This window comes from Bacillus sp. JCM 19034 (genome assembly GCF_001310635.1).
Lineage (GTDB): Bacteria > Bacillota > Bacilli > Bacillales > Bacillaceae_D > Halalkalibacter.
In genome coordinates this window covers 57,672-114,050 of record NZ_BAXR01000001.1, presented here as the reverse complement: position 1 = coordinate 114,050, position 56,379 = coordinate 57,672, and the positions used below count along the sequence as shown (strand labels likewise).

The 56,379-nt window shown below is 37.5% G+C and carries 64 protein-coding genes, 14 pseudogenes, 1 riboswitch and 1 other annotated feature (2 of these 80 running past the window's edge); of the genes and pseudogenes, 22 read left to right on the top strand and 56 right to left on the bottom strand.

The genetic code is table 11. The features are described 5' to 3' along the window. The 3 genes and pseudogenes from asnB to JCM19034_RS00650 all read right to left on the bottom strand — a co-directional run. A pseudogene (gene asnB / locus JCM19034_RS00665) lies at positions 1–389 on the bottom strand (asparagine synthase (glutamine-hydrolyzing)) (it extends 1,458 nt beyond the left edge of the window). Positions 390–657: 268 nt separating this feature from the next. Continuing rightward, positions 658–1,566: a DMT family transporter gene (locus JCM19034_RS00660; protein ID WP_062046470.1), complete on the bottom strand. Its 909-nt coding sequence runs from the start codon at positions 1,564–1,566 to the stop codon at positions 658–660. Positions 1,567–1,987: 421 nt separating this feature from the next. Next, a complete protein-coding gene (locus tag JCM19034_RS00650) occupies positions 1,988–2,767 on the bottom strand; it encodes an SDR family oxidoreductase (protein WP_197276316.1) in 780 nt (259 codons plus the stop codon). 105 nt (positions 2,768–2,872) lie between these two features. Then, positions 2,873–3,080 (top strand) — a binding site (T-box leader). A gap of 63 nt (positions 3,081–3,143) precedes the next feature. Here JCM19034_RS00650 and proB point away from each other — a divergent pair. The 4 genes and pseudogenes from proB to JCM19034_RS24415 all read left to right on the top strand — a co-directional run bounded on the left by proB (position 3,144) and on the right by JCM19034_RS24415 (position 6,325). Then, positions 3,144–4,268 carry a glutamate 5-kinase gene (gene proB / locus JCM19034_RS00645; protein ID WP_062046464.1) on the top strand — a complete coding sequence of 375 codons (1,125 nt, stop codon included), beginning with the start codon at positions 3,144–3,146 and terminating at the stop codon, positions 4,266–4,268. After that, positions 4,265–5,508, top strand: a pseudogene (locus tag JCM19034_RS00640) (glutamate-5-semialdehyde dehydrogenase). Before proB ends, JCM19034_RS00640 begins: the two are co-directional and overlap by 4 nt. Beyond that, positions 5,505–6,146, top strand: a complete 642-nt coding sequence (locus tag JCM19034_RS00635) for a pyrroline-5-carboxylate reductase family protein (RefSeq protein ID WP_370621763.1) — start codon at positions 5,505–5,507, stop codon at positions 6,144–6,146. The pseudogene JCM19034_RS00640 and the gene JCM19034_RS00635 overlap by 4 nt, the downstream one beginning before the upstream one ends. After that, positions 6,074–6,325 carry a pyrroline-5-carboxylate reductase family protein gene (locus JCM19034_RS24415; protein WP_370621762.1) on the top strand — a complete coding sequence of 84 codons (252 nt, stop codon included), beginning with the start codon at positions 6,074–6,076 and terminating at the stop codon, positions 6,323–6,325. Before JCM19034_RS00635 ends, JCM19034_RS24415 begins: the two co-directional genes overlap by 73 nt. A gap of 49 nt (positions 6,326–6,374) precedes the next feature. Here JCM19034_RS24415 and JCM19034_RS00630 read toward each other — a convergent pair whose 3' ends face one another. After that, positions 6,375–6,584, bottom strand: coding sequence for a hypothetical protein (locus JCM19034_RS00630; protein WP_062046462.1), 210 nt, complete (start codon positions 6,582–6,584; stop codon positions 6,375–6,377). A 143-nt stretch (positions 6,585–6,727) separates the two neighbouring features. Between JCM19034_RS00630 and JCM19034_RS00625 the strand changes: the two are divergent. Further along, positions 6,728–7,545: pseudogene (locus tag JCM19034_RS00625) on the top strand (ion transporter). A gap of 71 nt (positions 7,546–7,616) precedes the next feature. Here JCM19034_RS00625 and JCM19034_RS00620 read toward each other — a convergent pair. Then, a pseudogene (locus JCM19034_RS00620) lies at positions 7,617–8,994 on the bottom strand (aspartate kinase). Positions 8,995–9,199: 205 nt separating this feature from the next. Continuing rightward, positions 9,200–9,496: a hypothetical protein gene (locus JCM19034_RS00615; RefSeq protein WP_231686747.1), complete on the bottom strand. Its 297-nt coding sequence runs from the start codon at positions 9,494–9,496 to the stop codon at positions 9,200–9,202. A gap of 231 nt (positions 9,497–9,727) precedes the next feature. On the opposite strand from JCM19034_RS00615, the gene folE2 reads away from it, so the two are divergent. Then, positions 9,728–10,609 carry a GTP cyclohydrolase FolE2 gene (folE2, locus tag JCM19034_RS00610; RefSeq protein WP_062046460.1) on the top strand — a complete coding sequence of 294 codons (882 nt, stop codon included), beginning with the start codon at positions 9,728–9,730 and terminating at the stop codon, positions 10,607–10,609. Between the two features lie 58 nt (positions 10,610–10,667). Here the strand turns inward: folE2 and JCM19034_RS00605 are convergent, their stop codons facing one another. Genes JCM19034_RS00605 through cobA form a run of 4 tightly spaced genes read right to left on the bottom strand, consistent with a single transcriptional unit; the run spans position 10,668 to position 13,599 of the window. Continuing rightward, positions 10,668–11,309: a bifunctional precorrin-2 dehydrogenase/sirohydrochlorin ferrochelatase gene (locus JCM19034_RS00605; protein ID WP_062046459.1), complete on the bottom strand. Its 642-nt coding sequence runs from the start codon at positions 11,307–11,309 to the stop codon at positions 10,668–10,670. A 2-nt stretch (positions 11,310–11,311) separates the two neighbouring features. Continuing rightward, positions 11,312–12,130 (bottom strand): sirohydrochlorin chelatase, encoded by an 819-nt coding sequence (locus JCM19034_RS00600; protein WP_062046456.1) that lies wholly within the window; start codon positions 12,128–12,130, stop codon positions 11,312–11,314. A 25-nt stretch (positions 12,131–12,155) separates the two neighbouring features. Beyond that, positions 12,156–12,383: a hypothetical protein gene (locus JCM19034_RS22610; RefSeq protein ID WP_231686746.1), complete on the bottom strand. Its 228-nt coding sequence runs from the start codon at positions 12,381–12,383 to the stop codon at positions 12,156–12,158. Then, entirely contained in the window at positions 12,367–13,599 is a 1,233-nt protein-coding gene (gene cobA / locus JCM19034_RS00595) for a uroporphyrinogen-III C-methyltransferase (protein WP_231686745.1), read from the bottom strand. Before cobA ends, JCM19034_RS22610 begins: the two co-directional genes overlap by 17 nt. A gap of 245 nt (positions 13,600–13,844) precedes the next feature. Between cobA and JCM19034_RS00590 the strand changes: the two genes are divergently transcribed. The 5 genes from JCM19034_RS00590 to JCM19034_RS00575 all read left to right on the top strand — a co-directional run bounded on the left by JCM19034_RS00590 (position 13,845) and on the right by JCM19034_RS00575 (position 16,990). Next, the gene (locus JCM19034_RS00590) at positions 13,845–14,153 is read left to right on the top strand and encodes a MerR family transcriptional regulator (protein ID WP_035343743.1); all 309 of its coding nucleotides are present in this window, start codon (positions 13,845–13,847) and stop codon (positions 14,151–14,153) included. A 179-nt stretch (positions 14,154–14,332) separates the two neighbouring features. Then, positions 14,333–14,506, top strand: coding sequence for a divergent polysaccharide deacetylase family protein (locus JCM19034_RS24410; protein ID WP_156323832.1), 174 nt, complete (start codon positions 14,333–14,335; stop codon positions 14,504–14,506). 120 nt (positions 14,507–14,626) lie between these two features. Then, the gene (locus tag JCM19034_RS24405; protein WP_370621761.1) at positions 14,627–14,950 is read left to right on the top strand and encodes a hypothetical protein; all 324 of its coding nucleotides are present in this window, start codon (positions 14,627–14,629) and stop codon (positions 14,948–14,950) included. Between the two features lie 34 nt (positions 14,951–14,984). Further along, a complete protein-coding gene (locus tag JCM19034_RS24400; RefSeq protein WP_370621760.1) occupies positions 14,985–15,206 on the top strand; it encodes a GNAT family N-acetyltransferase in 222 nt (73 codons plus the stop codon). Further along, positions 15,191–16,990: a S8 family peptidase gene (locus JCM19034_RS00575; protein WP_062046453.1), complete on the top strand. Its 1,800-nt coding sequence runs from the start codon at positions 15,191–15,193 to the stop codon at positions 16,988–16,990. The genes JCM19034_RS24400 and JCM19034_RS00575 overlap by 16 nt, the downstream gene beginning before the upstream one ends. A 159-nt stretch (positions 16,991–17,149) precedes the next feature. On the opposite strand, the gene cysC is transcribed toward JCM19034_RS00575, so the two are convergent. The 6 genes from cysC to JCM19034_RS00545 all read right to left on the bottom strand — a co-directional run bounded on the left by cysC (position 17,150) and on the right by JCM19034_RS00545 (position 22,085). Next, positions 17,150–17,749, bottom strand: coding sequence for an adenylyl-sulfate kinase (gene cysC, locus JCM19034_RS00570; RefSeq protein WP_062046451.1), 600 nt, complete (start codon positions 17,747–17,749; stop codon positions 17,150–17,152). Between the two features lie 34 nt (positions 17,750–17,783). Continuing rightward, positions 17,784–18,863, bottom strand: a complete 1,080-nt coding sequence (locus JCM19034_RS00565) for an inorganic phosphate transporter (protein WP_062046449.1) — start codon at positions 18,861–18,863, stop codon at positions 17,784–17,786. 19 nt (positions 18,864–18,882) lie between these two features. Next, positions 18,883–20,028: a sulfate adenylyltransferase gene (gene sat / locus JCM19034_RS00560; RefSeq protein WP_062046447.1), complete on the bottom strand. Its 1,146-nt coding sequence runs from the start codon at positions 20,026–20,028 to the stop codon at positions 18,883–18,885. A gap of 17 nt (positions 20,029–20,045) precedes the next feature. Beyond that, positions 20,046–20,768 carry a phosphoadenylyl-sulfate reductase gene (locus JCM19034_RS00555; protein ID WP_062046445.1) on the bottom strand — a complete coding sequence of 241 codons (723 nt, stop codon included), beginning with the start codon at positions 20,766–20,768 and terminating at the stop codon, positions 20,046–20,048. A 218-nt stretch (positions 20,769–20,986) separates the two neighbouring features. Continuing rightward, positions 20,987–21,757 carry a DUF4097 family beta strand repeat-containing protein gene (locus JCM19034_RS00550; protein WP_062046443.1) on the bottom strand — a complete coding sequence of 257 codons (771 nt, stop codon included), beginning with the start codon at positions 21,755–21,757 and terminating at the stop codon, positions 20,987–20,989. Positions 21,758–21,833: 76 nt separating this feature from the next. Then, positions 21,834–22,085 (bottom strand): hypothetical protein, encoded by a 252-nt coding sequence (locus tag JCM19034_RS00545; RefSeq protein ID WP_062046441.1) that lies wholly within the window; start codon positions 22,083–22,085, stop codon positions 21,834–21,836. A 121-nt stretch (positions 22,086–22,206) separates the two neighbouring features. On the opposite strand from JCM19034_RS00545, the gene namA reads away from it, so the two are divergent. Then, positions 22,207–23,223 carry an NADPH dehydrogenase NamA gene (gene namA / locus JCM19034_RS00540; RefSeq protein ID WP_062046439.1) on the top strand — a complete coding sequence of 339 codons (1,017 nt, stop codon included), beginning with the start codon at positions 22,207–22,209 and terminating at the stop codon, positions 23,221–23,223. Between the two features lie 63 nt (positions 23,224–23,286). Here the strand turns inward: namA and JCM19034_RS00535 are convergent, their stop codons facing one another. From JCM19034_RS00535 to JCM19034_RS00500, 10 genes and pseudogenes are all read right to left on the bottom strand, one after another. After that, positions 23,287–23,724, bottom strand: coding sequence for a YaaR family protein (locus tag JCM19034_RS00535; protein ID WP_062046437.1), 438 nt, complete (start codon positions 23,722–23,724; stop codon positions 23,287–23,289). Between the two features lie 125 nt (positions 23,725–23,849). Continuing rightward, on the bottom strand, positions 23,850–25,250 hold the full coding sequence (locus JCM19034_RS00530; protein ID WP_062046435.1) for a flagellin: 1,401 nt from the start codon (positions 25,248–25,250) through the stop codon (positions 23,850–23,852). Positions 25,251–25,266: 16 nt separating this feature from the next. Then, on the bottom strand, positions 25,267–25,689 hold the full coding sequence (gene fliS / locus JCM19034_RS00525) for a flagellar export chaperone FliS (protein ID WP_062046433.1): 423 nt from the start codon (positions 25,687–25,689) through the stop codon (positions 25,267–25,269). Positions 25,690–25,740: 51 nt separating this feature from the next. Then, entirely contained in the window at positions 25,741–26,037 is a 297-nt protein-coding gene (locus JCM19034_RS00520; protein ID WP_062046431.1) for an EscU/YscU/HrcU family type III secretion system export apparatus switch protein, read from the bottom strand. After that, positions 26,034–28,520: a hypothetical protein gene (locus JCM19034_RS00515; protein WP_062046429.1), complete on the bottom strand. Its 2,487-nt coding sequence runs from the start codon at positions 28,518–28,520 to the stop codon at positions 26,034–26,036. The genes JCM19034_RS00520 and JCM19034_RS00515 overlap by 4 nt, the downstream gene beginning before the upstream one ends. Before the next feature lie 40 nt (positions 28,521–28,560). Further along, positions 28,561–29,043: a hypothetical protein gene (locus JCM19034_RS00510; protein ID WP_062046427.1), complete on the bottom strand. Its 483-nt coding sequence runs from the start codon at positions 29,041–29,043 to the stop codon at positions 28,561–28,563. 287 nt (positions 29,044–29,330) lie between these two features. Beyond that, complete coding sequence (locus tag JCM19034_RS22605) at positions 29,331–29,738, bottom strand: hypothetical protein (protein WP_231686785.1); 408 nt, start codon at positions 29,736–29,738, stop codon at positions 29,331–29,333. Beyond that, positions 29,714–30,055, bottom strand: coding sequence for a hypothetical protein (locus JCM19034_RS22600; RefSeq protein ID WP_231686784.1), 342 nt, complete (start codon positions 30,053–30,055; stop codon positions 29,714–29,716). Before JCM19034_RS22600 ends, JCM19034_RS22605 begins: the two co-directional genes overlap by 25 nt. 60 nt (positions 30,056–30,115) lie before the next feature. Then, positions 30,116–30,489 (bottom strand): annotated as a pseudogene (locus tag JCM19034_RS22595) (DNA polymerase IV); the annotation flags it as partial. A gap of 477 nt (positions 30,490–30,966) precedes the next feature. Further along, a complete protein-coding gene (locus JCM19034_RS00500) occupies positions 30,967–32,100 on the bottom strand; it encodes a M20/M25/M40 family metallo-hydrolase (RefSeq protein ID WP_062046425.1) in 1,134 nt (377 codons plus the stop codon). A 161-nt stretch (positions 32,101–32,261) separates the two neighbouring features. On the opposite strand from JCM19034_RS00500, the gene prli42 reads away from it, so the two are divergent. After that, positions 32,262–32,351, top strand: a complete 90-nt coding sequence (prli42, locus tag JCM19034_RS21440; protein ID WP_156323831.1) for a stressosome-associated protein Prli42 — start codon at positions 32,262–32,264, stop codon at positions 32,349–32,351. A 34-nt stretch (positions 32,352–32,385) separates the two neighbouring features. Here the strand turns inward: prli42 and JCM19034_RS00495 are convergent. The 12 genes and pseudogenes from JCM19034_RS00495 to JCM19034_RS00450 form a co-directional block, all read right to left on the bottom strand. Then, a pseudogene (locus JCM19034_RS00495) lies at positions 32,386–32,897 on the bottom strand (L,D-transpeptidase). A gap of 36 nt (positions 32,898–32,933) precedes the next feature. Next, positions 32,934–33,902: an aromatic acid exporter family protein gene (locus JCM19034_RS00490; protein ID WP_062046423.1), complete on the bottom strand. Its 969-nt coding sequence runs from the start codon at positions 33,900–33,902 to the stop codon at positions 32,934–32,936. A 164-nt stretch (positions 33,903–34,066) separates the two neighbouring features. Further along, positions 34,067–34,789, bottom strand: a complete 723-nt coding sequence (locus JCM19034_RS00485; RefSeq protein ID WP_062046421.1) for an amino acid ABC transporter ATP-binding protein — start codon at positions 34,787–34,789, stop codon at positions 34,067–34,069. Further along, positions 34,782–35,438, bottom strand: coding sequence for an amino acid ABC transporter permease (locus JCM19034_RS00480; RefSeq protein WP_062046419.1), 657 nt, complete (start codon positions 35,436–35,438; stop codon positions 34,782–34,784). Before JCM19034_RS00480 ends, JCM19034_RS00485 begins: the two co-directional genes overlap by 8 nt. 33 nt (positions 35,439–35,471) lie before the next feature. Then, complete coding sequence (locus JCM19034_RS00475) at positions 35,472–36,221, bottom strand: transporter substrate-binding domain-containing protein (protein ID WP_062047306.1); 750 nt, start codon at positions 36,219–36,221, stop codon at positions 35,472–35,474. A gap of 248 nt (positions 36,222–36,469) precedes the next feature. Continuing rightward, on the bottom strand, positions 36,470–36,604 hold the full coding sequence (locus JCM19034_RS23830) for a hypothetical protein (RefSeq protein ID WP_269431642.1): 135 nt from the start codon (positions 36,602–36,604) through the stop codon (positions 36,470–36,472). 14 nt (positions 36,605–36,618) lie between these two features. Beyond that, positions 36,619–36,756: a hypothetical protein gene (locus JCM19034_RS22125; protein WP_197276315.1), complete on the bottom strand. Its 138-nt coding sequence runs from the start codon at positions 36,754–36,756 to the stop codon at positions 36,619–36,621. 120 nt (positions 36,757–36,876) lie between these two features. After that, the gene (locus tag JCM19034_RS00470; RefSeq protein WP_062046417.1) at positions 36,877–37,110 is read right to left on the bottom strand and encodes a hypothetical protein; all 234 of its coding nucleotides are present in this window, start codon (positions 37,108–37,110) and stop codon (positions 36,877–36,879) included. 429 nt (positions 37,111–37,539) lie between these two features. After that, positions 37,540–38,383: pseudogene (locus JCM19034_RS00465) on the bottom strand (manganese catalase family protein). 154 nt (positions 38,384–38,537) lie between these two features. Continuing rightward, entirely contained in the window at positions 38,538–39,014 is a 477-nt protein-coding gene (locus tag JCM19034_RS00460) for a spore coat protein (protein ID WP_062046415.1), read from the bottom strand. Positions 39,015–39,123: 109 nt separating this feature from the next. Beyond that, positions 39,124–39,438, bottom strand: coding sequence for a hypothetical protein (locus tag JCM19034_RS00455; RefSeq protein WP_062046413.1), 315 nt, complete (start codon positions 39,436–39,438; stop codon positions 39,124–39,126). Between the two features lie 155 nt (positions 39,439–39,593). Further along, positions 39,594–41,287 (bottom strand): annotated as a pseudogene (locus JCM19034_RS00450) (BCCT family transporter). A gap of 163 nt (positions 41,288–41,450) precedes the next feature. Between JCM19034_RS00450 and JCM19034_RS00445 the strand changes: the two are divergent. From JCM19034_RS00445 to msrB, 6 genes and pseudogenes are all read left to right on the top strand, one after another. Then, the gene (locus JCM19034_RS00445) at positions 41,451–41,660 is read left to right on the top strand and encodes a DUF1659 domain-containing protein (RefSeq protein WP_062046411.1); all 210 of its coding nucleotides are present in this window, start codon (positions 41,451–41,453) and stop codon (positions 41,658–41,660) included. 22 nt (positions 41,661–41,682) lie between these two features. Beyond that, positions 41,683–41,901 (top strand): DUF2922 domain-containing protein, encoded by a 219-nt coding sequence (locus JCM19034_RS00440; RefSeq protein ID WP_062046409.1) that lies wholly within the window; start codon positions 41,683–41,685, stop codon positions 41,899–41,901. Between the two features lie 13 nt (positions 41,902–41,914). Then, entirely contained in the window at positions 41,915–42,079 is a 165-nt protein-coding gene (locus tag JCM19034_RS00435; protein WP_082393708.1) for a YvrJ family protein, read from the top strand. Between the two features lie 140 nt (positions 42,080–42,219). Continuing rightward, on the top strand, positions 42,220–42,582 hold the full coding sequence (locus JCM19034_RS00430; RefSeq protein WP_370621759.1) for a hypothetical protein: 363 nt from the start codon (positions 42,220–42,222) through the stop codon (positions 42,580–42,582). Between the two features lie 50 nt (positions 42,583–42,632). Continuing rightward, positions 42,633–43,160, top strand: a pseudogene (gene msrA, locus JCM19034_RS24360) (peptide-methionine (S)-S-oxide reductase MsrA); the annotation flags it as partial. Between the two features lie 123 nt (positions 43,161–43,283). Further along, positions 43,284–43,723, top strand: a pseudogene (gene msrB, locus JCM19034_RS24355) (peptide-methionine (R)-S-oxide reductase MsrB). A gap of 159 nt (positions 43,724–43,882) precedes the next feature. Here msrB and JCM19034_RS00420 read toward each other — a convergent pair. After that, complete coding sequence (locus tag JCM19034_RS00420) at positions 43,883–44,062, bottom strand: hypothetical protein (protein ID WP_062046405.1); 180 nt, start codon at positions 44,060–44,062, stop codon at positions 43,883–43,885. A 135-nt stretch (positions 44,063–44,197) separates the two neighbouring features. On the opposite strand from JCM19034_RS00420, the gene JCM19034_RS00415 reads away from it, so the two are divergent. Together JCM19034_RS00415 and JCM19034_RS00410 are read left to right on the top strand one after the other, a co-directional pair. After that, positions 44,198–44,929 (top strand): esterase family protein, encoded by a 732-nt coding sequence (locus tag JCM19034_RS00415; RefSeq protein WP_062047304.1) that lies wholly within the window; start codon positions 44,198–44,200, stop codon positions 44,927–44,929. A gap of 28 nt (positions 44,930–44,957) precedes the next feature. Beyond that, on the top strand, positions 44,958–45,464 hold the full coding sequence (locus JCM19034_RS00410; protein ID WP_082393654.1) for a GNAT family N-acetyltransferase: 507 nt from the start codon (positions 44,958–44,960) through the stop codon (positions 45,462–45,464). On the opposite strand, the gene JCM19034_RS00405 is transcribed toward JCM19034_RS00410, so the two are convergent. From JCM19034_RS00405 to JCM19034_RS00335, 16 genes and pseudogenes are all read right to left on the bottom strand, one after another. Beyond that, the gene (locus JCM19034_RS00405) at positions 45,448–45,669 is read right to left on the bottom strand and encodes a hypothetical protein (protein ID WP_062046403.1); all 222 of its coding nucleotides are present in this window, start codon (positions 45,667–45,669) and stop codon (positions 45,448–45,450) included. The genes JCM19034_RS00410 and JCM19034_RS00405 overlap by 17 nt on opposite strands. A 26-nt stretch (positions 45,670–45,695) precedes the next feature. Then, complete coding sequence (locus JCM19034_RS22110) at positions 45,696–46,007, bottom strand: MTH1187 family thiamine-binding protein (protein ID WP_062047302.1); 312 nt, start codon at positions 46,005–46,007, stop codon at positions 45,696–45,698. A 117-nt stretch (positions 46,008–46,124) separates the two neighbouring features. Further along, a pseudogene (locus JCM19034_RS23825) lies at positions 46,125–46,322 on the bottom strand (hypothetical protein); the annotation flags it as partial. 71 nt (positions 46,323–46,393) lie between these two features. Continuing rightward, positions 46,394–46,663, bottom strand: a complete 270-nt coding sequence (locus JCM19034_RS23820; protein WP_062046401.1) for a hypothetical protein — start codon at positions 46,661–46,663, stop codon at positions 46,394–46,396. Between the two features lie 121 nt (positions 46,664–46,784). After that, a complete protein-coding gene (locus JCM19034_RS00390) occupies positions 46,785–47,366 on the bottom strand; it encodes a hypothetical protein (protein ID WP_062046399.1) in 582 nt (193 codons plus the stop codon). A gap of 2 nt (positions 47,367–47,368) precedes the next feature. Beyond that, a complete protein-coding gene (thiD, locus tag JCM19034_RS00385) occupies positions 47,369–48,184 on the bottom strand; it encodes a bifunctional hydroxymethylpyrimidine kinase/phosphomethylpyrimidine kinase (RefSeq protein WP_062046397.1) in 816 nt (271 codons plus the stop codon). An 11-nt stretch (positions 48,185–48,195) separates the two neighbouring features. After that, entirely contained in the window at positions 48,196–49,305 is a 1,110-nt protein-coding gene (gene thiO / locus JCM19034_RS00380) for a glycine oxidase ThiO (RefSeq protein ID WP_062046395.1), read from the bottom strand. A 17-nt stretch (positions 49,306–49,322) separates the two neighbouring features. Next, complete coding sequence (locus JCM19034_RS00375; RefSeq protein ID WP_062046393.1) at positions 49,323–50,096, bottom strand: thiazole synthase; 774 nt, start codon at positions 50,094–50,096, stop codon at positions 49,323–49,325. 6 nt (positions 50,097–50,102) lie between these two features. After that, on the bottom strand, positions 50,103–50,300 hold the full coding sequence (gene thiS, locus JCM19034_RS00370) for a sulfur carrier protein ThiS (RefSeq protein WP_062046391.1): 198 nt from the start codon (positions 50,298–50,300) through the stop codon (positions 50,103–50,105). A gap of 14 nt (positions 50,301–50,314) precedes the next feature. Then, a pseudogene (gene thiE / locus JCM19034_RS00365) lies at positions 50,315–50,929 on the bottom strand (thiamine phosphate synthase). A gap of 72 nt (positions 50,930–51,001) precedes the next feature. After that, positions 51,002–51,098: riboswitch (TPP riboswitch) on the bottom strand. 55 nt (positions 51,099–51,153) lie between these two features. Then, positions 51,154–52,278, bottom strand: coding sequence for a hypothetical protein (locus tag JCM19034_RS00360; RefSeq protein ID WP_062046389.1), 1,125 nt, complete (start codon positions 52,276–52,278; stop codon positions 51,154–51,156). Between the two features lie 200 nt (positions 52,279–52,478). Then, positions 52,479–53,896 (bottom strand): annotated as a pseudogene (aspA, locus tag JCM19034_RS00355) (aspartate ammonia-lyase). 87 nt (positions 53,897–53,983) lie between these two features. Then, a pseudogene (locus JCM19034_RS00350) lies at positions 53,984–54,926 on the bottom strand (ROK family glucokinase). A 2-nt stretch (positions 54,927–54,928) separates the two neighbouring features. Then, positions 54,929–55,135: a YqgQ family protein gene (locus JCM19034_RS00345; RefSeq protein ID WP_062046387.1), complete on the bottom strand. Its 207-nt coding sequence runs from the start codon at positions 55,133–55,135 to the stop codon at positions 54,929–54,931. 19 nt (positions 55,136–55,154) lie between these two features. Further along, on the bottom strand, positions 55,155–55,511 hold the full coding sequence (locus tag JCM19034_RS00340) for a hypothetical protein (protein WP_062046386.1): 357 nt from the start codon (positions 55,509–55,511) through the stop codon (positions 55,155–55,157). Next, on the bottom strand, positions 55,474–55,668 hold the full coding sequence (locus tag JCM19034_RS00335; protein WP_062046384.1) for a hypothetical protein: 195 nt from the start codon (positions 55,666–55,668) through the stop codon (positions 55,474–55,476). The genes JCM19034_RS00340 and JCM19034_RS00335 overlap by 38 nt, the downstream gene beginning before the upstream one ends. A gap of 91 nt (positions 55,669–55,759) precedes the next feature. Between JCM19034_RS00335 and JCM19034_RS00330 the strand changes: the two genes are divergently transcribed. Continuing rightward, positions 55,760–56,152 (top strand): YueI family protein, encoded by a 393-nt coding sequence (locus JCM19034_RS00330; protein WP_062046382.1) that lies wholly within the window; start codon positions 55,760–55,762, stop codon positions 56,150–56,152. Positions 56,153–56,288: 136 nt separating this feature from the next. On the opposite strand, the gene JCM19034_RS00325 is transcribed toward JCM19034_RS00330, so the two are convergent. Then, positions 56,289–56,379 carry the final stretch of a spore germination protein gene (locus tag JCM19034_RS00325; RefSeq protein ID WP_062046380.1) on the bottom strand. 1,355 nt of this gene lie beyond the right edge of the window, so only the last 91 of its 1,446 coding nucleotides appear in the window; the start codon falls outside the window, past its right edge; its stop codon occupies positions 56,289–56,291.

Here is a 56,379-nt window from a genome sequence, read left to right as displayed (position 1 = left end):
CACACAGCAAACGCAAAAATCCCGTTTAACTTCTCTAAACATTGATATCCCCATTCAATATACGATTTTAATAACACTTCCGTATCGGAATGACCTGTAAAGGAATGCCCTAAAGCCAATAATTCCTTCCTTAACTCTTCTGTATTGTACAACTCACCATTATAAACTAATGTATATGTTTTACCTTTATATGTTTTTGTCATCGGTTGAATCCCATTTTCGGGATCAACAACGATTAACCTTGCGTGACCAAGTGCTACATGCTCCGAAGCCCATACATTCAAATCATCTGGCCCTCGATGCTCCAAAGTTCTAGCCATCTTTGTTACTTCATTTCTCTCTTTACGTAAATCATACCGCCAATCAACCCATCCAGTTATACCACACACGTATCATCCACCCCTTTTGGGAAAAAGTAATCTAAAACGCTATTATTAAATGATATTCAATTAATGCTAGGACATAGAACTATTAGCTATCGTATTCAACATAAATGACTCTTGTGAAAAAAGAACAAGCTGAACTCTGTTTAAAAACTCAGCACTTCCCCTCTTATTTGCTTTTTTGGAGGATGGAGTATATTTTCTATTAGCATTTGTACATATAAAAGAGTCTCGAAAGATATAACTTGCGTGAAGCTAAAAAAAAGACTTCTACTTAAGAAGCCTTGAGCATGTTATGACTTGTTTTTTTCTTGTTTAGTCCATTTCCGATTATAATTCCCGAAATAATCATAACGACTCCAACCCATTGACTAGTTGTGACTGTTTCATGTAGCACAAATGTCGACATCATAATCGCAACTGGTAGCTCAGATGAAGAAAGAATCGTTCCAAGCCCACTTCCAACCTTTGGCATTCCAATGGAAAATAGAAGTGGTGGTAGAAAAACACCAAACAACCCTAATATTAAACCATATGGAGCAACAGCTAAAAATGTGTCTAGTGGAAAACCTTCAATCAAATACGTTTTTGAAAATAAGATTATAACGGTAAGCAAGCCTCCTGTTGTCAACCAAGCACTTTTTTGAATAGCTGGTACCCCTTTCCCTACTTTTCCACTTAAATATATAAAAGTTGAAAAAGTTACAGCTGCTAATAATCCCCAAATGACACCTTCTATCGTTATGTTAAAGGAGCTCATGAAAAAACCTCCCGCCAAAAAGGATCCAACCATACATGTCCCAATTGCTATCATTCGCATTTGGTTCGGCTTCTTTCGATCAATCGTCCATTCTAATAAAGTACCAATCCATACGAATTGAAATAGAAGAATAATTGCAACAGATGCATCAATCGTTTGCAATGATTGATAATAAAAAATGCCCGTTAATCCCATCGGAATACCAGAAACAATTAGTTTCAATATCATTGATCTTCGCTGTCTTACTGTGCGAATAAAAGGAATAAATGACCAAATCATGAGGAAGCCAAATAAGAATTGCAACCCAGTAATTTGAGCTAACGTAAATTCATTTGCATACGATAACTTAACAAAAGTCGATAAAACACCAAAACAACAGCCACCTAAAAAAACTAATAATGAGTAAAACCATATTTTCTTCATCCTTGTATTCCCCTTTCTAAAAAGCAATATGTAAGAAGCACTTAAATCAACCAACATTACATATGACTAACTTGCCTATTAACCAAAAAAACACACACTCGCTATAAGAAAAGCAAATGTGTGGTGAAAATAGGAATTGCCTAGAAAAGTCCACATCCATTCATATATGAATGGTTTATCAAATCAATTCCATTTTATTTTAAGGATGAAAAAGTTCCTTGTCAATCCCATAAATGAACACATCATCATTAGGGAATGCTATTTAAAAGATATAATGAACATTACCCAAACTTACTCAAATAATGAATATAGGATCGTCTCTTTCAAACGATTAATGAATGCTGAACATGAAGATTCGGAAGTCCTTATCGATATTATCCATGATGTCGCCTACACATTTATTACTCATCATGATGAGTAACTATTTCTGCCTTAATTTTTTGCCCGCAATCCTTTCGACTAATGCTGGAAACACTTGATACATAGTAGAGCCTAAGCCCATCCAGTATGGAAGATTTAACTCCCTTTTTGGCTTTTCAATTAATTGGATGACTTTCTTTGCTACTGTATGAGATTGTAACATCCATTTCTCGACATTTTTTGCGTAAGAGCCTTGTTCATCAGCTCGTGTGAAGAAATCCGTTTGAATTGGTCCAGGGTTAACAGCACTAACAAGTATATGATGCGGTTCTAGCTCCATTCTTAAACTATTCGTAAAACCTATTACAGCGTGCTTTGAAGCAGAATATACACTTGCTTTTGGGGTTGCTAATTTTCCTGCTTGTGAGGCAATATTAATAATATGTCCACCATTTTTCTTTATCATATGTGGTACGATCAACTTTGTAAGAGCCATCAATCCAATAACGTTTACATTAAACATATCCTTCATCACTTCAATGTTAACGTCTACTAAATGTTCAAATATGCCAAAGCCAGCATTATTAATTAATACATCAATATGTCCTACTTCTATCATAATGGACTGAATTTCACTTATTAGTTGATCAATATTACTCATGTCAAGTTGAAAACTAAAAGCATCTCCACCAGCTTCTTTTATTTTCTGTTCAACTTCACGTAATTTATCTATACGTCGTGCCAGTAATACGACAGTTGCTCCTTTTTTCCCAGCTTCTAAGGCCATATCTTTACCTAACCCACTTGAAGCTCCAGTTATCCAAATGACTTTACCTTTCATTTCCAACCCCTCCTACTCTTTTGACAGATGTTCTTATGTAAAACCTAACGAAAGTCTGTTGACGATTAACTTCACTCTCTCTTATAATAATAACTAATACAATACGAAATAGCGACGATAGGGATTAGTAAATGTTGATTATGTGTAAAGAGAGTGACTTCATCGGCTGAAAGAGTCATCACCTCTAATCAAATTGAACCTGCCCTTGAGCTAGTCTTCTTTAAGACCGTTTTCCCCACGTTACGGGTTAAGGGGACATTCAATTGAATGTCAATAAAGGTGGTACCGCGGATGCAGTTCGTTCGTCCTTTTAAAAAGGATGGAGGAGCTTTTTTTATTTTTCGGCTACTACAAAGTAGGAATGAGGAGATGAATTATGAGCCGTCAACGACTTGTTGTCAAAATCGGTAGCAGCTCTTTAACAACTAAGCAAGGCACATTAAGTATGGAAAAAGTCTCTCTTTTTGTCAAAGCAATTGCGAAATTAAAAGCAGATGGACATGAAGTTATTATGATTTCATCAGGTGCTGTGGCGGCTGGCTTCGGTGCTATCGGCTATCCAACTCGTCCAGTCACCATTCAAGGGAAGCAAGCTGCTGCTGCTGTAGGCCAAGGCTTACTTATGCAAGCTTATATCGAACAATTTAAAAAATTCAGTCTTACCCCTGCCCAGCTCTTGCTAACACGTCAAGATTTCGCCGATCAAACACGCTACGCAAACGCATATTCAACATTAACTGAATTATTAAAGCGTGGTGCAATTCCAATCATCAATGAAAATGATTCCATTTCAATTGAAGAATTAACATTTGGTGATAATGACATGCTTTCTGCACTCGTTAGTGGTCTCATTCATGCCCGCACATTGTGCTTGATGACTGATGTAAATGGCTTGTACGATGCAAACCCACAAAAGGATCCGAACGCAAAAAAAATACATTTTATCCCGCAGCTAACGGATGACCTAATGGACAAAGCGGGTGAATCTGGCTCCAAGGTTGGAACTGGTGGAATGAAATCGAAAGTTAGTGCGGCCAAAACGGCTCTTTCGCTCGGTGTTAATGTCTTTATCGGCAAAGGGAATTACACAGATATGTTCTTGGATATTCTTGCTGGGAAAGGAGACGGTACGTATATTGGATCATTTGCTCATGAAACTGTTATGCCAACGACAAAACAATGGATAGCCTTACATTCAACTATCACTGCCTATCTTATCGTTGATCGTGGTGCTGAAAAAGCTCTAGTATCCCGTGGAAAAAGTCTCCTACCAGTAGGTATTAAACATGTAAAGGGATCCTTTAACAAAGGTGACGTGATCGGTGTTCTTAATGAGGACAATGTGATGATTGGTAAAGGGAAAGCAACGATGACTTACGAAGAATTAATTCGTTATCAGCAGTCGCAAAATGACGCTTCTAGCCAAAGAAAACAAAAACAACCTGTAGTAATCCATCGTAATGAATGGGTTCCAGAAGAAAAGGAGAAGATGAAGCAATGAATGAATTAGTAACAAAAGCAAAAAAAGCAAAGAATTGTGCTCGTATACTTGCCACGAAAACGACTAAAGAAAAGAATGATGCCTTAATAATCATGGCAGAAGCTCTTCTTAATGAAAAGGAATACCTCATAACAGAAAATGAAAAGGATTTAGAAGTCGCTCGCCAAAATGGAACTAGTGCAAGTCTAATTGATCGATTAACGCTTACTGTAGAGAGGCTCGAAGATATGGCTGAAGGGTTAAGACAAGTAACTGAGTTACCAGATCCAGTTGGTGAATTGCTAACAAATTTCAAGCGACCAAATGGTTTATCAATTGACAAAATTAGAGTACCGTTAGGCGTTATTGGCATGATTTATGAAGCTCGCCCTAATGTAACTATTGACGCATCAAGCCTGTGCTTAAAATCGGGTAATGCCGTCCTTTTACGCGGAAGCTCTTCAGCTATCCACTCTAATATCGCTCTCGTTAACGTTGTACAACAAGCCCTTAAACAAACTTCTATTCCAGTGGATGCGATTCAATTATTGGAGGATACAAGCCGTAAAACCGCCAATGAAATGTTTAAATTAAATCAGTATTTAGATGTCCTTATCCCTCGTGGTGGAGCTACTCTCATTCAATCAGTTGTCAATAATTCTAGTATTCCTGTGCTAGAAACAGGTGTTGGAAATTGCCACGTATACATTGATGATACCGCAGACGTAGACATGGCAATCGAGATTGCAGTTAATGCGAAAACTCAGCGTCCGTCAGTATGTAATGCAGCTGAGACGATTCTCGTTCACCAAAATTGGGCGGATAAGCATTTCAAGGAGCTTTTAGATGCATTAGCCGAAAAAAAGGTATCCTTTGTTGGTGATCAAGCATCGAGAAATCTTGATGCCCGTATTGATGAAGCAAGCGAAACAGACTGGGTTGATGAATTTCTTGATTTAAAAGTAGCTGTTAAAATTGTTGACTCACTTGAGTCGGCGATTGAACACATTTATCAATATGGAACAAAACACTCTGAAGCGATTATTAGCGAGAACGATCAAAATGTTGCAACGTTCTTCAATGAAGTTGATGCTGCTGCCGTTTATCATAACGCATCTACCCGTTTTACAGATGGATTTGAATTTGGCTTTGGAGCTGAGATTGGTATAAGTACACAAAAGCTCCATGCTCGTGGCCTATGGGACTTGAAGCATTAACATCAACAAAATATATTGTTAAGGGAAATGGTCAGGTGAAATGATGAAGACAATGGATCAAACGATAACATTTTTAGGGGCCGGGGCAATGGCCGAAGCAATCTTTGCAGGTCTTATTTCAGAAGGTATTGTGAATGCAGAGCAAATTATTGCAACCAACTTTCGTAATCATCGTAAACTTGAACAGCTAACTCAAACATATGGCATACGAACAACAACTGATCGAGCTGATGCAGTGCGGCAAGCGGATATTGTTATATTAGCTATGAAACCGAAACAACTCAAAGAAGCGATTGCAGAAATTAAAGAAGCGTTTCATTCTTCACAACTGCTCGTCTCCGTTTTAGCAGGTGTTTCAACTAAAACAATTGAAGAACAATTTTCGTTCCATGCAAAGGTTATACGCACGATGCCAAACACATCAGCAAAAATTGGTGAATCCGCTACAGCGATTGCAAAAGGAATTTATGCGAACGACACTGATACATCAATTGCTTCCGAATTGTTTTCAGCAGTTGGGACCGTTTCTATCGTTAACGAAGATAAAATTGATTCTATCACAGGGATTGCTGGAAGTGGTCCTGCTTACTTTTTTATTTTGCAGAAGCGATGGAAGAAGCGGCAGTTGAAGCTGGTCTTTTACGTGAAGAAGCAAAGGAGTTTATTGCACAAACGATTATAGGTGTAGGAAAACGACTGCAAACAACCAGCCAATCACCAAAAGAATTATATGAAGAAGTTATGAGCCCAAATGGTGCAACGGAAGCCGGGATTAACGTACTGCGCTCTTACGATGGTCAAGAGGTTATGAAGAAAGCTGTAGCTCAAGCAATTAAACGGTCTAAGGAGCTAGGTCAATAAACATTTCTATCGAAAGACGGCATAAATATTCGCTGTCTTTCTCTTTTTATTATTGAACTTTATTTAATGGTGCGATTGACAATAAACGGTCCAAACGAAACATCCTTGTTTTCTTCCGTTCAAAACAATAAGCAATGAAATGTGACTCATTATACGATTTAACTTTTATTTTTCGTTGCGATAGGTTACCATTTTCTGCTTGATAAATGATTTCTAAAACAAGTCCGTCTTGCTTACTAGTTTCAAGCATATAACGCATACATATCCACCCCTTTGTTTTTCTATAATTAATATATACGAACAAACATTCGGTGTCAATCAAAAAACTATTATGAAATCCTTTTTTGTAACAGTACTTTTTAGTAAAATGAAGATAGCTTGTTTTGGAGGAGAAGCCATACTATGACAGAATCAATAACTTTTTCGAAGTCACCTTTCATTCGAAGTATCCAAAAAATTGTCTTTCATAAAGCCTTTACTAACACTATTATTCTATTAATAATGATTAATGCGATTATTGTTGGCTTAGAAACGTATCCTAATTTATATGAATCATATAAAAACTGGTTTTTATAGCCGATTATATTTTGTTATGGATATTTACGATTGAAATTGCCATGCGGTTTATCGCCACAAAACCGACATGGACTTTCTTTAAAAGCAGTTGGAATTGGTTTGATTTCTTAATAGTTGCAGCAGGTCATATCTTTGCTGGCGCACATTTTGTAACAGTTTTACGTATATTACGTGTTTTGCGTGTATTACGTGCGATCTCCATTATTCCATCATTGCGTAAGCTCGTAGATGCATTAGTGATGACAATACCTGCACTAGGAAACATTATGATTTTAATGAGTATCATTTTTTACATATTTGCTGTCATAGGAACGATGCTTTTTGCAGGGGTTGCTCCAGAATACTTCGGGAATCTCGAATTATCATTACTTACCCTCTTTCAAGTTGTAACACTTGAATCATGGGCTAGCGGCGTCATGCGTCCAATTTTCGCCGAAATTCCTTGGTCCTGGTTGTATTTCGTTGTCTTTATTTTAGTCGGTACCTTTATAATCTTTAACCTGTTTATTGGCGTCATTGTTGGAAATGTTGAGAAGGCAAATAAAGCTGAAGAGGAAGATAGTGTAAAAAAGGAATTATCAGAAGTAAAAAAAGAACTTTCCGAAGTCAAATTGCTACTTAAAACCATGAATGAGAATAAATAAAGAAGATCTATGCTGCTCCATATGCAAACAGGTCTGTCCAATAAGTATTCTACAGCTTATTGGACAGACCTTTATAATCTTCTATTCAATTGAGCTATCTGCTCCACCAAAAACTCTTGGTACAACTCACGTACTGCACGATCCGTATCCTTTGAATGAATCCCTAACACTAAGCTAACTTCTGAAGAACCTTGGTTAATCATTTCTATGTTCACATTGGCTCGTGCTAATGCGGCTGTTGCTCTTGCTGCAACTCCTACTGTATTATGCATCCCTTCCCCAACGATCATGACCATAGAGAAATTACGTTCAATATTAACATCATCTACATATAACTCACGTTGGATGCGTTCAATAATGCGTCTCTCAATTTCATCCGTTAATTGATGCTGACGTAAAACGACTGATGTATCATCAATTCCTGAAGGTATATGCTCATAGGACAACCCTTCATCTTCAAGAATTTGTAATAGCTTACGTCCAAAACCGACTTCACGGTTCATTAAATATTTACGAACATAAATGGTCGCAAAACCTTCGTCTGCTGCAATTCCGATAACAGGACTCAAGAAGTATTCACGCTCAGCTATAATCATCGTTCCTGATGAAGCTGGATTGTTCGTGTTCTTAACACAAACCGGGATTCGATTACGGAATGCCGGGATTAATGCTTCATCATGAAAGACAGAAAAACCAGCATAAGATAATTCCCGCATTTCACGATAAGTCATTTTTTTAATTTTCACCGGGTTATCCACTACGTTTGGATTAGCTGCAAAGACTGAATCAACGTCTGTAAAGTTTTCGTATAAATCAGCTTTTGTTCCTGCAGCTACAATCGAACCCGTGATATCGGATCCCCCTCTTGGGAACGTTACGAGTGTCCCTTCCTTCGAATAACCGAAAAATCCAGGAAATACAATAATCTCGTTTGTTTCACGTAACTTAGCCAGGTGCTCAAAAGTTTCAGGCAATACTTGGGCATTTCCAGGCTCATCACTAACTAGCAGCCCTGCATCTTGAGGATTTACATAGCTTGCTTTTAATCCAATACGTTGGAAATAATCAGCAATTAATTTTGCGTTATTATCTTCACCACTAGCTTTAATTAAGTCCATTAATGAATCAGGACGATTACGGTCAAATGTTAGTCTTTCTCGTAAATCCGCTTCAATCGTCGCAACAATCGCTTTGCCAAGCTCTAATCCTTCAGCTATATCTTCGTATCTTGCTACAACAGCTTGAAGTTCAGCTTCCGCTTCACCTTTTTCTAAAAGCTTCTCCTAAAGCAATTAACAAATCCGTTACTTTCGTATCGTCACTTGAACGCTTCCCTGGTGCCGACACGACAATTACTTTACGTTCAGAGTCATCAGCAACAATCGCTGCTACTTTCTTAATTTGTTCAGCGCTCGCAACCGATGTTCCTCCAAATTTTGCAACTTTCATCGTTTATCTCCAGCTCCCTTATATTTCTTCTCTCTATATTACATTTATAAGTTTTTAGAACATTCTCAATATATCATAAACATCTTTCTTTAGCAAAAGGCATTCCACACGTTTAATGCCAGTTTTCTCGCATTTATACATCTCACAAAGAATCACTTTCCGGCATCCTTCATATAATCTTAATTCATCTACAAAGCTCATGTATTCACTCAAATATTGCAAGCAATATCGGCTTTCGAACGCCTGCAAAAGAAGTAGTTGTACAGCTTGACTCACTATCGTATTCTAGCTCAAGTGCACGTTCATACGTTGTTTCCTCTAAATTATTCGTTAACTCAGCTTGCTCAAAGCATTCAGGGGCACTATAAACCTGTAACGTATGATCAACAATTGTCCTAGTATCAGTAGATGGATGAACAGTTATCGGTACAACAAAGCCGAGTAACAGTAGAATTCCCGCTAAACTAATAAATACCCATGTTCCTTTTTTCAATTCATTCACGTACCTTTCTCTATTAAACTTGAAACAGCTTGTTTCTTCATTACTTTGTAGTGTAATATGATGATTAGAGCCTGTAAACTTTGGCCAATTAATTAAGCATATTTATTTCACAATCTAGGCAAGTATGGTAGGATAAAATTTGACCTTATTGAATGGTTATCATACGTTAAATAGGTTGAAAAGCGTCCAAATGAATATATCTAATGTTATGATACAGGAGTTGATAATATCATGAAGCAATTACCACCAAAGGCAGAGCGTCACCGTCATTTTGGTTCTGTTGACCCAATTGTCGGTACAAAGCCTACAGAAAAAGATAAGATGCCTGACCTTCAAAATAAACCAGCTGATTTTTATTTTCCAATTCAACAAGTCGGTATTTCTGATGTGAAATATCCTGTTATGATTGAATCGGATTTACCACCGACTACTCAAACAACAACAGCAACATTTGCGATGACAACAAGTCTTGGTCAAGACTATAAAGGTATTAATATGAGTCGTTTAACAGAACAATTACACCTTTATTTTCAGTCGCATTTATTATCGCTTGAAACGTTAAGAGAATTTACAGCTATATTAGCAAGAGAAATGAAACAAAAAGCTGCTGATGTTGAGGTACAATTCCCATGGTTTTTCACAAAGAAAAGTCCTTCAATGGAAAAAGAAGGGATGGCTCATGCTGATATCACCTTTAACGTACACTTCGATGAGGACGCAGGCTATACGACTGAAATCACATTAAAAGCTGCTGTCACAACGCTTTGCCCTTGTTCTAAAGAAATTAGCGAATACAGTGCTCATAACCAACGCAGTTTTGTAACGATGAGCGTTTCTGTCGACGAACAGGCTGACATTGATTGGAAAGCTGTTTTGTTAGAGGCTGCTGAAAGTAATGCTAGCTCGATATTATATCCAGTTTTAAAAAGACCTGACGAAAAAGCAGTCACTGAGCGAGCGTATGAAAACCCTCGTTTTGTTGAAGACCTTATCCGTCTTGTTGCATCTGATTTATATGAGCATGAGCATATTCTATCTTTTGACATTGAATGTCGAAACGAAGAATCGATTCATCAGCATGACGCAATTGCTCGACTATCCTTTAAAAAATAACACACTATGTAGGTACTAAAAGAGCTATCTGGCTCTTATAGTACCCTATTTCCTATGCCTAACCTTTATTTTTGCTTTCTTCAGCCTTTACCCTCTCTATCAAAGCTTCAACATAGCCTAGACGATCCGGCATTTGCAATATTTCTTCCGCAGCGACTATATGCAATATTTTTTTACGGGTTGTTGATGAAAGTTCCATCTCTTTAAGACGTGTTCGAACATTTTGCAAAAAATCCAAATCTTCTTCAATTTGATCATGCAGGACATCCTCTATCTTACTTTTCATTCGCTTCGCATAAATCGGACTACTCCCATTTGTAGATAATGAAATGGTCAAATTTCCTCGTGTGATCGTTGTTGGAAAATGGATATCACTTACATTTTGATCGGATGCGACATACATAAGCTGATAAGGTGCTTTCATGTCATACAACTGTTTGTTTAACTCCTTATCAGATGTAACAAGTAAGACAAGATCTGCTGCAAAGCTTCTCGGTTTTTCAATTTTTTCTCTAACCCATTTAACATGATCCATAATAACCAACTGCTTTAATTCATCATCAATCGTTGGTGAATAGATCGTGATTTGCTTTATTTGAGCAGAAAGTAACTTCTTAACATGTCTAACAGCCACATGACCACCGCCGACAATAACTGCATGTTTATTCGTTAATGATAAAAAAATAGGTAAACGTTGCATGATTACGCCTCATTTGCAAACGCTAATCGAAATTGGCATGTATCGCAATTCACTTGTACTTCTCTATCCAACACTTCAGCCGCACGGCGTGCAAGCACGCTAATTAGCTGATCATCAAAACCTAAATAATCACATAAAATGAATGTACAGTCAGTTGTATTTGACTCTAGTTTTTTTTGCAAGCTTTCCATTAACACGCCAGTAAATAATAAATAAGGTACAACATAAACAGTTTTATGCTCAAACCGTTGTACACGTTGAAGCCCTTCATCGACATTTGGACGTGCAGCTGCAAGAAAGCAAACCTCTACCTCCGAAACTGGCGTATACTCCCATACTAATCTTGCTATTTTCATTAAATCACTCGTATTATCAGGATCGCTACTCCCTCTTCCAACAAGTAATATTGATATTGGTTGACGCTCTTCATACTTCGGACGTCCATCAACTAGTGATAATCCTGCCGATTTTAATCGATCCTGAATAATCGTGACAACCGTTTGTTCAACGCCAATTGGTTTCCCGTACGTAAACGAAATATTTGGGTGCTTTTCTTTTATCCTATCAATTTCCGCTGGAATATCTACTTTTGCATGCCCTGCAGTGAGCAATAATACAGGAATAACAGCAATTTGTGTAGCTCCTTGTTCAATACAGGCAGTCACCCCTTCATCTATGGTCGGTTTAGCCAATTCTAAGAAACAACATTCCTGAATAGTTATATGCGGATGAGCTTTTTGAGCTTTTTTAACAAAAGCCATTAGCTCATCGTTTCCTGCTTGTACACGGCTCCCATGTCCAACATATAAAATTGCTTGCATATGATCACCTTCTTCCTCGCTTATTTTATGATTTTAGTACATCCATTAAGGCATTCAACGACGGTCTCTCTAATCGATGCTTAATTTCATACCCAAGTTGTTCAGCTGCTTTTTGTGTTTCCGGTCCAAAGCAAATGATATCAGCTAGCTTCGATAGCGTTGAAGGTGTTTCATTCAGCTCAGACAATTGCTCAGTCACAATTCGGACCGATTGTGCATTTGGAAAAACAATTGTATCAACGCCCCTCTTCAAGCAATCGGCGACATGTCATATTTGATGATGATACAATATTTACTGAATGAGAATTAAGATAATCGTGGTCCCCAAATCGCTGTTTTCGAGTATCTGTAACAGCAGATTCTGGACCAATGACAAGCCGAGAGCTGTTCTTCTTTAACTGATCGACTAAGAAGGCTTGACAGGCATATGATTGAATTCGTTTTTGTGATTTTACAGACCCTGCATAAAAAGTCGCTTTAATGAGACGAATATCTATTTTCCTACGAGCTAAATTTTCAAAAAACCAATCAACACTCGACGGTGATTGAAATATAATTTGTTTATACTTCTCATATGAAATAGGCAGATCATTTTCTAAAAACGTCGTTTGTAATCGTGGATACTCAAAGACGTCAGCGCCTAAATCCCTTAATTTACTTGCAATCTCACTATGCTCACTTGATGAGCGTGCAAATAAAATTTGTTTACTGAAAAGTGGTTGTGCCTCAAACCAACTTTTTCCCGTTCGCAATTTCGTAACATCTCCAACAAGGGTAATAGCCGGATTTGTCAATTTTTCTTTCGCAACCTTGTCGACAATAGATTCTAATGTCCCTTTCAATACCCGCTGCTTACCAATTGTTCCCCATTGAACGAGCATAACTGGAGTATTAGGGTTACGTCCGTTTTTTGTTAATTGTTCACAAATGTGCGGTAAATTTTTTACACCCATATAAAAGGCAATTGTATCAATTCCTGTCGCTAATGCTTGCCAATCAATTAACGGTTGTCCATTCGGTGATTGATCATGTCCTGTTACAATAGCAAAAGACGCCCCGAATTCGCGATGGGTAACCGGAACACCAGCATAGGTAGACGCCCCTATCCCAGCAGTGATTCCAGGAACAATCTCATAGCGAATCCCTGCATTCTCTAACTCAGCAGCTTCCTCACCAACGCGCCCAAATACACTAGGGTCTCCTCCTTTTAAACGAACAACTACTTTCCCTTGCTCTGCATATGATACAAGCAAGTCCTGGATCGCTTCTTGTCTAAGAGTATGCCGGTCAGGTAATTTCCCACAATAAACAAGTTCACAATCAGGCTTAGTAAACTCGAGTAATAACGGATTCACAAGTCGGTCGTATAATACAACATCAGCTATCTTTAAGCTTTGCATACCTTTCATTGTCATTAACCGTATATCACCAGGTCCTGCACCGACTAAATATACATATCCCTCACTCATCCTTTACGCCCCTCATTCTAGTCCAAGTAATTTTATCTATTTAATCAATTATAGTATAGACAACCGTCTTACTCAATGAACTTACCTAGAACATATTTATATTTTCTTACTTTATATTGTATAAAACCAATTGACAATAAAAAATGTCAGATTATCTGACATAGGTTGTCATAGCAACTTAAAAATTATGCTACTATATAAGAAAAGATTAGACATTCAAGCAGAAAAGTTGTGGGGTGGGAAGGATGTCATCATCGTATAAAGATAAAAAGGTCATCACAATTGGAGTAGTGAGCGAACTAACAGGATTATCTGAGCGAAAAATACGATATTATGAAGAAAGGAAACTTGTATACCCTGAGCGAACAAAAGGTGGTACAAGAAAATATTCCTTTTTAGATGTGGAACGGTTAGTTGATATCGCAAATAAAATGGAAGATGGAATGCAGACGTTTGAAATTAGACGTATGGAACAGAAGCAATTAAAAAAGAAGGAAGTGCGAGAACGTATGTTAAGAGGTCAGTTAAACGCAGCCTTCAAAATGCGAAAATAATCAGAAGAATTTTCTTAATTTTTCGATTACAGAATACGATATTCATTAGAAAGACATTTAGAGTTGTGCAGGTAGCACAACTCTTTTTTGACCTTCTCATATTTAATAGTCATTATGTTAACACTACATGTAGCGTACCTTCCAAAAATCTCGTCATTGTGATTGTCGAGGATGTAGATATGCTGAGAACGATTCTTGAGGTTGTAAAACAACACAACTTATATTTTTTCGATAGTGGAACAAGTTCAAAATCAGTTATCCCAAAAATAGCAGAAGAAATGGATATACCTTTTTCTACCCGTGACGTATTTTTAGACGATACATTCTCTTCCAAATGTAGGGATAAAAGATGAAGAAACTTATGCTGGCATTGTCGAAACATTACCTCTTTTAAAGAAAAAGGAAGTGACTATCGTCCCGATGTCTAATTTACTTAAGTCGAAAATTGATAAAGATCACAAAGGAGAATGTCAATGATATCTAGAAGTGACAGCTACTTAATCGACGAATTTAAAGCTAAGGACGGAAGCTCTGTTTGCATAAGACCTGCTACAATAGATGACGCTCACGATATCGTTACATCTGTAGAGAGTATTATTAAGAAGGGAACATATTTGCAAAAGGAACGAATAAGAACTGTTAAGGAAGAACAAGATTTTATCGGTGAGATGCAACGTAGTGGCAATATGTATGCGGTTATTGAATTTAATGGTACAGCCAGGGGAATTGCACGAGTTATTCGTGGTGAATTACAAATGAAGAGGCACACTGGAATGTTTTCGAACGTGGCTTTTTGACGAGGCTCAAGGAAAAGGAATCGGCAGTCATATTATGAATTATACATTAAAGTGGTGTAGCAACCAGCGATTGCACAAACTATGTTTAACTGTTTTTTCGACAAATGAAGTTGCTGTTAAACTTTATAAAAAAGCCGGTTTTATTATTGAAGGCATTCAAAAAGAACAAGCATATTTCCAAGGGCAATATGCTGATGAAATATGGATGGCCTACTTCTTTCATAAAGGAGATGAAATGTCTTGTCGAGATATTTAAAAGCAATCATTTTATTTGCTGTAATTGGAATTGGCTTCTGGATCATTCAACAAATCTTTGTAACTGAACGCCCTTTTTCTGTTCAAGATATTACGATAGAAAAACAAATTGAACAAAGGACACTTGATCACTTATTAGCAGAAGACTTATCATTGTCAACGTCGATTTTTATTAACCAATTATCAGAACAGCTTCACCGCTGGTCCGAACAAGATTTCTCAGATCAAACATTATTTCAAAAGTTTAAAGATGAGTTATCTGAACACCCCCATTATCAAAGCTTTGCTATTATCGAAGATGGTAAACCGACGATAACATCCGGGTCTTTAAAAAATATAGACGTTGATAAATTAACACATAAACATCAAAAGAATCTCTATTCTGACCCTTATAAAGTTAATGACAACTATTATATGCTGATCGGTGAACGGCTCTCTGATGACCGCATCGTGATCGGAGAAGCTAATCTATCCTTTATAAAAGAATATATGCAAGATTTAGCTTCCGTCGCCGATACAAATGGTTCTTTTTTCGTTTCTGGCAACAATCCTGATGTAAAATGGGAGACAACAGAGGATCTTCCGGAAGATTTACGATCTGAAACGATACCTGAATTAGGATGGCAAATTTATGTTCATTCAGATCGAAACGAAAACGAAATGGAAAGAGAGTATATCGAGCATCAAGCAGTTATTAAATTCCGTGACAATGAAACGGCATCAATTTGGTTTTCAGACAACCCTGATATCAACATTATTGAAAATAAAAATCCATTATTTTTAATTGAATCTAAACAGGAAGAAACGATCGAATTGATTAATCGCTTACGAGATGATCGGCAATTAGCTATAGTTGAGCCCAATTATACGTTATCTAAGCAAGTAAGTATGCCAGTAGCTTCTGTAAAACCTTTAGAAAGTGTTAAGCCTAACGATGAGTTTTTTCAGCCTTATCAATGGAATTTAAACCAGATAGAAGTTGAACAAGGCTGGAATATAGCCAATGGGGAGCAAGTAACAATTGCTATTATAGATACTGGTGTTGATCCAAAACACGCGGACCTTGAAGGGAAATTAGTTCATGGATACAATGCATTGGATGATAGTGACAACTTTGCTGACACACATGGTCATGGTACACATGTCGCAGGGATTGCAGCAGCGTTAACAAATAATGTAACCGGGATTGCTGGGGTTTCTTGGGAAAGCTTCATTATTCCTATTAAAGTACTAAACGATAAGGGTGAAGGTTCCTCTTATGAGGTTGCAAAAGGAATCTACTGGGCGGTGGATCATGGAGCTGATGTCATTAATATGAGCCTCGGCGACTATCATTCATCTGATTTACTGTATGATGCTGTACGTTACGCTTACGAGCAAGATGTTGTTTTAATTGCTGCCTCTGGTAATGATAATGTTCAAGATCCGATGTATCCTGCTCGTTATCCTGAGGTGCTCACAGTCGCGGCTGTTAACGAAGAGCGAAATCGAGCCTTTTTCTCAAATTTTGGTGATCATATTGATGTCGCAGCACCGGGAGAACATATCCCAAGTACGTTTCCAAATAATCATTACGTCGTCATGTCAGGTACTTCTATGGCGTCACCGCACGTTGCTGGTTTAGCTGCGTTAATTCGGTCTAACAATCCAAGTTTGAAAAACGATGATATTTATCGTATTATTACGAGCACTGCAACGGATTTAGGGATTGACGGGTTTGATCCTTATTATGGATTTGGTGAGATTGATGTACTCTCCGCCCTTCGTGCTGCACATGAACAATAATTGTTTATAGGTTAAAACAGATATGACAGGAAATCTGAATGATGACTTAAAATAAGTAAATATTGATAACACTTCTGTGCTAATGATGCAGTGTATCATTATACCAGAACTGCACTCCAATTGTTATGCTCTAACAATAGAAGTGCAGTTCTTGTTTCGCTATAATATATTTTTTTCTTTCAAATAAGAAAGAATCTTATCAACTGATTGTTCAACAGTCATTTGATCCGAATCAATGATTAATTCAGGGGACTCTGGCTCTTCATATGGTGAACTAATCCCTGTGAATGAAGGGATTTCACCAGCACGAGCCTTTTTATATAATCCTTTAGGGTCACGTTGTTCACAAGCTTCTAACGAACAGCGAACATACACTTCGATAAACTCCCCATCCTCTACTAATTCGCGTACACGATTTCGGTCTTCCTTAAATGGAGAAATAAAAGCTGTACATACAATCGTACCAGCATCTACGAATAATTTCGCAACTTCTCCAATTCGGCGGATGTTTTCTTTGCGATCATCATCGCTAAATCCTAATCCTTTATTTAATCCGTGTCGGACATTATCGCCATCTAAAATATAGCTAGATTTTCCTTCACGAAAAAGTTGCTGTTCTAACGCATTTGCTAACGTTGATTTTCCCGCACCTGATAACCCAGTAAACCATAAAATACAGCTCTTATGACCGTTTCGATTTTGACGTTCTTCCTTTTTAATCGTTGTATCATGCCAAACAATATTTTGATTTTCTCCCAATTTGTTCACACCTTTTCATCAACAGTTCCAATTATTATATGCCAGCACCATCATCATAGGTCATTCGTCGTTCTTTCCGAACAGTTTTATATAAGCTAAATGAACCAACTGTTGCGATTAATACACTTAAAAGAACAGCTAAAGAATAATAATCACCTTGTTTAAATAGCAGTATGAGACCATATGATAATACGAGTGAAAATAGTGGCGATACAATCCAAACTTTAATAATTTGCTTTAAAATACTTTTTTGCCAAAGACGAAATCCACCTTCAAGTGTACCAATACCAATGATGGCTGATGTTGTTACTTGTGTCAAAGGAACAGGTAAGCCGAAGATTGACGCTATAATGACGAGTGAGCCGCCTGTTAAGGACACAGTACTCCCTTGAAGTAAACTAAGCTTCGTAATTCTCTTTCCATTCGTTTCAAGCACCTTTCCCCCTAGAAAAATAGCACCTAATGCTACAAAAAATCCCCCTAGAAGGATCGCAAATTGAATATCAATAAGACCAGCTCCAACAAGTGGGCCTATTGCATTTGCCACATTGTTCATACCTGCAGCAAAAGCCTCCATACAAGCACTTACGATTAAAAGAATTGCTAAAGGTTTGCGCCACTTTCCTTCACCTTTTAATGCCGGGTGTTTATTTTCAAGTATTTTCACGAAATACCCAAACACAAAAGCTAAAAAGAAAGCCACAACAGGTACAATCACCCAAAACGAAACGATGACAAGTAATGAATCAAAAAACAGTGCTTGATAAGCAATCCCTGCACCTACAATAGCTCCCACAATCACTTCACTTGTCGATAATGGAATACCTAGTAAGTTAGCAATAAAAAGTGACAGACAAGCCGCAGCTAGTATAATTATAACGATTTCAACATCAACAATTGACGTCGGTATAATTCCACTTCCTATTGTCCGAACAACCTCATCGCCCGATAACGCACCTAAAAAAGCAAATATCCCAACGAGCAGCATTGCTATTCGTTTGTTCGGTATGGCTCCACTGCCATAAGCAGGTCCCATTGCCGCTGCTGTTCCACTTGCGCCGATATTCATTGCGAAAAAACACGCAATTACAATTGCGACAATGGTTAACGACATAAAACTTCTTCCCTTCTATTTAAGCATGGACTTTCTTTTGCATGCCTCTTATTAATACTTCCACAACTTCCTTTCTACTAAATTCTGGAGGTGGTGTAAGACCATCAGCAAGCATTTGACGCACCTTTGTCCCAGATAAAATAACATGATGCTCTTTCCCATGAGGGCACGTTTTCGTTGATGCCATATTTCCACACGCCTTACAGTAAAAACTATGCTCAAAGAAAAGTGGCTCAATGGTAAGCTCTCCTTTTTCAAATTCAGAGAAAATTAACTGAGCATCATACGTTCCATAATAGTCACCAACGCCAGCATGGTCACGGCCAACGATGAAATGGGTACACCCAAAGTTTTGACGGACGATTGCATGGAAAACCGCTTCACGAGGTCCTGCATATCTCATTGCAGCTGGGAAAACAGCTAAAAATACACGATCTTTCGGATAATATTTATCTAGCAAGACTTCATAGCTTTCCATACGAACATCTGCAGGGATATCATCTGCTTTCGTCTCACCAACTAATGGGTTCAAAAATAGTCCGTCAACAATTTCCAATGCAGACTTTTGAATATATTCATGGGCCCGATGAACTGGATTGCGTGTTTGGAAACCAACAATTCGTTTCCATCCAAGCTCTGCAAATTTAGCTCTTGTTTCTTTTGGATCTAAATAATACTCATTAAAACGATCACGCTTTACACGCTTTGTTAAAATAATTGGTCCAGCAACATAATAATCATGGCGATCAAACAGCTTTTTAACCCCTGGATGGGCCAAATCCGCTGTTCGATAAACATTTTCTGCTTCTATCGTTTTATTCGGTTCAAAAACCTCTTCAACGGTGATTACACCATATACTTCCCCATTAAAAGTCAGCTTTACCTCTTCACCTGCTTGCAGAGAAGCGGCAACCTCCTTCTCAACAGGTAACGTAATTGGAATGCTCCATACCGTTCCATCAGCTAATCTCATGTTCTTTACAACACTTTCATAATCCGCTTTATTCAAAAATCCTGTTATAGGACTAAAAGCTCCAACACCAATTAACTCTAAATCGGAGAGTGCAAATGAATCTAATTGAATTTCTTTCGTCAAAGGAGAAACATCATATTCTGGTTCAAATCGTTGAATTAATGCTCCTCCGTGTGCTTTAATTGTTGTCATGGTTGAATTCCCCCTTATTATATACCACTACTATTAACATGGAGACCACATTCTGTTTTCGCAGAATTAGCCCATCTCCCACTTCTAGGATCCTCCCCTTCTGCGACTGGCTTTGTACAATACTCACAACCAATGCTAGGGTATCTCTTATCATGTAATTCATTATACGGAAGATTGTGAAGGCGAATATACATCCAAATTTCATCTTCGGTCCAATGAATTAATGGACAAACTTTAATTGATTGAAAACGATGGTCTTGATTAACAAATTGTGTATTTGCCCTTGTTGGTGATTGCTCACGGCGTAATCCTGAAAACCATGCATCAAATTTATTCAGTTCACGCTGTAACGGTACAAGCTTACGAATTTGACAGCACGTATCTGGCTCAATTTCCCATAATTTAGGACCGTATTTTTCGTCTTGTTCTTCGGGAGTTAGTTCCGATTTCGCGAGCTCAATTTTTAATGCCGGATACTTTTCTTTAACTCGATCAATCAATTCATACGTTTCTTTAAAATGAAAATCAGTATCTAAAAAAACTATATGAGCATCTTTTTTGACTTTACTAATTAGATCAATCAATACCATTCCCTCAGCACCAAAGCTACAGGAATACACAAGTCGGTCACCAAATGTCTCATACGCCCATTTAATCACATCAAGTGTATCTTTATGTTCTAGTTCTGCATTAACCCTCTCATAATCATATTCCGATAATGATTCATACGTCCAAACCACCTGATTCCCCCCTCACACAATCAAATTCATTTAATTCCTATAAAAGAGATATGAATTATTTGTTTAATTGTATTCTATCTATTCAAAACTAGTTTGTCAATTAAGTTTATGCCTAAAATACAGATTGATTGAATAATTTAAATTAAATAAAAAAAGCAAATAAGCCCAAAAAGAACTTATACGTCCTTCTTAGACTTATTTCAATTAACTCTTCACTTTTATTCATTCGTTCTCGTAACTTCACCACTTACGTTTTCAATCTTCACTTCACCTTGTGCACTTTCAATAACCGTAACATCTCCATCTACAGTATCAATTGAAATCTCACCTGAGCCGTTTCGAACAGCAACCATTCCGGAGTAATTATCAATTTGAATAGCCCCTTTGCCGTTCGTAATGGATATTTGACCAGAAGAATTTGCTACAATTGTATCCCCTGTTGCATTATTTATACTAGTCTCACCTGTGACATTTTGTAATAAAACGTTACCTGCACCGTCCGTAACCGTGACATTCGCTTCAATATTTTCTAGTGTAACATTATCCGTACCGTGTTGAATGGCAATATCGGCTTGCAGGCCTTGTATATGCAAGTTACCTTCATTATGTTTTAGTTCCACTTGAATATGAGCAGGAATGGCAATGGCAAGATGAACATTTCCTTCTTCCGTTTCATTAGCTATACGCTTTACGGAGGTTTTAAGCAATGCTCCTTCATCGCTTTCTTCTAAAGAAAGAGAAAGATTACGTTCTAAAAAGCTTTTTGCTAATTCCTCATCGGTACTAATAGCTGAAAATGTCGCCTCCACTTCGATTAATGAAGCGTTTTCGTTAACAACTAGTGTGACGTCACCTTCGTCATGATCAATGACCAACTTTTCTATTTGACTTGCTTCAAGTTCTACATGTTGTTCTCGTTCGACTGTCTCTAAATTACAGCCGATTAATACGAATACAACTAATACTATGCTTAATGTGATTTGTTTCATTGTGTACTCCTCTCAAACCAATATCTATATCATTAAGTTTACAGTATGTCTATCATGAAGCAAATACGAAAAAACGTCATGATTGTGACAATTGACGTTTAAATGGAATGATTTGTGCAGGCGGCTTCTTTTGCAGAACATATTCTATTTTGAATCCTTGCTTTTTTCTCATCAAAAACGTTTTTTCTGTGATCGGTCGCGGTGTAGACCATTGCAACGATTCAAGACGTTGCCATGAATGATGAGTAATAATCTCTGATTTAAAATAATAACAATTGCCAGAAGGATATTGATGGCATATATACTTAACAGTCTTTTTCGTATGCATAAAAGCTCTACTCCTTTTTATAGTCATTGTTCCCAAATAACCGCAATCTTATCATTAGAGATCATAAACTAAACGTGCTACTATATTACATGCAACAAATTACATATGTGGAGGGACAATTATGGGAAGTAAGCTATTTTCACCTTATACAATTAAAGATGTTACGTTAAAAAACCGAATCGTTATGTCGCCGATGTGTATGTATTCTTCTGATACGAAAGATGGTACTGTTCGGCCATTCCATTTAAGCCATTATGAGTCAAGGGCAGTTGGCCAAGTTGGCCTTATTATGGTTGAGGCGACAGCTGTAACGCCAGCTGGCCGTATTTCAGATCAAGACCTTGGCATATGGGACGATCTCCATATCAAAGGGCACGAACAAATCGTCAACCGCGTTCACGAACACGACGCCAAAGCAGCTATTCAATTGGCACACGCCGGCAGGAAAGCAACAGTAGATGGGCCCATTTATGCACCATCAGCTATTGCCTTCGATCAAATAAAAACACCAACTGAATTAACAGAGCAAGAAATCAATGAAACAATTGTAGCCTTTACAAAAGGTGCACAACGAGCGAAAGAAGCTGGGTATGACATTATAGAAGTTCACGCGGCACATGGTTATTTAATTAACCAATTTTTATCACCTTTAACGAATAAACGAAAGGATCAATATGGTGGATCTTTAGAAAATCGTTTCGGTTTTCTTCGAACGATCATTGACAATATTCAAAACGTATGGGATGGACCAATATTCGTTCGTATATCAGCTGATGAATATTCAGAGGAAGGGAACTCATTAAACGATTTTGTAACACTATCAAAATGGCTAAAAGTTTTAGGTGTAGATTTGATAGATGTCAGTACAGGTGGGGTTATACCAAGTGGACCATCACAAACGTACCCTGGCTATCAAATTCGACATGCCGAAGCGATTCGTCATCAAGCACACATTCCAACAGGGGCGGTCGGTTTAATTACAAACGGGATTCAAGCTGAGGAAATCTTACAAAATGAACGAGCCGACTTAATTTTTATCGGTCGTGAGCTATTACGCAATCCATATTGGCCACGTAATGCTGCACAGGAGCTACATACATCAATAAAAGCCCCGGTGCAATATGAACGAGGTTGGTAAAAACAAAGAGGGATCGCTAAATGTAACGATCCCTCCCCTACAAATTACGTTATCTTCATTTCTTTACGCATAAATATTAACGAGCAAGCCTTTAATTTCTCCGACCATATTTAAAATCTCTAACCCTTTTTTTTGTTTATTTAAAACTGTATCCGTTAAATCTAATAGTTTTCGATCTACTTCCTTAACGATTTTATAAATTTTTGTTCGACCACGACGATTAAAGCCACGACGCTCTTCTAAACTAAGACCGAATTCGACTGCGTCTTCCATAAATTCTTTCACGAGTTTTTTATATTTACGTAGTTCATCAACCGTCCGTTTTTCCGCTAATACTTTTCCTTGATCATCGATTTTTTGCATGAAAGCCGATAATTTTTCATACGCTTTTTCATTACGTTGTTTTCCTATAACCTCTTTAAACGAAACACTCGCCTCAGGTCCCTTCGGCTTAAGATCAGCACGCTCTATGCTTGCTTTACCAACACGTTGTACATCCATAGTGATCTCACCACCTAATTTTCATTCTATTATTATATCAAATAATAACAACATTGCATCTAGTAAAAATAAAGGAACATCTCTAGAAATCATTCTAAGAGATGCCCCATCTACTCGTCGTTTCTTTATTGTAAAAGCTGAAGTACACCTTGTGGCAATTGGTTCGCTTGAGCTAACATCGCTGTTGCAGATTGATTTAAAATGTTATTACGAGTGAATTCCGTCATTTCAAGTGCCATATCAGCATCGCGAATACGCGATTCTGAAGCAGTTAAATTCTCATGCGTAATTTGTAAATTGTTAATAGTATGCTCTAAACGGTTTTGAACCGCCCCAAGCTTTGCACGAGCATCTGATAAACGATTCACCGCTTGGTCTAATGCAAAAATCGCTTGGTTTGCCGCTTCATTCGTTAACACATTAACATCTTCAATTCCCAATGTAACAACATCCATTTTTGGAATGTCGATCATTACATTTTGATTCGTATTCGGACCAATTTGGAATGAAAGGGCGTTGTTAGTAATAGTGAATTCAAGTGACTCGTCTGCTTTAATTGACGTATTAAATTTATATTCAATTCCACCGTGCTTAAAGACACCATTCGTTGATGTTAATGTACGTTCTGCTTTGATTGGATTATCTTCTCCTTGATTCAACGTAATCTCTGCTGTTGCTTCCATTTTTACTTTTACAGTTCCTGACGAATCGATTTTCGATGTATCAACTGTAATACCAAATAAGTCCAATTCACCTGCATCTTCATGTTCACCAATTGCCACTACCTTTGTACCAATTGGTAATCCATCTGGATCTAGAATTTCAATTTCCGCATCTTGATCAGAACGCACATCTCTAATACGGATTGTGTATTCTCCAAATTTCATTTCTTCTCCTGGATCTGGGTCAGGAAAGTTTGTAAATTTAATGTCGGACCCTGGATCAGGTGTCCCTAATCCAGCTGCAGGTTGAGTCACTTCATAACTAGGAGTTACCGCTCCAACCTCAACTTCATATTCTCCAGACTTAAAATTCGCATCAGTCACAACTGGATAACCTTGCAAATTAATCCCATTCTCAGTCTGATCATACGTCGTCATCACAGCACTGTAGCCATTTAACAACTTACGAGTGTTAAACTCTGTCTTTTCAGAAATATCATCAATTTCAAGCTTCAATTGATCGATTTCTTTTTGAATTTGCTCACGATCATATTCTGTATTCGTATCGTTTGCTGCTTGAACAGCTAGCTCACGCATACGTTGTAGCATTGTATGTACTTCTTGCATTGCCCCTTCAGATGTTTGCATTAATGAGATTCCATCCATCGCATTACGTTCCGCCATCTTCAACCCGCGAATTTGTGAGCGCATTTTTTCAGAAATGGCAAGGCCAGCTGCGTCATCAGCAGCACGGTTAATACGTAGACCCGATGATAGCTTTTCTAAGTTTTTTGATGTTCTAAATTGATTTGCATGAAGATTACGATATGCATTTAATGCTTGGATATTGTTATTAATTTTCATTTTAGTATCCTCCTATTTATTCATATATTGAAGTTGATTCATACGCTTTCGCTTTTTGTTTCACAGCTGAAGATTGAGGATCTTTTTTCTGTTTCATAGCCTCGTTCCATGCAGTCATAAGAGATTCGATCACTTTGATAACTTCGCGAATCTTACTATTATCCTTCTTATAATTTGCTTCAATTATTTGATCAGCTAAATAGTTATATAGCTGGTCTAATTGATCGGCTATGATGCCTGCTTCATAATTTAGACCTGCACCTAAGCGATAGATGATATCATTCGCCTTTTTTAATTTATCATTTGCCTCAATAAATTCCTGGCGTTCATTGTGTTCAATCGCATTTTCTAAATTTGTTAAAGCCGCTTCATATAACAATGCAGTAATTTCTTCTGGTGATTTCTGATAGAGCGCCTCGTTTGTGAGCAATGCAGTCATGTTTCCACCTCCGACCTCTCATTTATTTTATCGGAACATTTCTATAAATAATTAATAGTTTTTCTCCATTTCTTCAATTAATAATAGAATTTCTGCCATAATCGTATATAACTGTGGTGGAATGTTATCACCTAGATCCATATCTAATAGGTTTTCAACCAACAATGGATCTTCTTGCATTTGAATATTATTCTTCTTTGCAATCTCTATAATTTGGTTTGCCACTTGTCCTTTTCCATGTGCAACCACTTTTGGTGTATCATCTTCATGATCATATCGAATCACGGCAGCTGAAGGTCCATTTATATGGCGACGTTGCTTCTGATTAATATGTTTAGAAATGATCATATTCTATAATCAAATCCTTTCTCTGTAAAAGTTGCACGCTGTTGTATGTCATCATTTCCTTTTTGCCCTTCTTCTTGATCCTGTGATTGTAATGGTGAATAATGTATTCCTTTTATTTGAAACCCAAGGTCCCCTAAATTTTCAATTGATTGTTGGACAAGTGGTTCCATTTTAGACTGAAAATCAGTTTGATCATTTTTTAGCGTAACTGATAACTGTCGGTCTTTTACAGACACTAATATACCGATCTCACCCATTTTTGGCGTTTGCATTAAAAAATATATGCTACAATTCTCCCAATCTACTTTCTCACCTTCATTACGAGAATTGACAAATACTTTTAAATTCTCTACTTTTTCTTCTAACAAAAACGGTAATTGAAAAAATAAGCTTTGCATGCTTTGTTGATCGGAACGACTTAATAATTGCTGACCCGTTAAATTATTTAGTGCCTGATTCGCAAGCTGTTGCGTGCGAGAGCCTTCTTCTTCCCCTCGTGCTAGCTGCAATAACAACGATTTAAGATTTTGCTGTTCAGCTACTTGTTCACGATTTCCTGTTACTAACTGCTGAGCTAATTCCTGATCTCGATTCAAACCAAGGCTTCTCATCAATTCTAACATTGCCCGTGGTGAAGGCTCAGGTATTGGACGTAGCGTCTCGCTGAGCTGTTTAGTTAGTGCTTGTTCAGGTAATTGCATATTTCTTAATGCCTCTTCCCTAGCAGCTGTATAATGTTTGACTTTCGTTTCTGACGGTTGAAAATGAACTTTTTCAACTAATTGATTGACTTCACGTACAATTTGACTTGCTTCTCGATATGAGCCTTTTGCTAATAATTGTTTCGCTTCAGCTAAACGATTACTTGCTTGCATTAACTCCCGTTCGGTTTTCATATCTGTAAATAACATCATTTCACTTTTTAAAATTGTTTGATCAAGTCGACTAATCGTTTTTTCAAGTAGTGGCTTCGCTTGTACATTCGCTTGCTTTCGAACTTGTTCAATCAAACGTGCTGTTTGGTCTAATGTGCGGTGCATTTCTCTTTGAAACTGTTTAAAATCCGCCGCTAATTGTGCCATCTTTTCTGATACTGTCGTGACTGCAATCATCTTACTAGATGCCTGCTCACTTGTTTGGAACTGCTCATTTACAATATAGGCAGCCGTTTCTTTGTTTGGAATGGTAGGCTGTACTTGCTGTTCTATTTGTTGGATGACTTGGGCAACTTCTTGGCGAGCTTTCATTTCTCTTCCAGATTGTGCCGTTTGCTTGGCATCTACTAATTGCTGAACAACCTCTACCTTTACAGAGTCTTGTACTGGGAGTTGTTCAATTCGAGCTTGCATTTGTTCGATTACTCGTCCAATATGTGGTTCCGACTGTAGTAGCCGCATTGCTTGCTCTACGAATAGGGAAGGTGATGCACTCGTTGACTGACCATCTCCTCCTGAATTTACTTGAGCTACGTTAGTATTGGAAGAAGCGGTTATTTGTGAAAGAGACGCATCTATTAGCTGATTGGCTGCTTCTACACGACCTTGGCTTACATATTGGCGGACACTTTCTACTAATTGTTGGACTTGCGTTAGCGATATTGCCCTGTTTTCGTTTTTGAATAACGCCTCAATTCGCTCCACAGATTGCTGCGAGTTTACACTTGTTTGTATTTGGCGTAAGACTTCTTGTACAAGTTGTCCTGGTTGACGTTCAATTTGCTGGACAGGGCGAACTTCACTACTTCTATTTGCATCCCCCTCAACAAATGCTGTAATTTGTCTTACTGCCGTTTCCTCTCGACCTTGATTTAAGAGTTGGCGAACATTCTCTACTAATTGTTGTACTTGAGTTGGAGATTGTTTAGATAATAGTGCTTGAATTCGCTCGACTGTTTGCTCAGTACTACCACTTCCTTGAATTTGACGCATGATTTCTTGTACTTGTTGTGCTGATTCTCGATTGAATACTTGTACAAGTGGGCGAGTTTCTCCTTCTGTGCTTCCTTCTGTTTGTAATGCTGCTGTAATTTGTCTTACTGCCGCTTCCTCGCGGCCTTGATTCAAGTGATGGCGAACATTCTCTACTAATTGCTGTAAACGTGATGACGGTATTGGTTCAATGTTCTCTCTTATTAAAAACGTTTGAACTTGATCGGCAGCTTGTTTTTGATTTGCAGCCATCCCAATCGTTCTCACAATTTGTTGAACAACATCCTGTTTAAAACGTACAGGGTCTTGCTCATTTTTCACAGAACGCTCGAGCTGAGTTATTGCTTGGTTGATCCTATTCCAAGCTTCCTTTTGAAGTTGCTGTGCTTGGTTTAATACACGGTCAATCTGTTCGCGATTTGGTGCATCCAAACGTGTCATTTGTTCCTTAATTCTATCTGTTATTCCTCTATTTTCAATTTCCTGTCGTACCGTGTTCCATTCCCTTGTTTGTGGTATAGCTTGAAGTACTCTATCACTGGCTGCTTGTAACAACTGTTTAGCTTCACCGGCTAACCGACTCGTTTCCTTAGTATCAGCCTGAGGCCATTTGTGCTATTTTTTCAACTGCTTGCTTTGGATTCGTTTGAATTAATTGTTTCAACTCATCAACTTGCACAGTACGTGTGCTTTGCTGATTAGTCTGTTCTCTTGTCGGGCGTTTAAAATCAAGTTCAAGTTCCCTAGCAAGTTCGTTTAATACTTGATTTAAAGGCCTCCCATGTAGAGCTTCATCAACTGCTCGTAAATGATTCATCGTAACTTCAAGTCTTTTATTAGCAACAGCTTCTACCGATTGCAAACGTTCATTCTTATTCCCTTGTAGCATAAATTGTTGCAAATCGTTAGCAGCGTTTTTGGATAAAGAAATACCTTTATCATGTAAAATTAAAGCGGCTCTTACTAACTCATTACTAGGTTGATGAACGCCTAATTGATGTAAACGCTGTTGCATTTCCACTTGCCGACTCGTTGTTTGCCGGTCAGAGTTCGTTTGCCTTGGTTGTTCTTCGATCACTCGAACACTTATTGGCTCTGCACGACTCTCAGTTACTCGGACATGAACACGTTCTTTATCTGGGAATGTGCCTTCAAATGTTACTGATACATCACGACCGCGAATAGAAACGATCGCTTCCTGTTGTCCAGTGCGCTCTTTAACTGTTGCTCTATATAGTTCTCCTTCTTTTATCAGGTTCTGTCGCTCTAGCTGATAGAAGAAGACAACCCTTGGTGTTGAATTTGCATGTAAGTCACCTCCGCACTCTCTTCATATTAAGTATATCGGCATATTACCATCATGAATTAATGGAAATCATTTGAATCGGGCAACTTTTTTATTCCTTTTTGTACACTCTCATCGCCAAACTTCTCACGGATCTTTTCCAAAGTGTGCTGCAATCGAATGTTTCTTTCATCTGCCTTGTATGTAAATAAATCTAATTGTTTGAAAGCAAATTTCTGCTCAACTAAATCATAAGTACTAATTCCTAATAAACGAATCTTCTCACCATTCCATGCATCATAAAAAAGCCGTTGAGCTTCAGTTACTAAGTCTTCTTCATATTGAAGAGGTTCGTTTAGCTTTTTACTTCTCGTAATCATTTTCCAATCATAATAACGTATCGTTATTTGAACACCATACGCACATACTTGCTTTCCTTTTAATCTTGTACAAACTCGACTAGCTAGCTGTTGAAGTGTCTTGTTAATGACCTCTCGTTCACGTGTATCTCGCTGTAATGTTTTTGAGTTTCCAATCGATTTGAACCGATTATATGCGTGAGGGTCGACCTTCGTTCATCTATTCCATTAGCTCTATCTTGAAGCTTTAGCCCTCGTTCTCCAAATTTCTTTACTATTATGTCTCTTTCTGAGTTCGCTAGATCACCAATCGAATGGATGGATAGCTTTTTCCACTTATCGACCGTCCGGCGACCGATACCATGCATTTCTTCAATTGGTTTTGGCCAAAGCAATTGTGCAATATCACGCTTTCTTAAGACAGTAATTCCGTTAGGTTTTTTCATATCACTTGCCATTTTTGCTAAAAACTTATTCGGTGCAATGCCAATACTACATGGCAGCTTTAATTCATCCATATTTGCTCTTGAATTGTTTTTGCTAAATTCAATGGATGAATTTGTGTCATATCCGATACGTCAAGAAAGCCTTCATCAATTGATACTTGTTCAACCATAGGCGTATATGAAAACAACAACTCAAATATTGCATGAGAAGCTTTCCGGTATAAATCACCATTTGGTGGAAGGACAATTAATTCAGGACATAGCTTTTTCGCCTGCCAAATAGGCATCGTTGTTTTTACCCCTTTAGCACGTGCTTCATATGTACTTGTCACAATGATTCCTTTACGCTCTTTTGGATTTCCAGCAATCGCAAGTGGTTTGCCTTTTAATTTTGGGTTTTGTGCTACTTCAACTGAGGCAAAAAAACTATTCATATCAATATGAAATATTATTTTAGATGCCATAGGATATCACTCGCATTCAAAACGTTGATTTAACAATATTTTTCGACTTCGATTATATCATAGAGATTCATTTTCAAGATTATGATTGATAAAATATTTATAGTTAGTCACTTATTTATTGAATTTAGCAGAAATAATTTCAATTTCGAAAACTATTCATACAATCAAAAAGAAGGGAGTTTTTCCCCTTCCTAACGTTACCACTTATTATCCTCCAATTTTAAGCTCTCACTCTGAAAATCGTGTAATTTAGCTGTGCACCAATAAAATTAAAAGCTATAACAGTAAACAGTAAAACTGATTTATTTTCCAGCTACTAGCTCCGTCCGCTTGACTATTTAAAGGTCTACACCAACACACTTCTTCTTCAACTAATTAGATCGGAAGATAAATAGTCACCAATTATTGCAGTAATAATTGGTGACATCTTAAACTTTTTTAGTAACATTATCGAACCGATGATTCTTCTGCAACGCTTTTTATAATTGCAACAACAGCCTCAGTTAACTTTACTAATTCTGTAATTGGCATCCGTTCTTTTTTCGTATGTATTTCTTCATAACCGACCGCTAAGTTAACGGTTGGGACACCGTGTCCTGCAAAAATATTAGCATCGCTACCACCGCCGCTTTGCAGTAGCATTGGTTCTCTTCCAATTTCAACCATTGCCTTTTTCGCTACTTTTACGACATGGTCCTCATCACTTAGTTTATATCCAGGGTACATTACTTCCACGTCTACTTCTGCTTTTGCTCCATATTTTTCAGCAGTTTCCTCAAATGCAGTACGCATTTTACTTACTTGCTTCTTCATTTTCTCTTCTATTAGCGAACGTGCCTCTGCAATAATCGTTACATGATCACACACTATGTTCGTTTGTGTTCCACCCTCAAAGCGACCAATATTAGCCGTCGTTTCCTCATCAATGCGGCCAAGTGGCATTTTCGATATCGCCTTTGCTGCAACCGTTATAGCCGATACACCTTTTTCTGGAGCAACTCCAGCATGTGCAGTTTTCCCTAAAATAGTAGCATTTATTTTCGCTTGAGTTGGGGCTGCGACAATAAGATTTCCTACTGGACCATCACTATCTAACGCAAAACCAAATTTTGCTTTAATTTCTTTTGGGTCTATTTCTTTTGCACCTACTAAGCCTGATTCTTCACCAGCTGTTATAATAAACTGAACAAGTCCATGTTCAATATTTTGCTCATTGATCACTCGCAAAGCCTCGAGCATTGCAGCAATCCCCGCTTTATCATCTGCCCCTAATATCGTTGTTCCATCTGTTATAACATAGCCATCTTCAATGCTCGGTTTTATCCCTTTACCCGGTACAACGGTATCCATATGAGATGTAAAGTAAATCGGTGTAGATTCGTTTTTTGTACCTTCCAACGTACAAATTAAATTTCCTGCCCCGTGTCCCGTCCTACTCGCTGAATCATCTTCCTTTACGACAACACCTAACGATTCAAATTTTTCTTTTAATACTGGAGCAATTACTTGCTCCTCTTTTGTCTCAGAATCAATCTGGACAAGCTCTAAAAACTCATCAACTAAACGTTGCTCATTTACCATTGATTAATTACCTCCTTCAATATACATAGTTATCGTACAACTGCTTTTAAAAAACAGCAAGCTATTCGTACATTTATATGCCCCCTTGTCCTTTCAGCCCTTAACAAGTAAAATAGAAGAGTATACTTGAGAGCGATAGCTTCTTTAAAGGAGGGTTTGATATGCCACGTAAATTCCAAAAAGCAATTATATACATTATGATTATTACGATGGTTTTAGGAACAGTATTGATGGGAATATCGATTTTCTAATCGTTACAGGAGTTGCTGGGGCAACTCCTTTATTCTAGCTTATCGCGTTATACTCCTTAGCGAGCTCGATGACATCCTTATCAGCATCAGTAATTAGTAATTTAGTACCTAATGGCACCTTACGATACAATTCTTCCACAAGTTCATTTTCCAACCGTATACACCCAGCTGTTACTGCATTACCTATTGATTCAGGTCGATTTGTCCCATGAATACCATATATTCGACCGTCAGTATCATGAGCATCAAATCCAATCCACCGCGTTCCGAGTGGGTTGTCAGGTGATCCCCCTCAATGTCGAGCTTACGATAATAAGGGTTCTCTGCTTTTACGATAACTTGAAAAACACCTTGAGGCGTCTCATCACCTTCTTTTCCAATCGCAACTGGATACGTTGCTTGAACTTTTTCATCATTTATAAAAGTCAACGTTTTATCTGATACGTGAACAATTAAAAATGGATCACCAGGAATAGGGTTATGACCGAGTGGCCAAATTGGAGATGCAATGAATAACACAGTTAGAAAGAAGCTTAACGTTTTCATTTACACCCTCCTTCTTTTTAACTATTATTGTAATCATTATAGCTTCTTCTTATCCAACTCATTCCATAACCGATCTTTAATATGTAAATACTCTTCAAGTTCATTCATTATAAAAAATAAAGAAGCACGGGTTTCAAACTCTTCTCGCGTTTGCGGGAGTTCCATACTTTTGAAAGTATTTTTGATTTCATTAAGACGTTGTAAGAAAAATGGTACACGATTAGCTGGACTGATGGCCCCACTTAATTCCTCCAAAAAATCTGCTAGCACTACATTTTGTTCGAAAGTCTGATCAATAGAAGAGACATATGGAATCAATTTCTCTAACAATTCAAATTGTTTTTCACGCATTTTAAAATAATAATAATAATGATCCTCGTAGCGGAGAAAATGGTTATGAATGTTAACAAGAGCTTCATTCTGGCCAGCTTTTAACAATTCATCCGTTTCATAAATTTCTTTTCCATCCCACTCACTTTCTCCATTTCTTAAATAAATAGCAAGTTCAATAAATATTTTCTTAAAATGGGTTTCTATTTCTTTATGATAATGGCGTAGCTTTTTTTGATTACTAGGTATATAAGCATTCATAATTAAGGCAATCCCCACCCCAATTGCAATAAGCAACAGTTCGTTGATAATCAAAGAACTAGTTACCTCGCGGGCTGAATACATATGTAAAATGATAACCGCACTAGTTACAATTCCCTCTTCAACTTTAGTCATAACCGCTAAAGGGATGAACAATAATAAGACGATAGCTAACGTCCAAGGTGCATACCCAACTAAGCTAAAAACAATTGAACTAACGCTAAGTCCAATTATACATGCGACAATTCGATACCAGGAAGCTTTAACGGAATCCCGCTTCGTAGTTGAAATACAAAGCAACGTTAAAATTGCAGCAGAACCGTAATACTCTAGTTGTAGCATTTGAGCAATGGCAACTGCGATCCCAGCACCTATAGCTGTTTTCAGCGTACGATATCCAATCCGAAATGGCATTTGCTTACTCCTTTTCACTAATCCAGTATGTTTATCTTATGTACTTTTTTAGTCAATATTAAAATGAATCTTCACTTTTCTATGAAGTTGCCACAGGCATACGTTTTATATATAAAAGAAACTCCAAAATAAAGCCTAATCGTTTAAGCTTTATTGTTGGAGTTTTATAGAACTTTATCAAGAAATTCCATTGCTCTTTGCGATTTGGGAGCTTCAAAAAACTGTGCGGGTGGTGCATCTTCTACTAAAATCCCTTGATCAAGAAAAAGAACACGATCAGCAACCTCACGGGCAAAGCCCATTTCATGTGTCACTATAACCATCGTCATTCCTGAGTGAGCTAGCTGCTTCATAACATTTAATACTTCTTTAACCATTTCAGGATCCAACGCTGAAGTCGGTTCATCGAACAGCATAACTTCAGGCTCCATTGCTAAGGCACGTGCAATGGCAACCCGTTGTTTTTGCCCTCCAGAAAGGCGATTTGGATAATCATTTTTCTTATCTAACAATCCAACGTTTTGAAGTAAACGTTCTGCACGAGCATTGGCCTCTTCTTTCTTCTCACCTTTAACAGTAACAGGAGCATACGTAATATTTTCCATAACCGTCATATGTGGAAATAAATGAAAATGTTGAAATACCATCCCAATTTGCTGTCTTGCTTGGTTAACATTTGTAAGAGAGCTTGTTAGTTCTTTCTCTCCTACCCATATTTGACCAGAGGTAGGTTGCTCCAATAAATTTAAACAGCGTAAAAATGTTGATTTGCCGGAACCAGATGGACCAATAACGGCTACTACATCACCTTTATTAATTTCAGTTGAGATCCCTTTTAATACTTTATTTTGCTGAAATGATTTGTGCAAATCCTCCACCTTAATCACTACGCTTCAACCTCCTCTCGATCATCCGTCCAATTAATGTCAGACCCATAACTAGAACATAATATACGAACCCAATTAATATGAAGGTTTCAAAGTACGTCCAAAGTTGTGAATTAACAATTTGTGCTCTTCTCATCAAATCCATAACACCAATAACCGAAACAATCGCTGATTCTTTCGTTAAATTGATAAATTCATTAAATAATGCAGGTAGAATGTTTCTAAACGCTTGCGGTAAAATGATATTCATCATCGTTTGACGGTATGGAATACCTAAAGCATCAGCTGCTTCCTGTTGACCTTTATCAACTGCTTGTATTCCTGCACGAATAATTTCCGAAACATATGCAGCTGAATTTAGTCCGAACGCAAGTACACCTGCTAAATATGCAGTTATATCAATACCAAATTGGGGAGCACCAAAATAAATGATCGACAATTGCAAAATAAGAGGAGTACCACGAAAAATAGACGTATACGCATTTGCGACAAAACGTAGAAAACGATATCGCCCTATTTTTAATATTGCTAATAAAATCCCTAATAATAAACCAATGATTAACGACACACTTACAAATTGTAGCGTAACCCATATCCCTTCTAGGATAAAAGGAATATGGGGCACGATTCGATCAAATCTCAAATCCATGCCCTCTATCCTTCCTTCGACAAAAATGTCCGTTTATTCACTTTCTGCATCAAACCATTTCAAAATTAGTTCATCCATTATTCCTTCATCCATCATATCATTCAATTTTTCATTAAACGGTTCAACTAAATCACTGCCTTTTGGAAAAGCGATCGCCGAACCTAATTCTTCACCCTCTTCAGCTGGCACTTCAAAGCTTACAAGCTCCTCTTGTGTACTTAAAAATCCTTCTGCTACTTTATCTTCCATTAAAATAGCATCAATACGTCCTGCTAAAAGCTCTTGAACAATTTCAGGAATGCGATTTAGCTTCACTACTTCAAATTCATACTCTTCGGCAATTGTGTCTGCTTTTTGCTCTTGAATTGATCCTAACTGAACAGCGACTATTTTCCCTTGTAGATCATCCATTGTTCCAATCTGTGAATCTTCTGCTGTCACAATTAAATTGACGTCATAATAATAAATATCAGAGAAATCGGCACTTTCACGTCGCTCATCATCTGGAGTCATACCTGATAATACGAAATCAATTCGACCAGACTCTAACGCTGGAATTAATGAAGTAAAATCCATATCCTCAATTTGTAACTCATATCCTAATTCTTCAGTAATATGCTGAGCAATATCTACATCAAAGCCGATAATTTCACCAGTTGCTGTATCAAAAGATTCATATGGTGGATAATCAGCTGACGTTCCCATAATTAACGTTTCAGAATCATCTGAACCACACGCAGCTAACATAGCAGCCATAATAATCGTCATTAAAAACCATTTCATTTTCTTCAATTTAACCCCTCATTTTCTTTTTGTAATATAATAAATATACTTGTATTTGCATAATAACACAGCCTTATGCATTTGAAAATAGTTTTTAATTCACTTTACTAATACACGGAATTTTTAATACTGTTTTTATTTTCAGAATTATTATAACAAAATAAAAAGGGATTTGCCTAAAAGGTATGGATCTTTTAGGCAATCCCGTTATTTAGTAATTTTCACTTTTAATCTAACGATACCCTACCTTATTCCATAACTCCCTCGTCTACAGAATCCCCTGCCGGATCATTCATTTCAGGCTCCCCTTCTACATCACCACAAGCTGCTAATACACTAATCGCTAACAAACCTGTCATCAAACCATATAATATCTTTTTCATTTCTTCTCCTCCTCTTATTCTAAAGTCCCTTGATCTTCCATTCCTGGCTCTTCTAAAGGTGCACCCGTTGGATCATCATCCACTTCCCCACATGCAGCTAGAATGCTAATAACTAACGCTCCTGCCGCCAAGCCTGTTACTAATTTTTTCATGCTAATCACCTCCTGAAAAATAATTATGTTCATTTTTCTATACCCATTTTTAATCATTTAAAACAAAAACTACCTAAAAAGTTAAAATAACTTAATTAGGTAGTTTGATGTAGTAGTGTCTTATTCTACTGATTCTTCGTCTAATGGTTCTTCATCTAACGGTTCTTCGTTTAATGGCTCATCACCAATTGGTTCCTCATCTAACGGGGCATCTCCAACTGGATCCTCAATTTGATCATCTCCAACTGGATCTACACCATCACCATCAACATCATCTGCAGGATCTCCACAAGCTGCTAATACACTCATTGAAAGTGCTCCCGCTAAAATTGTATAAAGAAATTTCTTGCTCATCTCAAAATTCCCCCTTAAGTATGTTTCAGTTGGAATTTAAATTGATGTGCTTCCAACTGATGACTATTTTACATAACAAGTGCTTGCCTTAAAAGAGAAATGGAACCATTTACAACCTTTCCCTTTTTCCTTTGATATTTTTTCAATTTCTATCATGATTTTAGATTCCATCCCCACTTTTATCACTCATTTACTCATACTAGTACATATCCTAACCCTGTTTACTAATGGCAATAGATGTTTTGTAGCTGAAAATAAGCTAAAGAGGTTGGCACATAACTAAATGTTCCAACCTAAAAGCGAATAATTATTTGTTAAGAAAAGTCCATTAAGTGAAAAATCCGAACCAATCAAAAATTCTAACTGGAGAATTTCGAATTATAGCTCGGATTTTCCTTTGGCTAAAGTCTTTTGTCCCGCCTCATACAATTAATACATTGGAGGAAGATGTGGACCATTCGGTAAAACGGTGTTATGAATATAAGGTGGTGCTAACTGTAATCTCGGTTTTTCGCTAAAGGTTTCGGATTCGGAATATATTTAAACTCACCTATTCCGTCCATACTTGGACCATGTGCCCAACGCCCCTCTTTACTTGCCGTTCCTCCTGATAAGTCATAATAATCATAAGCGACTTCATGCTTTTCTAGAGAACGAGGGAACGTACTTGGAACGACGATGTTTTCTTTTTCCTCAAGCTCACAAATAGCTGCATACCATTGATTTTGATGCATCGTATCACGTGCAATTAGCCATGATAACATGTCTTTAACACCAGGATCGGTAGTAGACTCATATAAACGAACCGCTTGTAGTCTACCATGTGATTCATACGTTAAATTCATTCGGAAATCAGCTAAAAGGTTTCCACTTGCATTAATATAAGCGGCAGTCCATGGATTACCAACACTATCTACTGGCATTGAACCTAGTCCTGATACAATCACGTGTTGTGGATTCATTCCACCTAAAACAGCTCCAATAACGGGATCCTTTGCCGCTATTTCTTGATCACCTACCGGAGCATTATCTAATAAACGTGCGATCATTGTTGCAAGCATTTCAACATGTGCTAATTCCTCTGTTCCTGTTGCTAACAACAGGTCTCGATACTTTTCCTCACCACGTGTGTTCCAACCTTGAAATAAGTATTGCAAAGCAACGGAAATTTCCCCGAATTGCCCTCCGAGTACTTCTTGAAGCTTTTTCGCATAAACAGATCTGGCCTTGTTGGTTTAGCATGATATTGAAGGTTCTTCACATGATAGAACATTTTATCTTCTCCTCTTCTATATAGAGTCACCTTCAGTCTATTCATGTAAATGCCTAGTTGTTCCCTTCTTCTGATAGTTATTTATGTATGTGGTCCTCAAGAGGGGGGTTAACTTCTCCTCTTGAGGACCGTATATCTATTCCTGTGACACAGATTATAAAATGTCTAGATTTACTAATAAAGCAATTAATATTTGTAATAGCAATTGAATGTTAATGCCTATTTGTGTATCCGTAGTTGTAACATCTACATTGCGAGAGTTTTCAATAACTGTTTTTTGTAGCGACGTTTGTTTGATTTTAGCTGATTGCATCAATTCCTGTGTTACTTGTTCAGCTTCATCACTATCAGCAATAGAAATACTAATAACTAAAGCAATGGCTGCTTGAAGAGTCGCTTGTAGCTGTACGGCAGCTTTCGTATCTGTTGTTGTCACTGTTATATCACAAGAATCTTTAATAAATATATATTCTTCTGAATGTTGTAGTGTTTTGTTAATTTGCTGGCCATCTTGAACGACATCACCTTCATTTGTTGGAGAACATGGGTGTTTTGCATGTGGATCTAAAGCTGACCAAGTACGAGTAGAGTCAGACTCTTTTGAATTTGAATAATAAACATCTTGGTTCATTTCATCTTCCTCCTTTCCATTTCTACTTTTAATCTATGCATTTCACCGAATATGGAATGGACAAATACCCTAGTCATTCTACCTAATCTTTCTTTAATAAGTTGTTCGCCTATGATTTTCCTTTGAAAATTTTAAGATTGTTTACATTGTTATCACTTTTAACGAACTTTTTACTTTTTCTTTTCGGTACATTTGTATCGTCCGCCAAAGATTTACGCTCAGTCTTCTGCTTTGGGGCATCTTCCTCCGTATATGTTTTTTCTTGATTCTCTATAAACTGGTCAACTTGGCTTTGTAACTTATTTACCAATTCTTTTAAAGCTATTTTGTCATCATCGCTTTCAATTTCCTTAAATTTGTGTTTCTTCATTACTTTTCTTACGAGCATATCCACTAACTCTTGATCAACGACCGTTTTACTCATACTTTTCACCCTCTTTATTGTAATTTCTAACACAACTAGTTTATGTACTCGTTTACGTATTGGTATGGTCATTTATCTATAATCTATTTTTGCCATTAAAAAACTGGTCAAAGTAACGACTTTAACCAGTTGAATAATCTAACTTATTTTTTGTTTCATTTTCTTTCATTTAATTCTTCGTAAAGCTCTTCTTTCACTTGTTCATAAATGTCTTCACGAACTTCTTCTTTCACCTCCTCTTTGACCTGCTCATACACATCTTCCTTTAAATCATCATATAAGTCATCTTTAATTTCCTCACTCAATTTCTGCTTATGAAGTCTTCTTTTCTTAACATTTTCCTTGTTATAGTCCCGACCAATCATAATTAAAACAGAGAAGATCATTAATGTCATAATAATGGCAAATGGTAAAGCAGCAATAATAGAGGCTGTTTGCAGAGCCTCAAGCCCTCCGTCCCCACTAATCAATAGGACACTTGCCGTTCCAGCAATTAGAAGACCCCAAAGCATCTTTACAATTAAACTAGGGTTAAGGCTCCCTCTTGATGTCATTGAACCTAATACGTAAGATGCTGAGTCAGCGGAAGTAATGAAGAAAATTAAAATTAATATCACAGCTAATAAGCTAGTAATCATGCTTAATGGTAGCTCTCCTAAAGTTGCAAATAAAGCAATCTCTACGTTGTCCATCACCATATCACCAATTGGAACATTTCCTGCAATTTCAATATTTAGTGCTGTTCCTCCGAAAGAAGTAAACCAAATGATTGCTAATAATGAAGGAATGAGTAAAACCCCTGCCATAAATTCACGAATCGTACGACCTCGTGATATACGTGCAATAAATACCCCCATAAATGGAGCCCAGGCTATGTGCCAAGCCCAAAAGAAAATCGTATTCCTTCCTAACCAGCCGCTTTCCGCAAAAGGGGTCATAGTTAGACTCATTTCTGCTACATTTGTTATATATCCACCTAATGTTGTAACAATACTTTCTGCTATAAATAAAGTTGGACCAACAATAATAACAAAAAGTAATAATATACCAGCTACAGCTAAATTGAGGTTACTAAGTCTTTTAATCCCTTTATCAAGCCCTTTTCCAGCAGATACCATAAATAGAACTGTAACGACTGCGATTATGATAATTTGCGTCCAAACATTATTCGGAATCGCTGTTATAAAAGACAATCCTCCCGTAATTTGAAGAGCACTTAAGCCAAAGGTTGTTGCGACACCAGTACAAGTAGCTATAACTGCTAATATATCAATGAATCGTCCGAACCAACCGTTCACACGTTCTCCTAAAATAGGATAAAAAGCTGAACTAACTAGTGCCGGGCGATCCTTACGAAATTGTACGTATGCTAACGTTAAACCGACTATTGAGAAAATTGCCCATGGATGTAATGCCCAATGATAAACGGCATAACGTAGCCCAGCAACAGCCGATTCCGGCGTCTCGGCAGCATATCCCATCGGTGGATCTAAATAATATAAAACCGGTTCAGCTACTCCCCAAAAAACGAACCCGACACCTATGCCAGCAGCAAATAACATCCCGATCCATGAATACCATGAGTATTCTGGTTTTTCACCTGGTTTACCTAACCGAACTTTCCCATACGGCTAACAGCCAAAAAAATAACAAATATCACAAAAATAGCAGTAACTAGCATATAGAACCAACCAAAGTTTACAATCATCCAATTTAGCCCTTCATTAGCCGCTTCATTAAGTGAGCCAGGAGATACAGCACCCCATAGGACAAAAAGAGTTACGATTATAGCTGAAATGACTAAAACACTGCTTACTTTTTCATTTCCTGCAATTTTTCTTTCCTCCATAACTATCCCTCACTTCCCTCGATTTAGCTTGAAAAATAAGCCTTAATTCATGTTATGATTTCCCCTTTTACAACTTGTTTAAAACGTGATCTTTTATTACTTTCTGTTTGATCACTGAAAAGTATGCAAGAAAACGATATTGTACATGAAGGAGGTGAGCATGATGAATGAAGAGCAAAATAGTCGCTTGTCGATTGCATTTATCGTTGGAGTAGATGAAGAAGGAGCTAATATCACCAAGCTGAAATCATTTAATAACATTAAAGGTACTAGCTCTGATGAGCAGCTTAGACAATTTACCGATGTAATCACATCATTACAACAACATGAAGTAGCTGATTCGATCCGTAATAACCAATATTCTATTATGTAATGAAAAAAGGAGGTAATGAAGGATGAGTAAAAGATTAGAACTGCAGTTTGACAATGAAGATGGTGGACTTGTAACCATTTCAATTGATGACCCTTTAGAACCAATTGATAGTGAAGCTATTTCACAAGCAATGGCTCAAATGATTGCAGAAGATGTTATTGAGTCAAATGGTGGCGGTCTCGCAGCAATTCGTGGTGCTCGCATCGTTGAACGACACGTCACTACAATTGATCTACCGTAAGATGGAGACAGCAATTGAACTTTGGATTCCTCTAATTGGTGAATACGGTTTTCCAATTGCCATTACACTTTATCTTCTGCACCGATTAGAGCAAAAAATCGATCGTGTAATTATGGCAGTGGAAGGTTTACCTGAACGATTAGAGGACCGAAAGCCTCCCACTCGTATCGCTAAGTAAGAATTCTAAGGGTTTGTCCAAAAGGTTGTAAACCATTGGACAAACCTTTATTATGTTTGACTAACTGCGTAATATTATAGGTTAGAAAACGGAATTAAGGAAACACTAACAAAACACAATATTACAATGAAGGTGAAATCATGGCTCTTGAAAAACGAAGTGAAGTAATCTTTTGGTGTATTGCATTTCCAGGGTTTGGCCAATTAATCAATAAAAAATATATAAAAGGCATTTTTTTCATTATTTTGGAATTCACGATTAACGTCCAAGCAAGACTTAATTTCGCTATTATTCCTAGCTTTTATGGAAAAAGCGAATTAGCCAATGCCAGTGTTAATTATCAATGGATCATGTTTTACCCATGTATTTATCTATTTTCTATGTATGATGCTTATCGTGATGCTGGTGGAGATAAAGTACATTATGCCTTTATTCCATTTGTTACTTCTGCTTATTTTTGGAACTGTTGGTATTATTTTTTCAGAAAGTGTCACATTATTTAATCACTTACTTGGGGTCATTTGGTCTCCTATTCTCTTTCATTTAACAGGTTATGCAATTGGCTTACTTATCCGAAAGCTCGTGGTTGTTATTGTTTCACGTAAGCAACTACAAGGTCAATAAAGAGGAAACATGTTATAATTTTTTAAAAGGAGGGAGGTCGAAGATGTTGCAATCATTTGAAAAAGCCACATTTGCTGGCGGCTGTTTTTGGTGTATGGTTAAACCATTTGATCAGTTTGACGGTATTGAAAGTGTCGTATCTGGATATACAGGCGGACATACGAAAAATCCAACATATGAAGAGGTTTGTTCAGAGACAACCGGACATTTTGAAGCTGTACAAATCACATATGATCCAATGAAATTTTCATATAAAAAACTCCTCCAAATTTTTTGGTCACAAATTGACCCGACAGATCCTGGGGGGCAGTTTTATGATCGTGGAGATTCCTATCGAACGGCAATCTTCTATCATAATGAAGAACAAAAACAACAAGCAGAAGCATCAAAGTTAGAATTAGAAATGAGTAAACGTTTTACAAAGCCAATCGTAACATTAATTTTACCAGCAAGTGCTTTTTACCCAGCAGAAGAATACCATCAAGGTTATTACAAAAAAAATCCTGCTCATTATAGTCGTTATCAAATCGGGTCTGGACGAAAAGCATTTATCGAACGTTGGAACAAGGAGGAGGAGCAAATGAACAAAGATAAAAAGGATATAAAAGAGCGATTAACACCGATCCAGTATCACGTTACACAAGAAAATGGTACAGAACCACCTTTTCAAAACGAATTTTATGACCTTGAAGAAGAAGGGATTTATGTCGATATCGTCTCTGGAAAACCGTTATTTAGCTCAAAGGATAAGTACGATGCAGGATGTGGCTGGCCAAGTTTCACGAAACCAATTGATGAGAACGACGTTACAGAAAAAAAGATTTAAGTCACGGTATGATTCGTACAGAGGTAAGAAGTACGGATGCCGACTCCCATCTAGGTCATGTGTTTCCAGATGGCCCAGCTCCAACAGGACTTCGTTATTGTATTAACTCTGCAGCACTACGATTTATCCATAAAGACGACTTAGATAAAGAAGGTTACGGCAAGTATAAGAAACTATTTTCAGAAGAAAGCTAACCGCAAAGAGCCGTTCCAAATGTTTTTTAAGCTTGTCTGAAAGAGATTCTTTCAGACAAGCTTGTTATGATCTCCTACGCTCTTCTTTGAACAAACCGATCTTTCAGTCATGTCTCATTAAAACATAAGATAAATCCTCGAATTATCCGCTTCTATTTCCTATTCATCATATGTATACCTAACAACATAACGATTTGGTTTTAACTGTCTAATTTCAACGAGTGGACCGATTTCATAGCCGTTTGTCCAATTATCTTCAATTTTAGCTTTTACGCATCCAGCTTGAAATTTTGAATAAAAAATTTTACTATAATAAATCCACTTCGGTGGCTTTTTCATAATAAACACCTACTTTTTTTGTTTTTAATTATTTTACAAAATAACTTGTAAAGTAGCAATGAGATTTACTTGGCACAGACTTAGTATTTTTGTACACTAATAGAAGTATACATGAAAGGAAAGGTAAGAATACATATGGCGAAGAAACCATTGCAAGGTACAACTTTAGATGATCATATTATGAGTAAAGAGTTAGAGGAAGAAATCCCATTAATCGTTTATACCCCACCTGATTTTACACCGATGCAATCGTATCACGTTCTAATTTGCCAGGATGGTAGTGATTATTTCCAAATCGGCAGAATTCCACGAGTTTTTGAAGAACTATTAGATGAAGGTGAAATAAATGAAACAATTATAGTTGGTATACCATATCCATCAGTAGATATTAGACGCGAACGCTATTTTCCTAATGACGTCCAAAATGAAGCATATATTCGCTTTTTAGCACACGAACTAGTACCTTATTTGGACGAGCATTATCCAATAGAACCGATTGCGTCAGCTCGTACATTAGCTGGAGATTCATTAGGGGGAACCGTTTCTTTAATGACCGCTGTACGGTATCCAAGTCTTTTTGGCAATGTGATGATGCACTCTCCATTCGTAAATGCTAACGTTTTGGAAGATGTCAAAAACTGTAATCACTCTGAAAAAATTTCAATTTATCATGTAATCGGACTGCAAGAAACAGAGGTCAATACGACAGACGGTAATATCGTAAACTTTCTACCGCCAAACCGCGATTTACGTGACCTAATTAAATCGATGAATTTCTCATATGAATATCATGAATTTGATGGCGATCATAAATGGGTACATTGGCAAAAAGATTTACCACGTGGACTAAAAAGCTTATTATCATAATCACTTATTAACGAAAGAGGAATGAACTATGGACATAATTCAAGTTACAAATGATAAGCAACTTCAAGACGCATACAACGTTCGAAAAAAAGTTTTTGTTGAAGAGCAAAATGTTCCTTTGGAAGAGGAAATTGATCAATATGAGAACGAAGCGATTCATTTTGTTATTTACGAAAACGACCAAGCAGTTGGTGCTGGACGGCTACGTTTTCTAGAGGATTACGGAAAAGTAGAACGTATTTGTTTGAAAAAAGAAGTTAGAGGTACAGGTGCCGGTAAGGCTCTAATGCTCAAAATTGAAGAAGTAGTATATGAAAAAGGTTACAACCGCTTAAAGCTACATGCTCAATGCCAAGCAGAAGGTTTTTATAAGAAGCTAGGGTATCATACGATATCAACCGAACCTTTTTTAGATGCCGGTATTCCCCATTTAGTGATGGAAAAAACAAAGCCAAATGATTTATATTTGGCTTCAAACCGTAGACAAAACGCCTATGAGAAGTTGATTCTCATAGGCGTTAGTTGCATACTTTAGGATATGTGTTTCTCCAGTCCGGTGTGCCATTTAGTTCAACGTGCTCCTGCCCAAAGCGTGCCCCCATCCCGGTAGCGTGGTCGGAGGACGATTTCCTTGCAATAAAAAAGCCTGTCGACCGTCTCGCTTTTACGAGACTTTGTCGACAGACTGAAGCAAAATGATTTATAGTTGCCTTTGCTACTCCTAAAACTATGACAGGCATTAAAATAATGCCCCCCACTCTACTTTCTATTCCATTTTTGCTTCAACAGAAGCTATTTTGCTAGACATCGATGATTGTTTATCACGACGATCATCAATGCGGATATTTGTTGCTACTCTTTGGACACCTTTTTTAAACGGTACTTCATGAATTGCTTGTATCACTTCAAATAAATCAGCCAGTTCGCCTTCAATAATCGTATTCATTGGTGTTAATTGATAGTCTATTTTCCCCTCTTGCTTATAAGATTGAAGAACAATTTGCATGTCAGCTACATATTCGCTAACACTAGCCGTTTCCGTACCAATTGGAATTACTGTTACATCTACAATAGCCATGTGACTCACCTCTTTACGTATAGGTTTACGTTTTAATTTCTCAGGAAATTCCTTCTCTGCTAATTTCCGATAAGATTCGATTGATGCTATTAAATGCTTTTTGTCTGGCTCTGTTGTTGTAATATGTTTTTGAAGAAAGTAAGAAATTGCTAATAGCGGTTTGCGTAAAAATGAAAAGGCTCTTCTCCTCATAATCCCATTAACAATTGGTAGGAATAAAAGTCCGCAATAGGATGCATACGTTAAAGCGGTAGTCCAGTCAATAAGGAAAAAAGCCAAACAAGCAAATATAATGATTACACTTAGAAAATAAATGACTACGATGTTCGTTGAACAATTCCGATTTGTAATGGAAGCTTTGCGTATATGAGTAAATCTAGTACGACTTATAATCCCTTGTAACTAAATACCTTATGCTCAGCACCGTGATATTTTTTTAATTGATTAGGGAAGATAAAATGGGTACCGAACATAATGTAAATAAGTGAGTAATACGGTAGTCCTCCCCATTCAAAAGGCAAAATGAACTTCGGGATAAAAACTAGCCCAACGATGACAACGATCAGACTTTTAAACCAAAGTGGCATAGCAAAAAATACTTGGCTAAACATCTTTAGTAAAGTAACACTATTTAACGGTTTAACCCAGCTTTTCAATTTTTTTCTTCATGATAAGCACAAGACACATGAGCCTTACCAATAAAAAAAATACTCATTTTGATATGATAATCCACGAATGAGCACGTTGATCACACCTTCAAGAAACTCGCTATTTCATTTATTTCTTCAATTGTTTTGATAGAACCCAGTGAGGTACGTCCTGTGCTTCTTCAAATGTCGGTGTTTGAAAAATCGCGTCCTCTATGTCTAATGGTGCATGATTCGTCCATGTATGTAGATAATGAACGCTTAGTTCGTCTACGTCTACATTATGTTGATGATCAATTTCAACCTTAAAACGACCACTATTTCCATAACTAATTTGTTCAATCATCGCATTTGGAAATGTAAATACAATCCCATTGTCAACCACTTTACCGTCTATTTGTTCGATAATATCATCGGCGTATGTTAACTCTAGTGTTGCGACGATTTCATTATGATTATTTACATTCGGGATGGCAACCCCAATATAATCATCTCCATACAACCCCTCAATCGGCATGACAGACCAGTTCCATTCGCCGTTGACTACGAGCAATGATCCATTTTCGTGATAGCTCGCTTCTAGCTCAATTTTTTCTTTTAATTGTTCATTCGTAATTTCCTCTGTATCACTTAGAAAAAAGTAACCACCAACAAACATAATGAGCATTAGTAAGAGCGGTAAAACTAGGACTGTTTTATTACTATTTAACATGATTACCGTCCTTTTTCAATGTGTAGTTTGCGATAAGCTGCATGATTAGTAGGTCCTATCCCATTACCAATTGCTAAAGATTCTGTAATGGCAGCTGTGATATAAGCTTTTGCTTGTTCAACTGCTTCGGCAATTGATTTTGATTTGGCTAATTCAGCCGCTATCGCTGCTGCAAACGTACAACCCGTCCCATGTGTATGCGTCGTTTGTACCCTCTCTGACGTTAATTCATGCATTTTCACACCATCAAACAACAAATCTGTAGCTGGTCCATCTAGAAGGTGTCCACCCTTTAATACAATGTTAGCTGGTCCATAAGCATGCAATGCTCTAGCTGCATCGTTCATTTCTTCAATCGTTCTAATTTCTTCCACCCCTAATAATTTTGCTGCTTCTGGCAAATTAGGAGTTATAACCGTTGCAATTGGCAACAGTTCAGAAACTAATGCATTTACAGCTTCATTTTGTAACAACGTTGCTCCACCCTTTGCAATCATAACGGGATCAACAACTATGTTTTTCACTTCATACTCTTTTAACTTTTTGGCAACAAGTTTTATTATATCAGCAGAAAACAGCATTCCCGTCTTAACTGCATCTGTACCGATATCAGATAATACAGCATCAATTTGTGCTTCAATTGCCTCTAATGATTGTGGATAAACACCGTGAACCCCTAATGTATTTTGTGCTGTTAATGCTGTAATGACACTCATTCCAAATACATCAAGTTCTTGGAATGTTTTTAAATCAGCTTGAATTCCTGCACCACCACCGCTATCTGATCCAGCGATTGTTAAAGCTTTTGCAATTGCCATACTACTACCTCCTAAGAAAAACGCTCTGGTATACATGATCGCAACGGTTCATAGTTCGCCTTTTGATCTAGTAAATCCGCAACAGCAACTGCTGTAATTGGACTTAGCAAAATTCCATTGCGATAATGACCTGTCGCAAAAATGATATGATCAGCGTTTTGTAATTTTCCAATTAACGGAAATCCATCTTGTGTTGCGGGACGTAACCCCGCCCAAGTATGGAAAGGCTTATTTTGCCTTAAATGCGGAAAAACACGTTTATTCCAATTCGTCAAACGGCTTATCCCTTTTTCGGTTACGTTAGTTTGAAAGCCAGCAATATCCTCGGATGCACCATTTACTAGCGTGTTATTAGCCTTTGGAACAAAATAACCTTGACTTGTATACACAATGTGCTTGATTTCACTTGCATTCATATGATAAGCACAAATTTGTCCTCTAATTGGATAAACGGGGATCCGGATTCCAAAGGTAGCTTCAAGCTCACTTGCCCATGCTCCTGAACAAATAACGAGTCGATCAGCACGAAAGGTTTGACCTCGCTTTGATTGAAGTAAAATATCTTCCTTCCAATCTAAAACCTCAACAGCTTCTAACTGATCATAAATTTCTACTCCGTTATTTCGACACGCTTTTTCTAATGCTTTCACATAATCAGGTGCAAACACGTGGCTTTCTTCCGGATAATACATTGCAGCTATTGTATCGTTAGACAGTAGCGGTTCCATCTTTCTTACCTGCTCACCTGTCAACAGCTCCGCTTTTGTTCCCCATTGTTCCTGCCAAGACTTTCTAGTTTCAAGTGCTAACACATCTGCTTCATGATAGATAGCATGTAAACTCCCGCTTTCCGTATACTCGAAGTCTAGCTTTGACACTCTCTTTACTTCCTGTTGCCATTTTTTATATATACGTAAGCTATCTAAACATAGCTGAAAGAAATCGTCAGGGTCTTCTGCGATTTCTGAAAAAGGAGCAAGCATCCCTGCTGCTGCACCTGATGCTTGTCCACCACACATAGCCTTTTCAAGAATCGTTACAGCATAACCTCTTTGACTTAATTCAAACGCGGTCGCTAAGCCAATAACGCCTCCTCCTAAGACTAACAAACGTTCCCCCAAAGCTGCTCCTCCTTCACTTAACTCAAAATAAATGATGTGCCACTACTTGCCGTTGCGTACTTTTTCTTTGGTATTCGCCCAGCTTCATATGACAAGCGCCCAGCCTCAATTGCATGTTTCATCGCTCTTGCCATTTTTACAGGATCCTTCGCTTTTGCCACTGGGGTATTCATTAACACTCCATCCGCACCTAATTCCATTGCTTGGGCAACATCCATCGCTGACCCTAACCCAGCATCAACAATAATCGGTACGTTTGCTTGTTCGATAATTAGCTGCAAATTATAGCTGTTTAAAATACCTAATCCAGTCCCAATAGGTGCCCCACCAGGCATAACTGCAGCTGCACCTGCTTGTTCTAATTTTTTGCACAAAACAGGATCATCTGAAGTATAAGGTAAAACGACAAACCCTTCATTAACGAGAATTTCAGTCGCTTTTAATGTTTCTATTGGATCAGGTAATAGTGTCTTTTCATCTACACTAATTTCAACTTTTATCCAATCACTTAAACCAGACGCTTTCGCAAGCCTAGCTATTCGAACCGCTTCTTCTGCCGTTTTAGCACCAGATGTATTAGGTAAATAAGTAAACGACATACCTTCTAAATGTTGAAGGATTGCATCCTCTCCTGGAGCATCTAAGTTAACTCTTCGGATCGCAAACGTTAATACTTCTGCTTCCGACGCTTTGATTGCTTCATTTTGTACAAACGGATTCGGATATCTCCCCGTCCCTAAAAAGAATCGTGATGATAGCTCTTTCCCAGCAATCGTTAATTTCTTATCCATTTTAAATCATCCTCCTCCAACAAACTGTACTAACTCAATTTTCATTCCGTCTTGTACTTCAGTTTTTGACCAATCGGAACGATCAATTATCTCACCATTCACTTCTGTGACAACTAATTGTGATTCTAGCTTGTAATGAGCAACTACTTCCTCTAATGTTTGAACAGATAGGTTATGCTCTTCACCATTTATCATTAAACGCATCCCTTATGCACTCCTTATTCAGACAATTTCTTAACAAACTGCTGACAGACAGCCGTTACATCATTTGCTCCAACAATTTCACTTATCATACATATACGAGTTGCTCCAGCTTTTAGTACTTGGTCAACATTATGCAATTTAATCCCACCGATCGCGACAAATGGAATCGTGATTTCAGATACAACTTGCGTAATATATTCAGTCGTAACAGGGTCAACGACATCAACTTTACTTTTCGTTGGAAAGATAGGTCCTACCCCAATATAATCTGCCCCTGCTGCTTCGGCTGCCCGAGCTTCCTCAATACGATGTGTAGACAATCCGATGATTTTGTTCCCTACAATTTTTCTTGCTTCCTCAATTGGCAAATCATCTTGACCGATATGAATCCCATCAGCATCAACAGCTAATGCCACATCAATATGATCGTTCACGATAAATGGAACATCATAGCGTCTAGTTAATTCTCTAAGTTTTTTGCCTTTTCAAAACCTTCTTTTACTACTTATTTTATCGCGAAGTTGAATAATATCCACGCCACCTATGATTGCCGCTTCCATAACTTCTAATAAATCACGATTAGGATGAAACTCTTCGCCAGTAATGGCGTATAATTGAAAATCTTTCATTCTATCTACCACCTTCTATAGTAAACACAAGAAAACCGTACCCGATCAACGGAATACGGCTACATATGACAGTATCATGTGCATCGACTTTCCTACGCTGGTATCAGCCAGATCAGGTACAAGGGTATAATCTCAGTCTCTTTATAAAGAGACACCCCTAGTCTACTTTCTTTTTAGTTTATTCTTTGATTCCATTATGACAGAATTACCTTTCTTTTTGCAAGTCACTCAAATTCAAATAAATCAATTAGCTTACCTTGATCTACATCATAAATCTGTTCAAAACGATTTCCGATTAACACCGCATCACCTTTAGGTGAAATACTAAGAGGGACGTGCTGCTCTAATGTAATGATTTTCTTTTCTGAATCGTCTTCTATAGAATAAGCAATAAATTCGTATCCATCCTCATAGCTAAAGAAATCACTACTGTATTTCGGACGCAAGTAATAAAAGAAATCGTTTTTGCCATCATACGTATAAAATGGGACCCACCATTGCTCGGAATACGTATTTAAGATTGGCATTTCAATTGTGCGATAACGATTCTGACCTTTATAAAATGTATAAGTTGAGTAGAGTTCATCAGGTGAACTTACTGTAACAGTAAAAGAAAGCTGATTTCCTAAACTGGCAAATGCAATTACGTCATCTTTCCAATCTTTTTTTGAATGTGTCTTTAGATCATAAACAACTAACGGTGCATGATAACTTGGTTCAAACTCATCCCAATGTAAATAAGCAAAAGTAGTGGAAGACAACCATTGTACGTATGGATATGGTAAATCCAACTCAACAATTGAATCTTCACTCATATCAACCATGTATGCTACAAACTTCCAATCAGGTAAAAACGAAATAAGAATCATCGCTTCTCGTTCATAAGGATTCCAATAGACAGCATATTCTTCGCCTAAATCTTCAATGACTCTTTTCACTTGTCCTTCCTCAGTCATGACTAGTAATGTTGCTTTATTATCTGTGCTATATGTTTGAATTGCCAAGAATGAATGATCAGCATTTATACTTACATCAATAATCCAACCATCCGTTTCAAAAAGTAGTTCAGAATCCCCATTGTATAAATGATATTTATATAAGTGGGAACGTTCATCTTCTTCCTCTAAATATAAAATCTCTTCATCACTAAACCAACCAACAACCTCAATAAATGATGAAGCGATAGTATCAAACGGACGTATCGTCGTCGATTCAAAAATAGATTCAGGTAACTCCTTATCATCATTCATCTCATTTGTTCGAGTGGGGCTAGGCTGTGCCTCTAAATCAGAAAACGAACAAGCACATAATAAAATAATTATTGAAAGAACAAACAGAAACTTCTTCAATATACTCCCCCCACACCATAGATGTCTAATTCTATCTTATACAACTTTTACTCTCTTTACTATATAGACGATTTATAATCGTAAAATGTTTCATTATTTTTTAAGAAAACGTCATAATCACCCTGATTTTTTATGGATTTCTTTTCTATAACATTAAAAAAGCCTAAAAGAATACACCTTTTAGGCTTTTCCCTCTTCTTCTAATTCCCTTCCAAAAAACGAGCTCCAGCTATTCCGGGCTTTGTCATTTCATGAGGATCAAGGATTTCTTTCAGTTCTTCCTCTGACAATATACCACGCTCTAAACAAATATTTCGAACAGAGTTACCTGTTTGAATTGCTTCAAGAGCAATTCGTGAAGCCATTTCGTAACCAATATGCGGGTTGATAGCGGTAATAATACCAACACTATGCTCGACTAACTCTCGACAACGTTCTGTATTAGCTTCTATATTTTTTATGGCTAACTCTCTAAATACACGTATTCCATTTTTTAAAATAGTGATAGATTGCAACAAATTAAAAACTAACACAGGCCCCATTACGTTCAATTCTAATTGTCCCGCTTCTGAGGCCAAAGAAATCGTATGATCGTTACCGATCACCTGAAAAGAAATTTGATTTACTACTTCACACATAACCGGATTCACCTTACCAGGCATAATAGATGAACCAGGCTGCCTTGCCGGTAAATGAATTTCATGAAACCCCGTTTTAGGTCCTGAGCTCATTAATCGTAAGTCATTCGCTATTTTAGATAAATTAACGGCTACTATTTTTAAAGTACTTGAAATTTCCGTATAAGCATCCGTATTTTGTGTAGCATCAATTAAATCTTCTGCTGTTTTAAACGGATAGCCGGTCACTTTTGCTAGATGGTAGGCTACTTTTTTATATAGTCTACCTCTGCATTTAATCCAGTACCTATAGCTGTAGCTCCCATATTAATAGAATATAAGCTTTGTAAAGAACGCTTTATTCTTACTAAATCCCTACTAAGAACTCGTTGATATGCCCCAAATTCTTGCCCTAATTTGATTGGAACAGCATCTTGCAAATGTGTACGTCCCATCTTTAGAACGGAATCAAATTCGTGCTCTTTATCCTTCATTTCTTCGATCAGTAAATTCAATTCTTCTAATAAAGAATCAATTAAGCGTAAGCATGCAATACGGATCGCAGTTGGAAACGTATCATTAGTTGATTGTGCCATATTTACATGAGTATTAGGACTAACACGAATATAAGATCCTTTTTCCCCATCTAGCAATTCAATGGCCCGATTTGCAATAACCTCATTTGCATTCATGTTAAATGACGTTCCGGCTCCACCTTGAATAGCATCAATGATAAACGAATCATTAAATTTACCAGCAATAACCTCTTCCGAAGCTGTCACAATCGCACCTGCAATTTCCTCCGTTAAAGCTCCAATCTCTAAGTTGGCTAATGCACAAGCTTTTTTAATAAATCCAAAGGCTTTTATTAATTCAGGGTGTGGCGAATATCCGGTTATCGGGAAATTTTCCACTGCTCTTATCGTTTGAATACCATAATAAGCATCTTTCGGCACGCACTTTTCTCCAAGTAAATCTCGCTCTATCCGATACTGTGCCATAAAATCTATCCCCTTTACCAAAAAGTAATAATCTTTATAGCTTTATATTTTTACTTTATGAATCGTAAAGGGAAGCTAACACTCCATTTACCCTTGCTTCGCTAACCAAGCTCCACCAATGACCCCCGCATCATTCCCTAGTGTGGCTATTTTAAATTCTGCTCCTTCGGCAACGCGCTTAAGAGCAAAACGTCGGAAATCACGTTCTAATGGGCTAAGTAATTTATCACCTGCTTTTGAAACACCACCACCAATAACAATTTTAGAAGGATTAACTGTATTGGCTATATTAGCAAGGGCTAACCCTAAGTAAAAGCAGACATTATCAACAACATCCGTTGCAACCTCATCACCTGAAGCGGCCGCTTCAAACACTTCTCTAGACGTAATCGTCTCTACTTTTGCTAATGACGATTGTTTGTGAGTAAGTACTGCTTCTCTACCTAGACGAGCAATGCCTGTTGCTGAAGCAATCGTTTCTAAACAGCCGGTTTTGCCACAATTACATGGGCCCGCCTTCAGGTGCCGACGTCAAATGGCCTATCTCGCCTGCCATACCGTTCACTCCATGAACGATCTGACCATTAATAACAAGGCCTCCTCCTACTCCTGTGCCGAGGGTAACACATAGCAAATCCTTTGCACCGTCACCTGCCCCTTTCCACATTTCTCCCAACGCTGCTATATTAGCATCATTATCTACCGTTACAGATAAACCGGTTTCTTTTTCTAGCTCTTCTTTTAACGCGAAATCTTTCCAACCAATATTAACAGCATGATAAATAAACCCTGTCTCCATTTCAATAAAACCTGGTGCACCGACACCGATTGCTTGTAGACGGTCATACGGCTCATTTAGTTCGGAGCATTTATCTTTAATTGCCTGTCCGATATCAACTGTAATATTTTCTCCACCATTCGAAGTATCCGTTGGAATTTCCCACTTTGTTATAATTTCTCCGTCTTCACTTACAAATGCAAGCTTAACTGTTGTCCCGCCGATGTCACAGCCTACAAACCATTTGTCCATTTTCATTCACCCTTTACCCCTTCTCCAATTCGCTGTTCTTGTCGAATGATGTGAAGAGCTTGCATATATAATGTCGTCTCGATCATCTTCCACTCATGTAATTCTCGTAATTCATCTTCCATTAATGAAAGATCAAGAGAACGTTCACCTGTATAAATTAATGTTCCATACTTTTTCAACAATTGACGAACATCATACATTGACTTCATCACATTCACCTCACATCTATTATAACAGCTTAAGCATGCCTACGAAAAGGAGCCAAATGAGAGGAGCAAATACATGGTAAGATGAACGCCATAGTATTTGTCGAATTTGCATCTGAATGACGATACCCATTGCCATTGCTACAAAGAATATAAAGCCTGCAAACAAAGTGAAAAACGTTCTCATTTCTATGATACCCCATTCAAATCCCATGAAAAAGAAGAGAAGAGCAAGTAAGATTGGTAAGATTCGATCTTCTGGATGAAAAAAGCCTAACGTTGGATGATAACGTGTAACGGCTGCAATAATAATGAGAAGAGATAAGATTGATATGAGAATTTCAACAAGGCGAAAAGCAAACCAGCTCGGCATGAACATTCCAAAGATCATCCCAATATAGCAAAAAAAGCAAAAAAGCGATTGCAAATAGAGCCACAGATATAGGGCGTGGAGGATATTTCGGTGCTGCCAATAAACCTCCCATCGTTAAGCCGATCGTTAAGACAAATAGAATGACAATCATTAATAACCACATGGTCAGTTCCTCCTTTTTCCACATAAATTCTTTATATCCTATGAAGAAAAAGGTAAGATAAGAAGGACAATCATTTGAAGGAGGGATTCGTATGGATAAAAAAATGAAAGATATATTAGACCGAGGCATATTTGGAGCTCCAGAAATTAAAGCGGAGGAACGAAATGTGTTTCTTTCGACGATCATTGAACGCATTTATATTTCATTAACGAAAAGGCAAGTTTTTAAGAAGGGAACATACTCTGAAGTCATTGACCTAATGAAAAAATACCCGAATGCCCACTTATATGTAAATAGCGACTTACAATATCCACATTATTCCAATTATATTCAAGAAGCGGCAAAACATAAAATTGCGTATACGATTGTTAATTCGCTCAAACCGACAGCTATTGGTCTAGTCCTTGCCCACCCTAGCCAAGCAGTTGATCAAAATGACATTTTTATTAAAGACGACTTATATAAAAAAGATATGCATGAATAAGAACACTCACTATGAAGCACTGTGTTTAGCAGTTAAAACGTGGTGACATAAATTCTAACGCAAAGCCAGTGCTTCCTCCTAAAACACCTGAAATATTAATTCTCGATCGCAATTTGTTTGATAAGTCGCCCTGTTTTTAACGATCAGGATCATTCGGGTGTAAGATATTTGGTCTTCTCTTTTTATATGGCATAGCCTTTCGAATTAATACCTCGCTAAAAGCATGT

Excerpts from the sequence above, each read along its gene's own strand:
- sat (WP_062046447.1), bottom strand. The coding sequence starts at position 20,028 with ATGACAACAATTAAAGCACACGGAGGAGCATTAATTCAACGATTTGAA.
- JCM19034_RS00590 (WP_035343743.1), top strand. The coding sequence starts at position 13,845 with ATGTCATCATCGTATAAAGATAAAAAGGTCATCACAATTGGAGTAGTG.
- JCM19034_RS00420 (WP_062046405.1), bottom strand. The coding sequence starts at position 44,062 with ATGAAAAAGCCACCGAAGTGGATTTATTATAGTAAAATTTTTTATTCA.
- JCM19034_RS00480 (WP_062046419.1), bottom strand. The coding sequence starts at position 35,438 with ATGGATTTGAGATTTGATCGAATCGTGCCCCATATTCCTTTTATCCTA.
- JCM19034_RS00330 (WP_062046382.1), top strand. The coding sequence starts at position 55,760 with ATGGATAAAAAAATGAAAGATATATTAGACCGAGGCATATTTGGAGCT.
- JCM19034_RS22110 (WP_062047302.1), bottom strand. The coding sequence starts at position 46,007 with ATGGCTATTGTAGATGTAACAGTAATTCCAATTGGTACGGAAACGGCT.
- JCM19034_RS00535 (WP_062046437.1), bottom strand. The coding sequence starts at position 23,724 with ATGGATGTACAACGTGTTGGTAAAGCAAGCATAGAGCGTGCTGATCTT.
- JCM19034_RS00490 (WP_062046423.1), bottom strand. The coding sequence starts at position 33,902 with ATGCCATTTCGGATTGGATATCGTACGCTGAAAACAGCTATAGGTGCT.
- JCM19034_RS00500 (WP_062046425.1), bottom strand. The coding sequence starts at position 32,100 with ATGGTAAATGAGCAACGTTTAGTTGATGAGTTTTTAGAGCTTGTCCAG.
- JCM19034_RS24405 (WP_370621761.1), top strand. The coding sequence starts at position 14,627 with ATGATATCTAGAAGTGACAGCTACTTAATCGACGAATTTAAAGCTAAG.
- prli42 (WP_156323831.1), top strand. The coding sequence starts at position 32,262 with ATGCCACGTAAATTCCAAAAAGCAATTATATACATTATGATTATTACG.
- JCM19034_RS00520 (WP_062046431.1), bottom strand. The coding sequence starts at position 26,037 with ATGATCATTTCTAAACATATTAATCAGAAGCAACGTCGCCATATAAAT.
- JCM19034_RS00600 (WP_062046456.1), bottom strand. The coding sequence starts at position 12,130 with ATGCAAGCAATTTTATATGTTGGACATGGGAGCCGTGTACAAGCAGGA.
- JCM19034_RS00410 (WP_082393654.1), top strand. The coding sequence starts at position 44,958 with ATGGACATAATTCAAGTTACAAATGATAAGCAACTTCAAGACGCATAC.
- JCM19034_RS00390 (WP_062046399.1), bottom strand. The coding sequence starts at position 47,366 with ATGTTAAATAGTAATAAAACAGTCCTAGTTTTACCGCTCTTACTAATG.
- JCM19034_RS00660 (WP_062046470.1), bottom strand. The coding sequence starts at position 1,566 with ATGAAGAAAATATGGTTTTACTCATTATTAGTTTTTTTAGGTGGCTGT.
- JCM19034_RS24415 (WP_370621762.1), top strand. The coding sequence starts at position 6,074 with ATGGAAGAAGCGGCAGTTGAAGCTGGTCTTTTACGTGAAGAAGCAAAG.
- JCM19034_RS00550 (WP_062046443.1), bottom strand. The coding sequence starts at position 21,757 with ATGAAACAAATCACATTAAGCATAGTATTAGTTGTATTCGTATTAATC.
- JCM19034_RS00430 (WP_370621759.1), top strand. The coding sequence starts at position 42,220 with ATGGCTCTTGAAAAACGAAGTGAAGTAATCTTTTGGTGTATTGCATTT.
- JCM19034_RS00635 (WP_370621763.1), top strand. The coding sequence starts at position 5,505 with ATGATGAAGACAATGGATCAAACGATAACATTTTTAGGGGCCGGGGCA.
- thiS (WP_062046391.1), bottom strand. The coding sequence starts at position 50,300 with ATGCGTTTAATGATAAATGGTGAAGAGCATAACCTATCTGTTCAAACA.
- JCM19034_RS00460 (WP_062046415.1), bottom strand. The coding sequence starts at position 39,014 with ATGAACCAAGATGTTTATTATTCAAATTCAAAAGAGTCTGACTCTACT.
- JCM19034_RS00545 (WP_062046441.1), bottom strand. The coding sequence starts at position 22,085 with ATGCATACGAAAAAGACTGTTAAGTATATATGCCATCAATATCCTTCT.
- proB (WP_062046464.1), top strand. The coding sequence starts at position 3,144 with ATGAGCCGTCAACGACTTGTTGTCAAAATCGGTAGCAGCTCTTTAACA.
- fliS (WP_062046433.1), bottom strand. The coding sequence starts at position 25,689 with ATGACTGCATTGCTCACAAACGAGGCGCTCTATCAGAAATCACCAGAA.
- JCM19034_RS00335 (WP_062046384.1), bottom strand. The coding sequence starts at position 55,668 with ATGTGGTTATTAATGATTGTCATTCTATTTGTCTTAACGATCGGCTTA.
- JCM19034_RS00565 (WP_062046449.1), bottom strand. The coding sequence starts at position 18,863 with ATGTCGTTAACCATTGTCGCAATTGTAATTGCGTGTTTTTTCGCAATG.
- JCM19034_RS24400 (WP_370621760.1), top strand. The coding sequence starts at position 14,985 with ATGAATTATACATTAAAGTGGTGTAGCAACCAGCGATTGCACAAACTA.
- JCM19034_RS00470 (WP_062046417.1), bottom strand. The coding sequence starts at position 37,110 with ATGAGCAAGAAATTTCTTTATACAATTTTAGCGGGAGCACTTTCAATG.
- JCM19034_RS23830 (WP_269431642.1), bottom strand. The coding sequence starts at position 36,604 with ATGAAAAAGATATTATATGGTTTGATGACAGGTTTGTTAGCGATTAGT.
- JCM19034_RS00605 (WP_062046459.1), bottom strand. The coding sequence starts at position 11,309 with ATGCAACGTTTACCTATTTTTTTATCATTAACGAATAAACATGCAGTT.
- thiD (WP_062046397.1), bottom strand. The coding sequence starts at position 48,184 with ATGGCAATTGCAAAAGCTTTAACAATCGCTGGATCAGATAGCGGTGGT.
- JCM19034_RS00405 (WP_062046403.1), bottom strand. The coding sequence starts at position 45,669 with ATGCCTGTCATAGTTTTAGGAGTAGCAAAGGCAACTATAAATCATTTT.
- JCM19034_RS00630 (WP_062046462.1), bottom strand. The coding sequence starts at position 6,584 with ATGCGTTATATGCTTGAAACTAGTAAGCAAGACGGACTTGTTTTAGAA.
- JCM19034_RS00440 (WP_062046409.1), top strand. The coding sequence starts at position 41,683 with ATGAGTAAAAGATTAGAACTGCAGTTTGACAATGAAGATGGTGGACTT.
- JCM19034_RS22600 (WP_231686784.1), bottom strand. The coding sequence starts at position 30,055 with ATGAAAAAACCTAACGGAATTACTGTCTTAAGAAAGCGTGATATTGCA.
- JCM19034_RS00475 (WP_062047306.1), bottom strand. The coding sequence starts at position 36,221 with ATGAAATGGTTTTTAATGACGATTATTATGGCTGCTATGTTAGCTGCG.
- namA (WP_062046439.1), top strand. The coding sequence starts at position 22,207 with ATGGGAAGTAAGCTATTTTCACCTTATACAATTAAAGATGTTACGTTA.
- JCM19034_RS00345 (WP_062046387.1), bottom strand. The coding sequence starts at position 55,135 with ATGAAGTCAATGTATGATGTTCGTCAATTGTTGAAAAAGTATGGAACA.
- folE2 (WP_062046460.1), top strand. The coding sequence starts at position 9,728 with ATGAAGCAATTACCACCAAAGGCAGAGCGTCACCGTCATTTTGGTTCT.
- JCM19034_RS24410 (WP_156323832.1), top strand. The coding sequence starts at position 14,333 with ATGCTGAGAACGATTCTTGAGGTTGTAAAACAACACAACTTATATTTT.
- cobA (WP_231686745.1), bottom strand. The coding sequence starts at position 13,599 with ATGAGTGAGGGATATGTATATTTAGTCGGTGCAGGACCTGGTGATATA.
- JCM19034_RS22125 (WP_197276315.1), bottom strand. The coding sequence starts at position 36,756 with ATGAAAAAATTAGTAACAGGCTTGGCGGCAGGAGCGTTAGTTATTAGC.
- JCM19034_RS00445 (WP_062046411.1), top strand. The coding sequence starts at position 41,451 with ATGAATGAAGAGCAAAATAGTCGCTTGTCGATTGCATTTATCGTTGGA.
- JCM19034_RS00375 (WP_062046393.1), bottom strand. The coding sequence starts at position 50,096 with ATGGATAAGAAATTAACGATTGCTGGGAAAGAGCTATCATCACGATTC.
- JCM19034_RS00530 (WP_062046435.1), bottom strand. The coding sequence starts at position 25,250 with ATGAAAATTAATAACAATATCCAAGCATTAAATGCATATCGTAATCTT.
- JCM19034_RS00340 (WP_062046386.1), bottom strand. The coding sequence starts at position 55,511 with ATGTTCATGCCGAGCTGGTTTGCTTTTCGCCTTGTTGAAATTCTCATA.
- JCM19034_RS00455 (WP_062046413.1), bottom strand. The coding sequence starts at position 39,438 with ATGAGTAAAACGGTCGTTGATCAAGAGTTAGTGGATATGCTCGTAAGA.
- JCM19034_RS00415 (WP_062047304.1), top strand. The coding sequence starts at position 44,198 with ATGGCGAAGAAACCATTGCAAGGTACAACTTTAGATGATCATATTATG.
- JCM19034_RS00650 (WP_197276316.1), bottom strand. The coding sequence starts at position 2,767 with ATGAAAGGTAAAGTCATTTGGATAACTGGAGCTTCAAGTGGGTTAGGT.